Genomic DNA, 57,671 nt, shown 5'->3' on the forward strand with positions numbered 1-57,671 from the left:
TTTTTAAAGGCTATTGGCACGGTATCAGCGGGTATAGAAATTAAGCGAAGTGTGGCACAAGGCACTTACGCAGATACAGCAAAAGTCAGCACCCAAGCTGTCCCCCTTCGTATCGACCCGATGTTTAATCGCTCAGAGGGTTATGGCGCTTACGTTGTACCCGCTGTTGCCATATTGATATTACAACAAACCTTATTATTAGGCACCGCCTTATTGATCGGGACTTGGTATGAAAACCAAAAACAAAATGCTAGTGTGTCAGGTTGGTTAGGTCGAATATTAGCCTTGTCAATTGTTAGTTTTATCATGGGATGCTTCTATTATGGCTGGGTCTTCACCTTTCAAAATTATCCACGCGGGCATAATATACCGGGTACGTTATTGTTTATGAGTTTGTTTGCTCCTACGGTGGCAACCTTGGGATGTCTGCTCGGAATGCTATTTAGAGAGCGTGAGCGAGCGTTGCAAATTATGATATTTAGCTCACTGCCTATGTTTTTCTTAAGTGGCTATCCTTGGCCAGTGAGCCAGCTACCTCTACCTTTACAGTATATTCGCTGGCTTTTTCCAACCACTTCTGGGATGAATGCCTCGGTGCAGCTCAACCAAATGGGTGCGCCATTATCAAGTGTCAGCCATTACCTTTATCATTTAATGGCCCTATGGGCCGTCGCTTTTGTGTTGCTCATTTGGGTACAAAAAAGACAAATTAACCGAAACATTCAACGCGTTTAAGGCGTTATTTTTATCAAAAAAACAGCTTAGTTTAAATCTTAAAGGGGATACTTTACTTTTGGTATCTGGAAAAATAAAATTCTTAAATAATAAAGAAAACTCAATTATCAACTTATTAAAGTTCAGATTTGGCTGGTGCTTTTACCCGAGCAAATCACAACCTTTAATCAAAATACTGGGCTAAAGACACAGCCTACATTAATATAGTCAAAGAACTTTAAAGTAATCACAAGGCAACCGAGTGCAAGTACTACTTGAGTAGGCTTAACGAGGTTAACGCCGTGACTCTTTATAAGTTCGCCGACTATAGTTGTGAATACTATAGTTGTGAATAAGGTAGAAGACAGTAATATTTAGCTCTAGGAAGTGTTTTAGTTTAAACTAAAGTGACTTAAGATGATTTTGTATAAAAATAAAATGGACCTCGTCAATGCACCCTTCTTTTCAGCCTAAACCTAGCAAAAACGATTCATTTAAAAAGTCTTTTAGAAGATGGTTACCTGCCATTGTGTTTGCGATCGTTATAAACGTCCTATTTATTAGTATTTTCATCATGAGCAATCAAAATAACTCGCAAAGTCAACAAAAAAAGCCAACAAATACGCCAAATTCAGGAGTTTTACCAGCAGATATTACAACTCATTCAAACGCCATACCTACCCTTACTGATACCAATAATAAGACAGACGATCAAACAGAAGCCCAAGACTTGAACAACACCACAAACAAGTCCGATAACACGTCTGATGCTAACGTCAAAGCAAATAGCCAGACTACAACAACAGATAGTAAAAACCTTAAAGGCGCTAATAACGCATCGTCCTCTAAAGAGGATATTACTAGTAAGTCGTCATCAGTACGCCCCATCGACCCTATCAGGTCTGATTCAAGTGATACGGCTATCAATATAAATCCGCAAAATTCTGTCAATGTTATACAGCGACAACCACAAATGAACCCTAACGACAGACTATTAATGCCGAGAGACATACCTAAAGTAGAGGCTCAGAGTTTACCCCAAAGTACGCAGTTATCTGACAATGATGACTTTAATAGTGTAGCGAAAGAAACACAGCAGCTAAATGATAGATTAAGTGACGCGATCAACACTGTTAAAGAACAGAAAATGCAGCAAATTAAAATGGAACAGGAGAGACTAAAGTCCTCACACTCAGACAATATCAATCCACCCTCGCAGGATAATATGAAAGACTTTGAAGGACCTAATGAGCAATGACTTGTTCTAAAAACTCATCACTTGATTTCTCAGTAGAAACAAGAAACCCCATAAGTCGATAGACTTATGGGGTTTAAAATGAAAACTTGAAAATTATCGCCTTAGTCAAACTAATACAAGTTATTATATAAACAACTTTACCTCTACCAACGCCTTAGTCAAGCTAATCTAAGGACGACCTTTATGAGTGCATCCGTGTAGAGTTTGAAGTTGTTCATTGATCTGCTCAAGTCTTTCAGCAGTCCCTACATCCACCCAATCTGCCTTCATAACATCCGCCGTCACTTGCATCTTTAACATAGACTGTTTGAGATAGGGAGCGAGCGCAGCAGTTTGACCTGCTGCTATACCGTGTAACAGACTCGGTGAAATAACACTGATACCCGAAAAAGTATATTTACTGCTGTTAGCAACGGGTGTCTCGCTTGCCAAACCATTATAGAGTGCAAAGTCTCCGTGAGGATTGTGCGACGGATTATCAATCAATAATAAGTGTGCTTTTTGATCTGAACTCATTTGATAGCCCGTCAGCTTTGAGAAATCATAATCTGTCCACACATCCCCATTAACCAAAATAAACGGCGTTTGCTTCAGTAAACCTTCTCTCAACGCTTTGGCTATACCACCAGCGGTCTCAAGTGGCTCATCTTCTTCCACTGACCAGTGGATGTTCACGCCATAGTTACTGCCATCACCAATAGCCGAAATCAGCTTGTCAGATAACCAAGACGTATTAATCGTTATATCCTTAATACCTGCCGCTTTTAGCGCCTTAATATGCCATACAATTAAAGGTTGACCACCCACCTCCACCAAAGGCTTAGGGGTGGTTAAGGTCAATGGGCGTAGACGGGTACCCTTGCCTGCCGCCAATATCATCGCTTGAGTGATAGGCTTTTCCTGTGATTCATGTTGACTACTATCAATGGCTTCAGTACTCATGGTTAACCTTAAAATTATTAATATAGTCAGTGAACGACTAAACGGTTACGGTGTTAACCTCGCTAAGCCTACTTTAGTAGTACTTACGCTCGGTTTCCTTGTCACCCTTTCAGAGTGCTTCGACTATATTATACGTTGTAAAATTTACGAGATTATTGATAACATCTCATTCAATATTTTGATGACACATTTATGCAGACCAAACGGCTGTATTAAATTTTGGTTCAACTTTATGAGTTAACCATTGGGCAAACGGCTGTACGAGCGCTTGAATCTCTGCACTTTTTTGATCACTGCCGTCACATTGTGCGAGACTTTGGACTTCAACCATAAGGTCCCGCCAAACCTTTGGAATATCTGCAAGATAGCGTAACTTTCCATCTCGCTTCGCTAATCTTACAAAAATCCCTAAGACTTTCAGATGGCGTTGCACCCCCATTAAATTAACATCATTCGCAAACTCACTTAAGGTCTCTGGAAGCGCTAAACCAAGTTGCTTTCTTTGTTGCCAATAATATTCAATCCAGTTCTCAATCTGTGAATCGGTCCAATCCACATAAGCATCACGTACTAAGGAGACAAGGTCATAAGTATAGCTACCAATTAAAGCATCTTGAAAATCAATCACACCTAGTTTATTACTATGATATTGATCTTGCATCAAATTACGACTGTGATAGTCTCTATGCACAACCACTGTTGGTTGCTTTAATATCAAGTCAATTAAACCTTGTGTGAAATTTTGCCAAATAACCATGTCTTCACTTAACCTACTCGTATTGACACTATCCGTACTGAAACTATCCGTACTGACTCTATCTTTCTCACTGACGATCTCACTCTCAAGCGATACCCCTATATACGGTAAAAACCACTCACTAAACAAGTCCATTTCACGTTGGAGTGTCGCAGCATCGTAATCTGGCACATCAAAGTGTCGCTGAGCCTCATTTACGTCAAGTGACTGCAAATTAAGTATAGTATCAATCGCCCAATGGTATAACTCATCGACCCTGCCGTTGTTCTGTTTAGATTTAGCATCGGCTACTAAATGGGCAAATTCAATACTACCAAAGTCTTGCAGGACTAAAAAACCCTGTTCCACATCCTTGGCTAATAACGTTGGCACATTAATCTTTGGCGCCATTAACTCATCAATTCTCACAAAGCTTTCAATAGACTCTAATTCTGGTGGCGCATCCATGACAATATAGCTTGGATCCAAAGCAGTTGTTTGACTGGTCTCATTACCTTGTTTTTCTGACTGTAAAACTATTCTATGATAACGGCGAAAGCTGGCATCTCCAGGCAAGCTTTCAATGCGATAATTTTGATTGTCAAACACACTGTTAATAAAGTGAATCAGCTTTTCATAACGCTGCTTGGTGTGATAATCCTCCATAGAATAGGGCGTGGATTGATTAATCGTATTTTGATTAGGCTGAGACATTGTTGAGTCAATATTATTCATAGTAGAGGGGCTTATGAAGTGAGTGAGAAATTTAAATAAGGGCTTAGGGTCAATACACATAATAAAAGTTTGACCGTTAAACACTAGCCTTGGTAGGAGAATTAGTATTAAAATACTCTCCTAAACATTGCATAAAGACACTAGAATAGTAACCAAATAAGATTTTTAAAGCGTATAGTGTAGCCGATTTGCCTTTTTTTGACTATGATAAGATATACCTTAGAAGATTTAGCAAGTTGGCTAGCTAATTTTTATGATATTTTTGTATGATGTTATTTTCGTATAACGTAACATACCAGACCAGACGTCAAAAGCCACGTTAAAACTCCAGAATAAAATTAGAGAATAACGTCTATAATAGATGACGGATAAGTATGTTCACTACATGCCTTCAAAAGCAACGCTATTTTAGACTTTAAAAGAAAGATTAATATGCTTTAGACTCTGTTCATAGTTCAACTAATAGGTTCAAAAAAGTCAATAAATGACATAAATGAAACATCAGATCGTCAAACGTTCAATTTTAGACAATAAAAACTTCAAATATCAACCCAACACTATTTAATAAGGTATTCCTTTGCTGTACTCGCAACTCTATCGCAGTATTTTGCGTGCTTGCCGTGAGTTTTCTCGCCATCCACACACGACAACTCGCTTAGCTATTAGCTTACCTTTGCTGATAAGCGTACCTAGTGCTTATGGTGCTATTGTTAGCCCTCAAGCAGACGTAAACTCGTCTTTAAACTTTGCGTCTGATGTTGTCAATGACTCAGTTGATATGAGCACTGGCGCGACTACGAAAAATACTGACGCTATCAATGATAGTCTTGATACAAATGAAGAAGATGAATTTATAACCCTTGACCTCGTTAATACGCCTAACATAGGTGAGCCAAGGGTGCAAGATACCGATACCTATACAGAAATTCAAACGGTATCAGACAGTAGTACTAATAGCTCAAGTCCCAATAGCTCAAGTCCCAATAGCTCTAATCCTAATTATTCTATTGCAAATAGCTCTAGTGCAAATAGTCAAAATGAGACTTCGGTTGATACTGACTCTACCGTCCAAACCACTGGTACTCTCAATCAAAAAACGAATGCTTCTGTGACTAATATCAAACAAAGAGTGAATGAGTCAAAATCGCTCTCGTCAAGTTTTGAAGAAGACAGTGTTCAAAAAAGTCTATCCCGCTTGTCACAGTTTTATCAAAAGCAGTCTAATGAACTGCGAAGCCGTTTAGAGACTACTTCAGAATCTAAGAACGTAACCAATACTATTAATGCATCTAATGCATTCAATACAACAAATGTAATTGATGCTCAAGCCACCGCACCAGTTGCGGCTGCTAATATTTTTAATTACCAATTAGATGATAGCGCCGCTTACCGCTGTGAAGGGGTGTGGGTTACGCCCAGTGCTGCAGGTGCAGATGCAGACTATATCCAAGCGGTGCAACGGGCGCAGCGAGAAGATGGATTATCGCTTGCTAATGGTCTTCCCCTACATGCTCAAGCTGACTATGGCTATTATGATAACGAGGATTATGTTGAGCTTGCAGGTAATGTCAAGGTCATGCAGGATGGAAAACTCATTACTGCCGATCAAATGGCACTAGATTTAAAATCTGGTATCTCTGGTGCTAGAGGGGGCGTTTTACTCTCCGATTCAGGCTCTGTCAACACACCTTCTAAACCTAAAGATTTAGAAAGCTTGGCCATTAATAAAACGGATAACCTTGATAATCCGGGAATGATTGTGGTCGCTGATGCGCTAGCCTACAATACCAAAAATAGTCAAGCAACCGCTCATGATGTGGCGTTTGCCAGTGTACAAATGCAGGCTCATGGCTACGCCAAAACTTTAAATAAAGCAGATGACAGTCATTTTGCGCTTGATAAAGTTATGTTTTCAACTTGTCCACCTACCAATCGTAAATGGCAGATTGAAGCTCAACATATCGATATTGATACAGACAGTGGTCGCGGTGAAGCTTATGATGCTACGTTCCGTTTAGGTAATGTCCCTGTGTTATATTTGCCTTATTTTAATTTCCCAGTAGATGGACGTCGTAGTACTGGACTTTTGACGCCCAGTGCTAGTATTGATAGTGACAGTGGTATCAAAGTAAGTATCCCCTACTATCTTAACTTAGCGCCTAACTATGACGCTACGTTAACCACAGATGTTTATAGCAATCGCAATCCTATGCTCACTGGTGAGGTGCGTTATTTGACAGAGGATTATGGTAGTGGGCGACTAACGTCCTCTTATTTGCCAAATGACAAGCAGTACAATGATGAGAGCAGATCTGCTGTCTTTTATGAGCATAATTGGACCTCAAAGAACATACCCAGACTCAGCGCAGATGCCTTGTACAGCTATGTATCAGACCCCTACTATTTAAATGACTTTGATGATTTTGGTTTGGTGGATAATCGGTTAAATCTACCACGCCGTGCCCGAGTCAATTATTACGATGATTATCTCAATGCCCAGCTTAAGTTAGAAACGTTTCAAAGCCTGAAGGCTGTAGATGCCGAAGGTAATGTCATTGCCGATAAAGACAAACCCTACTCTCGTTTGCCACAACTGTCTATCGACTATCGCCTTCCTCCAATGAATAATGTGTTAGATAATTTCTTAATCTCAGGTGTACATGACTCAGCCTACTTTAAGAAATCCATTAAAGATGGCTCTGACAATGAGAGAAGCGGCATACGTATGTATAACGAGATTAATGCCAGCTATCCTTTACAAGACAGTTGGGGTTATGTCACACCTAAAGTCAGTTTACAACATCTGTATACTGCATTTGATGAAGAAAGCCGTATTGATAATAATATTTCAGAAGATGATAATGATCAATCTGTATTGGTACCGAGGTTTAGTATTGATTCAGGGTTGAACTTTTATCAAGCGGGTTCACCATTCGGTTGGTTTGATCATTCATTAGGGGGATACCAATTATTGACGCCTAGAGCTAAATATAGTTATTCCCCTTATGAGAATCAAAGCACGTTACCAAATTTTGATACTCGAATTGCGTCCTATGATTACGATCAACTTTTTGCTGACAGTTGGTTTTTAGGTTATGACCGTATTGCAGATAATAATAATCTTGCAGTAGGCTTAAATTATCGCTACATTGATGCTATGGGGATAACCCGATTTGATGGTAGTATTGGTGATCAATTTTTCTTAGATAAACCAAAAGTCACTTTAAACACCAATGAAGATACCTTTAATTCTGATGCCACTGGGGTTGCATGGCAAACTAGCCTGCAACCTTATCGTAACTTATGGTTTGACTTTAATGGGGCGCTAAATTCAGATAATGATCTTAATTATATTGCCAGCCAAGTGCGCTATCGACCTACGCCTAGCAGTTTGATAAATCTTGGAGTGGTTGAACGTAAAGAAGATAAATTAACCAATCAATCTAAATTATCTGCTTTGACAGCTTCGGCCATTGTTCCTATTACCAGTCATTGGCGCTTTTTAGGGCAAGGGCAGTTTGATAATCGCAATAGCAAATTTATCGACTCGACACTCGGCTTTGACTATGAAGATTGTTGTTATGGATTTTCAATTTATGGTCGTAGTTACTATAATGATCTTAATTTAGAAGATAAACCAACCAGAGCCATTATGGCTGAATTTAGAATTAATGGGTTTGGTGATAGGAAAAGCCGCTTAAGCAAGCATCTAGATAGTAAAATATTGGGCTTTGAGCCAGTCGATAATCTCTGGAAGCGCTAGGATATCAAAAGGATATCGAACACCTATTATTTATTCACTCAATAGTTAATATACGAATCAATTATTTATACCTCATTTAAGTTAAATTACTCACGTTAATACAGGCTAATTATGACCCTACTCAATACTATGCGAAGCGTGACTCAAGACAATCTCACCTTGACACTCAATACGGTTACCGATACTTTGGTTTCAAAAATGCGAATTCAGACTGTATTAGTCACGTCGCTTATAAGTGTTATGGCGGTAAGCGCACAGGCTGCGGATACAGCTACTCAAATGAATCAAGCACCTATCGATAAAGCACCTATCTCCGTATCACAAAGCACTAATGGTATCATTGCAGTCGTTAATGATACGCCTATTTTAAAAAGTGATTTAAGCGCCGCTATTGCCTCGACCCAAGCCCGTATTAAAGCCAGTGGTCAACCTGTTCCTAGTGCACAGCAGCTGCAAAATGATGTACTAAATAGTCTAATTATGCGCCAGCTTCAGTTAAACATCGTCCAAAGAGCAGGTATCCGTCCAGATGCGAATGCTGTTGATCAAAGTCTTGCTCGCATCGCACAATCTCAAGGACTGACCTCCCTATCTCAGTTACAACAAACTTTGGATGCCAAGCAACCTGGCAGCTATGCAAATTTAAGAGCCCAAATCGCTGAAGAAGAGTCATTAAAGGCTTTACAACAAAGTCAAATATCAAGTCGTGTCCGTATTACAGAGCAAGATGTAGATGCTTTTCTAGCATCTCCTGAAGCACAAAGACTCAAACGCGCTGAATATCGCACCATTCATATTCGCGTGCCTTTTAGTGATGATTATAGCCGCATTACTGAAAACGAAAAGAAACAAGCAATGCAAATTGCTGAACAAACCCAAAACTTACTTAAGACCAGCAATGATGCCCAGTACGTTTTAGATCAATTAAGCTCAGGTATTGCCAAAAACTACATTGCGCCTGTGCAAGGGGGCGATATGGGGTTTCATGAAGCGGCTGGACTACCCACTGATATTGCCTCGAAAATCACCCAACTAAATATAGGCGAGGTTACTCAGCCTAACATTACCCCAGCAGGTATCGATATTGTCAAGCTGGTAGACATCCGTAATGATGAAAATACCGTTATTCCTCAATGGAAGGTACGACATATCCTGGTGAAAACTGACAATCTCAATAACGACGCTCTTGCAGAACAAAAAATAAATGATCTCTATGAGCAGTTACGCCGTGATGCTAACTTTGCCTCACTTGCGGCAACTTATTCAGATGATCCAGGCTCTGCAGGACGTGGTGGAGATTTAGACTGGGTTACTGAAGGTCAAATGGTGCCAGAGTTTGAAGAGATGATGAAACGTACGCCTACTGGTGATTACTCTACTCCCTTTAAGTCACAATTTGGTTGGCATATTTTAAAGGTAGAGGATATGCGTGAAAAAGACGTTAGCGATACGATTAAGCGTAATCAAGCCCGTGACATCTTATTCCAACGTTTGGCACCTCAGGCTCAAGAAGATTGGTTACAAGAATTACGGGCTAATGCTTTTATTCAGGTCTTTAAGTAGCTTTTGTTTTAACGATTTGCTTACGTTTGATATATAAATAAGCAGAGTTTAGGATAAATACTGCCATAATTTATTATCTGATATGAGCTTGCTTTTTGAAACACTAATGAATAAAAAAACACCCTATTAAATAAATTGATAGGGTGTTTTTTACCGTCAATGATAAAGCCGGTCAATTTAGTAGCATAAATAGCTTATAGTAGCGTAAATAACTTATAGTAGCGTAAATAGCTTATAGTAGCGTAAGTTAGTAGCGTAAATAACTTAGAGACCTAAAACAGCACGGGGATCGATAGGTGTTCCGTTCTGTCTTAATTGGAACTGTAAAGCAACCTGATTGGTCTGTCCGCTACTGCCCATCGTTGCGATACGCTGACCCGCTTGCACTTGATCGCCCTCTTTGACTAAAAGCTCATTGTTATGGGCATAGACCGTAATATATGTATCATCATGTCTTATCATAATTAAGTTGCCGTACTCAGGTAATCCATTACCCGCATATAACACATATCCCCCCTTACTGGCCACGATAGGGTCTCCCATTCGACCCTCAAACCACATACTCATCTCACCTGCATTAGCATCAAAGTTTTTGATGACAGGATTGCTACTAGGATACCCATAACCTTGGGTAGAGCTAACGGTATCAGGAAAGTTAGAGGTATTATTATTAGCTGTCTGAGGTGCAGTTTGAACTGAGTTGTTAGGACGAGTATTAACGGGTCTGTTATTGGCAACAGCAGGTGACGACGCCCCACTTTCCCAAAGCTTAAGCCACTGACCTGCATAGATTGTATACTTACTGTCTAAACGGTTTAAAGCACCAATCTGACGATAACTTAAACCATATTGGGCAGCGATATGACTGACGGTATCTCCCGATTTAACCTTATAAAAATTAGGCACCCCTCGAGCATCTAATAAGACTTTAGGTCCAGTAGCTTGATAGGTAGGTTTAGTCGCACAGCCTGATACCATTAACACCCCGCCTAAGACAGCAAATGCTAGACCTTTCATCTTTGCAGATCGGTTGTTCAATAATCTGTCAGGTTTTGTTGTGGTACTGTCTATTATTACTGTGTTAGACATGAATAACTCCTAAAAAATACAATATGACAAGGGTAAATAAATTGGAATAGGAAATGGATTTAAATTTATTAAAATAAATGAGATCAAATTTTAGCACTAAACTTATTATTCTGAATCTGTATGCAGAACCAGTATTTAGAACATGTATACCGTATCAGTTTGAATCAGCTTAGTTTAGGAAACTTTTAAAATAAATGAAGACAATATGCGAAACCCTTAAATTAAACACTTGGGTTAAATGGTCATTCTCTTTAATCCTAATAATAACGAAGCAGTAATTTATTTTAGATTAAAATAGCGCATTGTAGGCTGCAAATATAGGCTCTTACTCTAACATACTAACCATTCGATGACTGAAATTCGCTGACTTAATTTTGCTGAGTTAATAATGATTGATTGAGTGAGTTTACTATATCAAGAGCCTAATATAATAGTAAATACTGTCTATCAAACGTTTTATTTCTTAATCAAATAGTATTAGCATTTTTTAGCAGATATTTTTATAGAATTCACTTAACCGCTACATTTAATCCTCTTTACTATCTTATCAATGAATATCTTGTCTGTGAGGTTCAAATTTCCATTAAAAGTATAACCGCAACACTAAAAAAAGTATAATTGCGACGCTATGAGACGCTATGAAAGGTAGAATTTTGCAAATCGTAATTAAGCTGTAGTGTCAAATTAAATAAATTGATTAAAGACGTCTTATTACAACGTTTCTTTACACTGCATATAGGTTTGGTTAGGGTAAATTTGTTTAGAGCTGTTAAAATACTACTTTGTATAACTTGTCAGAATATGAATGAAATATTTGTGACTATTTTATGATATTGATAATTATCACTATTGTAGCAATATGGGTTACGCTTTATAAAATTAGCGTCACAGTTGCTTCACAACTAAGCGGATTGTTCATGTCATAATATACCTTAATATACGAATACTATAAGTTCAGCACTCATTTAAATGTGGTTTTCCATTTTAATGTGATTTTCTAAAAAATGCTATTTTCTAGATTAATTACTAGATTGAAAAAAGACCCTAATTGAGCAAAGCTACTTTTTATAAGGTGCAAGTTATAACGTGCAAGCTATCATCAGCAAACTATATATTGAACCACTTTACGAATGATAAGCTATAAGTACCGTTCAAATGACATCTTCAAAGAGTATTGCTTTTGAAGAGTATTGTTTTTAACGACTCTCTAAGATTCGCCTTAATGATGAATGACTGTGTTAAAGAAATACAAAGAAATATTTTTGGTTTCGACAAATTCCTTATAACTTAATAAGATGACGATGAATATTATGAAAAATCTTACCTCTAACTTTTTAAATAACACTATGAAAACCGCATCACGTAAATTTTTACTGACTGCTTTAGTGAGTACCGGCGCTTTATTTACCTCTATTGCGGCGCAAGCAGCTCCTGAAGCAACTTATCCAGTAGATTTATCGGGTGCAACAGCAACCAAGCATGAAATAGCGGTACTACAAGTATTGTCTGAAGTATGTCCGCCAATGTTGAACCAACAGCAAAAATCTAATTTTTATAAAGCCTATAACTATGAATTAAAACAAATGTTGCCTTCAATTGATAACCCTAAAGCCGCTATCCAATATTTGTCGACTCAACAAGACTATAAAGAGATTTTATCAAGCATGCGCAGTTGGACAATGGGATTTTCTCGTGAAGAAAATTTAGCCCTATGCACCGACCTTGCTAACGCTAAGATCTAGTTAACCGACTCACCATTATGACTAACACATTGTTAGTATGATGATCTAAAGGTCAGTTCACACCAGAACTGACCTTTTTTATGATCTTGAGAGGTTCAAGTAAGGTCTTTATTAATTTAATACCGTTAAATAGTAGTACGCTGACGATATTTCTAGTCATTGCTACATTTAACGGTTTAACCGATTTGTACAATTTGTTAATATACACTTTTATTTAACCCTACAGGCATTTGCCTGTCGCTTATAGAGCGCGACTGGTTTATAGTAGGGGATGATATATGATACCTAAAGCATATAGTGACCTCTTCCATGGTACGCTATTGCATTAAACCTTTACTCCTAATTTAGATTCATTCAGATGTAGTCAAATATTATCAATCAGCTACGGAAGTCAGCCAACTGTGATTATGCGTCTTATTATTCTAGACCAACCACATCCGCTTTAACTGCCCAGCGCTCTTTCTACTGATCTATATACTGAATAACCTATGACCAAATACGGTGTCTTAGATATGACTGCTTTTGCAACTAAACTATTTCCCTCAACTAAAGATAAAACCAACTCAACCTCACCGATGACCTCCCTTAAGTCTTTGTTTATAGGCTCTACTGTCCTACTGTTATCCAGTACATCCTTAGCAGCAACTATTAGTCCGCCTGAAATGGATAATAAAGCTTACATCTTAATGGACTATGATACTGGTGTAATACTGGCGGAAAAGAATGCTGATGAACCGCTACCTCCTGCATCACTGACCAAAATGATGACGAGTCATATCATTGAAGATAAGTTAATGTCAGGTGATCTCAAAGAGGACGAGCAAGTCCTTATGAGTAAAAATGCATGGTGTCGTGGTAGCAGTAGTGAGTCGTGCATGTATGTGCCGGTCAATAAAACGGCCTCTGTCATTGATATGCTTCGAGGCATTATTATTCAGTCTGGTAATGATGCTTCTAAAGCAATGGCAGAACATATTGCCGGTAGTGAAGAGGCCTTTGCGCAGCTTATGAATGCTGAGGCCAAAAAACTTGGTATGACCAATACCCACTTTGTTAATGCGACTGGTATGCCCGCTGAAGGTCATGTCGCTTCGGCTCGCGATTTAGCGATTTTGGCTCGCGCAATCATCAAGCAAGGTGGCGATTATTATAAGATTTATTCAGAAAAAGAGTTCACTTATAACAATATTACACAAGGTAATCGTAACGCCTTATTGCTAACAGATTCTACAGTAGATGGCTTAAAAACAGGTCATACTAATGCTGCCGGTTACTGCTTAGTGGCCTCTAGCAAACGTGAAGATATGCGTTTAATATCCGTTATTATGGGTAGTAATAGCATGCAATCACGGGCGGATCAATCGCGTGAGCTATTAAACTGGGGATTTGGGCATTTTGATACTGTCGTCTTGTCGCCAGCAAATCAATTTGTTCAGACCGTCCCTGTCAGCTTTGGTGAGACAGACAGTGTTAAAGTTGCTACCGGCGAAGCCTTAAAAGTATTGATTGCCAAAACTCAAAAGGATAAAGTAAGCTCAATCGTAAATATCTCTGATGACATTGAGGCCCCTATTGCTAAGGGTCAAGAGATCGGTAAAATGATGGCAGTGGTTGATGGTAAATCAGTGGCCTCTGTACCAATCGTCGCCACTCAAGATGTGGCTAAATCAGGTATTATGAAACGTGCTTGGCAACATATTGTAAAATTCTTCAGTGACTTATTTTAACGAATGATATTTTAAATTCTAAAAGTCATGCCTTTTGTGCTTAAATAAACATAAAAAAAGGGACTGTCCATGGACAGTCCCTTTTTTTATTATAAAGTAGAGTCGAAGAGCTCTACTATGGTGAAAAGGCAACCGAGCGAAAGTACTACTAAACAAGGCTTAGAGAGGTTAACACCGTAACCGTTTAGTCGTTGGCTAACTATCGTAAGATTGTTGTATATCGTTTATGCAAGACTATCTTTTATGCGAGCCTTTTTTATACTTCATCTTACGTCTTTTGGCACGGGCTTCTGAAACACCCGGTCTCACTGTCTTCGTCGATGGTTTTTTCTTACCGGCATAAGGGTTGGTATTGAGTTTAAATTCAACCTTTAACGGCGTGCCCTCAAGCTTAAACACTTTACGAAACTCATTTTCCAAATAGCGTTGATAGCTTTTTGGTAATGACCCAGTCTGATTACCATGAATAACAATAACTGGTGGGTTATGACCCCCTAAATGGGCATAACGGAGTTTAATTCGGCGACCACCTGACATGGGAGGCGGATTAGCGGATACGGCATCTTCCAAAATCTGAGTCAAACGGTTAGTAGATACTTTAAACATCGAAGATTCATACGCTTTATGAATCGACGGATATAAGTTACCCACATTGGTACCGTGCAGGGCAGAAATAAAATGCACTTTGACATACGGTATAAAGTTGAAACGGCGGTCAAGCTCTATACGCACCATCTCTTTTTTATCTTCATGAAGATCATCCCATTTATTGATCGCAACGACCATAGCTCTGCCCGCATCAAGGGCATAACCCAGCATATGCAAGTCTTGATCAACAATCCCTTCTTGCGCATCAATGACGGCGATAACAACATTGGCATCTTTAATTGCTTGTAAGGCTTTAATGACGGAGAACTTCTCAACTTTCTCATCAATACGTCCGCGACGACGTACCCCTGCGGTATCTATCAAGACATAGTTTTTGCCATTACGCTCAAATGGGATATAAATACTATCTCGTGTCGTCCCTGGCATGTCATAGACTACGACTCTATCTTCCCCTAACATTCGGTTTACTAGGGTCGATTTTCCAACATTTGGACGCCCGATTATCGCAAGCTTAAGCCCATCATGTGCTTCATCTTCAACATCTTCAGGCATATCTGCTGTTAAGTCTTCAAGCAAATTACCTATACCGCGGCCATGACTGGCAGTCATAGGATACGGCTCACCCAAACCTAAGGCATAAAACTCTGCAGGGGCAGCATCATGTACTCCGTCAATTTTGTTGGCAACTAAAAACACAGGTTTACCAAGAGTATGAAGCATTCTACCAATTTCAGCATCAGCGCCGATCATGCCAGCTCTTGCGTCAACCACGAATACTAAAATATCTGCTTCATGTATAGCGGTGTGCGACTGAGCTGACATATAGTCATCGATACTGCCATGACCATCGTCAGCCTCACCGATACCCCCTGTATCAATGACAACGAATGATTTGTTATTATACGTTGCGTCACCATACTGTCTATCACGGGTTAAGCCTGATAGATCAGCTACTAGGGCTTGACGGGATTTGGTCATTTGGTTAAATATTGTCGATTTACCCACATTCGGGCGGCCGATTAGGGCGACGACAGGTTTCATGGACATTGCTTATCTCACTTGGTTTTACAAGGTGTTAATGATTGAATTAAAATCAGAATTCTTGATGATTATATTTAGAACCTGTTTGCACAACTTCCTATTGGTTATTTCTATCTAAAACTGACCAACTTTAGCTATGCATACAGGTTGTTAACATTAGGGTCTGTTTGTTTAAGACCTATTGAGGTCTGTTGTCATAAAATAACTATTAATTTACTGAAAAAGTGAATAATATTATCTTAATAATTAAAAAGTTGTCTGCTTCATTAAAAAGTTTTCTGGTTCATTAAAAAGTTATCTGGTTATTAAAAATGATTATCTAGTTGCTCAAAACAAAAATAGGATTATTCAAAAACAACTCGCATCACTAACTAATATTTTTTGATTACCGTTAGTCACTTCTTGAACCTCGTTATACCAAAGACTAATTTCAGTTAAATTATCTGGTTATGATACCATGGTTTTAATCCTCTTAATAATGAACCTATAGCAATTATGTCAAGACGCTCTGCACCCTTCGTCGCTCCAGAAGAAATAATCCAAGATCCTTTATCCAAGGAGGGGAAGAAACACGCTAAAGAATTATTGTCTACCCTTCAGGCGGATATTGCAGCCTTTCGTCATGACCAATTCCCACCTGATATACTCTCTCAAGTAAGAGATATGCCGATCTATATGGGCAATCATGATGAGGTGGCCGCCTATCATAAGCGTTGGCAGCCTTTTATTGAGCGTGCATTGCAATTTTATCCTGCGGCCTACCTTCCCCCAGATAATTTACCGCTACCCGCAAGCTTAGAGATACCACAATTTATTTATAATGTTCAACGTCTGCATTTAACCAAAACCCGTGCCAAAGAATCCAAAAACTTTGGTTCGGTGGGCGCCTTAATTGATAAATGCGGTGAATTTACAGAGTCTGAATTTCTCAAGCTTGAGAAAGTATTTCAACACGATGAAACGGCACGTTTAGTCGCTCATCGAGAGTTTATTGATCTACGTGCTTATGTATTTTGTCGTGATAATAAGGGAGAGCTGCTTGACCCAGAACGTATCAGGTTTTACCGTACGGGTTTGATAGTCCAAGCACTGCCTAATTTCAAAATTGTCGATAGCCGCCAAAAACCTCGTAAACGTCGCAATGATGCTTACAGCCATCCTCTTGCCGATAATGGCACATGGAAAATTTATAAGAAGAAATAAACGGACCCTAACTAGGCAACTTTCAAAAAGACAGACTCTAAATGGGCATATTTTAAATAGACAGAGCCTTACATTTTATTTATCCTTCAAGACTTATCCTTCAAGACTTAAACCTAAGAGTCTCTTTGCTCCTTGAAGATGCACCATATATAAGGACCCTACATGCTCGCAGCTTCCGTTGTCCAACCTAGCCTAATGCTACAAGTCACGATATTTTTAGGGGCGGCACTGTTATTAGTGCCTCTAGGTAAGCGACTTCATATCTCCACCGTCTTAGGTTACTTAATTACGGGGCTATTGCTAGGACCGAGTGTATTAGATGTGGCCGGTGATGCAGAAAGCTTGATGCACTTTTCCGAGTTCGGGGTGGTCATGCTCCTGTTTGTCATTGGTTTGGAGCTACAACCTTCACGTCTTTGGGCATTACGTCATTCAATATTTGTGTTCGGTGGTCTGCAAGTCGGGGTAACGGGGCTATTACTCATGGGACTGTTATATCAGTTTAGCCCCTTAAGACTAGATACCGCTTTTATAGTTGGTTTTGGACTGGCACTGTCCTCTACCGCCTTTGTATTACAAGTTTTGACAGAAAAAGAGCAACTATCCAGCACTCACGGGCGTGAAGCTTTTACCATCTTACTGTTCCAAGATATTGCGGTCATCCCTTTATTAGCAGTCATTCCCTTTTTATCTGGGGTGCGTGAGCAAACGTATGACATCATGTATTTTGCAAAAGTGGTCGCCGTATTTGGTGGTTTATTTGTCGTCAGCCGTTACGTCGTCCGCCCCTTTTTCAAATTCGTCGCGTTAAGCGGTGCCAACGAATTATTAACCGCTGTGGCACTCTTTATCGTGATGGGTGTGTCCATTTTGATGGGTCAGATTGGTCTGTCGATGGCATTGGGCGCTTTCTTAACAGGGGTGCTATTAGCTGACTCGGAATATCGCCATGAGCTTGAAGCCAGTATTGAACCATTTAAAGGCCTATTATTAGGGCTGTTCTTTATGTCCGTCGGGATGCTAACGGATGTGAAGCTTATAATGGCTCATCCTATACTAATCATCGGCGCAGCCATCGTATTAATGGTGATCAAATTTGGTGTCATCAGTATTATTGCACGGCTATTAGGCAATCGTTTGCCGACGAGTATTCGACTGGGGGTGACGTTGGCCCAAGGTGGTGAATTTGCCTTCGTCTTGTTCAGTACCGCTGCCAATCAAAATGTGTTAAATCAAGAGTACGCTAACCTACTGACACTCATTGTCACGATATCAATGGCGCTAACACCCATTGGATTTTTACTATTAGAGAAGTTTGGTGAGCCTAGATTTGCAAAACGTCAGCCCGATAGAGAATATGACAGCATTCCAGATCACGAGCACCCTGTGATTATCGCTGGATTTGGTCGTGTTGGGCAAATTATCGGACGGGTGCTGCGGATGCACAATATCGAATTCACCGCTATTGAAAGCTCAGCTAACCAAGTTGATTTCGTGCGCAAGTTTGGTAACCAAGTCTATTATGGAAATCCGCAAAACCCTCAGATATTGCGCACCGCTGGCATCGATAAAGCCAAAGTATTCATTATCGCCATTGATAATGTTGAACGCTCCATAGCCACCGCTCAATATTTGCATAATCATTATCCTAATCTTAAGATACTGGTTCGGGCCCGCAACCGTAACCACTTTTATCGCCTGCGGGAAATAGGGATTACCCATATATGGCGTGAGACTTACCTATCATCATTGGATATGTCTCGTGAATCACTTGAAATACTAGGCATGTCTCCTGACAAAGCACGTGAGACCATTAAAGCGTTCCGTGATTATGATGATAAGCTGCTAAATCAACAGCAAGCGATCTATGAAGATGAAGCCAAACTGATAGAATCGGTTCAGTCCTCGATGATGGAGCTTGAGAGTCTGTTCGACTCTGACCATGATGAAGGTAAAAAACTTGATTTAGAGGATATTGAAACGGCAGTTGGTATCAATAAATATAGCGACTTAAAATAAGGCTATAAAAAGCGAATGATAGAAACCGCATTGACTGACCTGTCTGTTATTTAGTTTAAGGTTATTGAGTTTAAGGTTATTTAGTTTAAGGTTATTTAACCTGCTCTCAACTTATTATAATTCACTGTAGGCTGGTGCTTTTAGCCCAGCAAATTAAGACCTTTAATCAAAAATGCTGGGTTAAAGCCACAGCCTACGTTAAGAGTTGAGAATGAGATTTATTTAGCTTAAGTTATTCAGTTTGGCAAATGTGAGGCTTTTGCTTCTTATTCAGAGAAGTCACACAGCGCCATATGCCATTGTTAGGTTCAATCTCATTATTGCCATCTGCTGAGCGATACATAATATAAGTCTGTCCATTTAAATTACGATTTGGAAATGGCACATTTTGTATACGGGCTATAAGGGCACAACTACTGGATCTATTGCCAAGTGCAGGGGGCTGCTGCACCACCTCTAAGCTTAAATAATTATTCGCAGTTTCATTTAAATTATCATTTAATTTGGCAGGTAAATTATCAAAACGTTCTTCTACGGGACAGTCTCCCCTACCTTGATACCTCTCCTCTACATAAGTAGTTGCGATACGGGTAGCCACAAAGGTGTCATTGATAATGCCTTTCTCTTTCGGCTGAGCATATATGGGCAAAAATTGCTGATAGATCACCATCAATAAAAAACTGAACAGCCCAAAAGCAAACCCCATACCAACCACGCTGACGCCGCCCTCTCTTTGTAAATGCGCCTGTTGTCTTTTTGGCTCTCGAGGATAGTCGGCCAGTACATCTGCTATTTCTCGACGCGCCATCCGGTAATAATAAGCATCCGCCCAGCGCGCCACCATTGCCGCCCAAAATATCCAAATAAGCATGGCAATCAATATCCGTGTCGCCATTTGATAAACATCCGGTACAAACGACATAAAGGCAAACTCGAATGCCACTAATATTATGACGACATTGAGCTGAATAAACGACCAACCAGCAATGGTATAGACAATACAGTCCAAATAGCGCTTTCGATATAGCAGCCAGCCAAAGGTCACAAAAAAGGCAGCCCAATTCCACTTAGGCGACAAGTAGCCTTGAGTATCGAACTGTGCAAAACGCTTTAGATAATAACGCTGTGAACGGTGTCCAATAAACCATTTATCCAACTGAACACGTTGCTCTTGCGTCAGCTGATCTTGATAGAATGGTGGTGGCGAGGTCTCTTCAATAAATAACATTAGAACTAAGCCTTGTGTTAAACGGATACAATGCCTGACCAAACGAACTCTCGTCGTTTGGTCATCGTATTACACGTGATTTGCGTTATAATACGCCAAAATTACTGTTTATTTTAGGGTTCAATTGATATGAGTACAAATAATTCGCCTAGTGGCGACACTGATCACAATGATACTAATAGCCACTCTGTTAGCAGTCATACTGACAATAAGCAGACTGCATTCCCGCGCTTTATTAATACCTTTATGAAGCGCCGTACTCATGTCAGTAAGTCTGCGGAAAATGCGCTAACGGATCCAGCTTATGCCGTCTATATCGTCAATTCAACAGACGATAAAGGTCAAGGACTTATCGATAACATTACTGATTTGCGCGCCCTGTTTAGCGATACCAAGCAAACCCCTAATGGTCCAGATGCGCCGCTAACTTTTGAGATCGGTTTTGGTATGGGTAGCTCACTTGTTGAAATGGCGAAGGCAGACCCTAAGCGTAACTTTGTTGGTATTGAAGTCCATGAGCCTGGTATCGGTAAATGTGCCGTTATGGCTAGTGAGCAAGGGTTAAGCAATTTAAAGATCATTAATGGTGATGCCATTCGCTTAATGCAGCAACTGCCTGAAAATCATATCGATCGTATCCAGCTCTACTTCCCAGATCCTTGGCAAAAAAAACGTCATTACAAACGTCGCTTTGTTAGCCCTGAGCGTATGCAGATTGTAACCCGTTGTCTAAAAACAGGCGGATGGTTTCATGCTGCCACAGATTGGGAACATTATGCCTTCTGGATGCTTGATGTCTTAGATAACTTTGATGGACTAACCAATACCGCTGGCGTTGGAAACTTTACCCCGCGACCTGACTTTCGACCCATGACTAAATTTGAAAAAAGAGGCTTAGACCGTGGGCACGGTGTTTGGGACTTAATCTATCGTAAAGATTAATGCCTCACCTAGGACTTTGTTATTGAGACTGATACTAGCCTCAATAACAAAGTCCACTCATCAAAAAAGATAAGTGCCGTTATTACTAACAGTAGGATTAATATGAGTTAGCTTAAAATGGTCTCGAGTTAATATACTTTCAAGTTAGCAGCTTATAAAGCTGCTATTTCTTTAAATATTGGCTTCGGTATATTTTAGTTTTATACCTTTACGTTTACCCCATTATAAAAATTGCTTGTAACTAATCCTAATGTCCTATTGTCCTAATGTCATGAAAAAATCATGCCACCGTCATATTTGTGAAACACCCCCTGTTTTTAGCATAAAATTTATTAGATTTTTATAATTTCCAGCGGATTTATTTAGCTTTTTAATCCATTTAAAAGTCTATATTTTTTTAACTGAGTTTACGAAATTCTTGTTAGCGCACAGCTAGCAAGGCGATTAGGAGTTTTCCCCATTAACTGTGGATAACTCTGTGGATAAGCAACCCCTTGACAAGTTATACCCTAGAGAACATAGGGGGTTGAATAAAATTGTTCATTTTTTATACAGTTATTTTTATTAATAAAATCAATTACTTAGTGACAATAAGTATTAAATGACTGTTAAATTTAAATATTTTGTAGGCTTATATATTAGATCTTAATATGTTTCACAACTTGACCCTTTAGTCTTATTTAACCTGTGGATAAGTTTATAAGTTTCACTCAAATGTATTGACTTTAGAAACTTTTATGGTCTTATTAAGTTGGCTCTGATTGAATATTAAGTTATATAAGGCTTAAGCTTGATGGGTAAATTCTGAAATATTTAGATACGAATTTATTAGGCGACAAAAATTTAGGTAAAGTAAGGCACATTACGGCAATTTAACTCCTTTTTTTAAGGCGATTTAACTCCCTTTATTAGTTGGTATCTTATAGTCGTTATCTTATACAAGCAGTCTGCATTTTACTTAATCAATTAATGTTTACTGATAACGAGTTAACGGTTAACGCCAATACATTTCTTGTCACAAAAATTATCGATAGCGTTTAGATAACGCTTAAAGGCTACCTATGAAGTTACGAATTTTGAGTGTTGGCAATAAAATGCCAAATTGGATCAGCACTGGATTTGATGAGTATCACAAACGTATTCAGCCGATGCTGAGCACTGAAATAGCAGAACTGACACCTGCTAAAAGAGCTAAAAATCCTTCAGAGTCAAATTTAGCCCAGTATCGCGAACAAGAAGGCAGTGCTATTTTATCAAGCCATCAGGCGAACAGCCGTGAAAAGCTGTGGGTACTTGATGTTAAAGGCAAAATGCTATCGACCGAACAGTTGGCAAATAAGCTCAATGAAGCCATGCAACTTGGCGATGATATTGCAATAGTGATTGGCGGAGCTGATGGGGTGTCCCCTGAGGTGTTGGCGGCGGCCGACTTTAAGTGGTCCTTATCGCCGCTTACCCTACCCCATCCTTTAGTGCGGGTGGTATTGATGGAGCAACTGTATCGGGCGATGAGTATTAATCATAATCATCCGTATCATCGGGGTAATTAGAGAGACGTACTCTACAGGTAGGCACTATCGAAATAGTTTGGCCGTTCAAAACCGTTAACTTGGCTTATTTAATTGCTCTTTTTCCAATAAACGTTGTATATACTTACTTCGGCAAACCCCAGTCCTATGCCACCCAACATTGATCGTTATGCTTTTGTCCCGACTATCTTTGAACTGAAAAGTATTATATTCATTGTTGTTAACACTGAGCTCGAACTGGTTATAACAAAATTTATGATTGCCAGACTGACTTCCATTCAACTCAACTTCATCCCATATGCCTTGTTTTTCAATATTTTCCATTAATAGATCTTCAGTCTTGTCATTAGGGTTGTTGTAGGTCATTGATATAGATCTAAACTCTAGTTTTGGAAGATATTTAGTTTCGTCAGGCTGTTGCAGATTTTCAATAAGTGGAACCATTAATTGAGTGAGCTCTTCTTTAGAGGGCTTATCTTCAATAGACCAATAGACATCCTTCTGTTCCGTTACATAACTATCATATAATCGCCATAAACCAAACAAAGCTGCCGACATTAGTAGCATGGCAACAAGCGTTTTAAATATATTAACGACTCTTTCCATTAACTAACTCCTAAACTATGCTGTATATTCGAGTCACTATTTAATGGCTTGCGATTCACTTAAAATAATAGCCACTTGCAGTAATAGTCTCATAAATTAATAGCTATTTGAAAAAGTCTTGCGAATTAACAGTCTCATAAATGAAGTGCCTCATTAAATCAAGTACCTCTTAAAATAACAGTCGCTTCATAGAACAAGGAAGTTTAGCCCCGATTGTAGCGGTATCCTAGTGAGATAAGTGATAGCGGAGGTAGGCTTGGGGTGGCGACGCGAAGCAAGCGACGCCCCAAGCTGTAGCGACGCATCACTTAGATAACTAGATATAGCGTACAAGCGGGATTGGCTACATCAAATCCTAAACCATGACTGTTACCTTATATAAGCTTGAATATCATAAGTGTGACAAATGGAAATGACTACTGCAAAGCATTTAAATACTGACATAATTTTAGCGAAGCTTGTCTTTAAAAACGTAATGATGCCCCCATAACTTAAGCCATGAACCCTTCAAAAAAAGTTACACAGCCGCTGACTCAAGGGGTGCCCAAGTCCTTATCGACTAGCATTACGCCGTTGACCAGTGGTGAGGTGATTGCGCCTGTACCGCCCACCTCCACCTTGCCAGCGTTATTTATATCGCATGGTGCACCGACGCTTGCCTTGGAGAAAAGCACGATCACCAATGCGTTAGCTCGTGTGGGTCAAAACTTGCCCCTACCAAAAGCTATCATTATTATGTCGGCGCACTGGGTGAGTCATACTTTGGAGATCTCAAGCAATCCGCAACCGCAAACCTGGCATGACTTTTCAGGCTTTGATCGTGCTTTGCATGAGTTAAATTATCCTGCAAAAGGCGCGCCTGCACTAGCAGAATCACTGTCCGCTCAACTGAACAAGATGGGTATTATCAATAGCTTAAATCCGCTGCGACCTTTGGATCATGGTGTATGGACACCTTTGATTCATCTTTATCCTGAGGCGAATATTCCGGTTGTTCAGATATCTTTACCCAGATATTTTGATGCTTATGCGTGTTATCAATTGGGCAGCTTGTTTTCGCAACTTCGGCATGAACAACTATTGATCATCGGCTCTGGCAGTATTACTCATAATTTACGTGCGATTAAGTGGCATGCCAAAAGTGAGGATACATTAGCTAAGTCATTTAAACAGTGGCTACTTAATCAGCTTAAGACGGATATTCCGGCGGCTTTAGACTGGCAACAATTCGCTGATGCAGATCAGGTTCATCCAACTGCTGAACATTTGTTGCCTTTGTTTTTTGCACTAGGGTCAGGTCAACGCGTCTCGGTCATACATGAAAGTATGGTTCATTATAGTTTGGGGATGGATATCTATCGCTTTGATTAGGATAGTTTATATAAACGCTATCATTATCAATTAAGTAAATATCTAGTGAGTGAATGAGCAAGTGAGTGAATTGACTCATATTGCGCGACATTATTTTTGTGCCATACCCTCTGTGTTTACGTCTAACTTTGTTAAAATCTACTTTTATTAAATAACAGTTTAGAACTGACAGTTTCTAAATGATAACTTCTAAGAGATCACTTTCCTCTCCCAACTTCTAGCGAGGTCAATAACTTGCAAAACGATACCCCAGAAATTCAAACTCATTCCACATCCCAGACTTCAAAACAATCCCAAGACCAAACTCCAAATCAAACTCTAGAGCAAACCACAAATCAAAATGCTGTCGTATTACTGTCAGGTGGTCTAGATTCGGTTACCTGTCTTTATTGGGCAAAACAGCGCTTTGCCAAAGTCACTGCGGTCAGTTTTAATTATGGTCAGCGCCACAATAGTGAGCTGGTTGCTGCTAAGAAAATTGCCGAACAAGCTGGCGTTGATCATAAGATCATTAATATCGATATCGCTCAACTTGGCGGCTCCTCGCTTACTGACCATGATATGGTAGTGCCTGATGGCGATGCGCAAAAGTACCCCACTCATACGGATACCATCGACAACGATGCCATTCCAAACACGTATGTGCCAGCTAGAAATACTATATTTTTGTCGTATGCGCTGGCAGTAGCTGAAGTCACCGAAGCCAATCATATTGTCATTGGCGTCAGTTCAGTCGACTATTCAGGCTATCCTGACTGCCGACCAGAGTATATTGAAGCCTTTGAAGTCATGGCAAATTTAGCGACGAAAGCTGGGGTGACCGGTCATAAACTGCACATCCAAACTCCCTTGCAAAAGCTGTCAAAAGCGCAGACGATCCAACTAGGAACGTCATTAGGAGTAGATTATTCTCATACCATTTCGTGCTATAAAGCGGATGCAGATGGTCGTGCGTGCGGTGTATGCGATAGCTGTACGTTACGTAAAAGAGGCTTTAGTGATGCAGGTATCAGCGACCCTACTCGCTATGCGGTTTAGAGTGTTACTCAATATGCAGACTAGATAACGACATGGTTTAACTTTGTGAATGAAAATATTGCGTCGTTTAATCAGCTATGACAGTCACAGTATGCTTGAGTTTAGCAAGGTTAATGAATTTAACCTATTGATTACCTTGAAAATGTTCTGAAATTAATTTTTTAGGATATTATTGTTTAAAGTCTTAATGAAAAACCAACTGTCTAGCAACATTACTTTGCAACGGCATAGCAAAAAGCAATATGAATCGTCTCTGGCTATTGTTAAAGTAGGTAGCCAATAGCGTGACTGCCAACAGTGGCTATTAACTACCTTGTCTATAGAATTGAAATGGCTATAGACTTTAAATACGTCAACTAAGTTGTTAACACACTGATTGGCATGACGACTCTTATTATCAACGTCTTATTTTATCAATTGATATATCGTTCAACGTTTACGATCGAATTGCTTTAAGGACTTTACTTTATGATGTTTAAAACCAATAAAATCTCACCCGCTTTCGCGATATTGGCTTCTGCCACATTATTTATGTCACCCGCTCAAGCGGTAGACATTAAACAAGACCAAATTGACAAATGTGTTAAAGGCGTCGTGGATAATAAAATTGCTGACACGGCGAATGCTAAAAAGCTGTGTAGTTGTCAGGTCAATGTGCGTAGTAAAATGACCATTGGACAAACTTGGGAAATTGAAAGCTACGCACAAAGTAATAAAGACCCTTCGCAGTTGCCTTATGTCAAAAAGATGCAGCAAGAGTTACAACAGTGCACAAAAGATATCAAACTCAATTTGCCTAAAAAAGCAGGTTAACTCAATTAATGAGATCATCCTACCGAGCTATCTAGGTTTATATAAGCTAAGCGACCTCTATAAGCGAATACTATAAGCAAATACTAACAAGGTTACTAAAATAGGCTGGCATACGTCAGCCTTTTTTTATAGCATAATTGTTTTATATATCTTTATACATCATATAGTCATCGAACAACTAAACGGTTACTGTGTTAACCTCGTTAAGTCTACTCTCGTATTACTTGCTACTTGCACTCGGTTGCCTTGTAACCATTTTAGACTTCTTTGACTATAGCTATACCGTTTTTTGAAAACAAACCTATAAACAATCCGATTAAATCAAACAACCCCACTCAAAAAAGGATCTCATGATGGCGAAGCCAACGGATGAAAACTTAAACTTACCTGAATTTACTGTCCCTATGGTGCAAAAAGTTGACGAGGAAATAGTTGAAACTGACATTAGCTTAAAAAGCTTACTGCAGGACAGCAACAAAGGTCTCATTTTATATTTCTACCCAAAAGACAACACACCTGGGTGTACCACTCAAGCTACTGATTTTACGGCCAAGCTTAATGACTTTGAAACATTGGGCTACTCTATCGTTGGCGTATCACGAGACAGCATTGAGTCGCACAAAAGGTTTATCGACAAACAAGATTTACAGATTGCATTGATCAGTGACACCGATGAAAAGCTATGCCAACACTTTGATGTTATCAAAGAGAAGACTATGTATGGCAAAAAAACGATGGGACTGGTGCGCTCAACCTTTGTATTTAACAAAGACGGACAGTTAACACACGCTCAGCGCAACCTTCGGGCAAAGGGTTATGCTGACAGATTGCTCGATATCTTGGCTTAGGTAGTCGTCAGGTTTTGGCTATTAAATACTCAATACGTTGTTTAGCTACGAAGGTTCAGATACGAAGATTCAGATATGAAGTTCTAAGCCCTTTTATATCATTACCTCACGACAAACCAATTTTAAAGTCTTCATCTATCAACTCACCTATATTTTGAACGCACTTACCAAGGGATATACTTGTAATGACTCAAAGTGACACTGACGCCAATAAAGCCATTCGTCATGTTGATGCCGCAGTTATCGGGGCAGGCACCGCAGGGCATAATGCGTATCGTCAAATCAATAAAGTAACGGATAATCTTGTTATTATCAATGAAGGCATTTGGTCAACGACCTGTACCACCATGGGCTGTATGCCGAGTAAGCTGCTTATCGCCGCCGCAGAACGCGCTTATCATGCGGATCATTCTGATGAGTTTGGCATTGAGGGTCAAGCAAGCATCAATGGCAAGCAAGTGATGCAGCGTGTGCGACGCGAGCGTGACCACTTCGCCAGCTATCCGCTTAAAAATGCGGAAAGTTGGGATGAGGATACTAAGATCTACGGTCGTGCGCTGATCACTGAATCAGGACTGATCGAAGCGCATACGGCGAGCGATGAAACGCAGTATATTAAGGCGGATCACATAGTCATCGCAACAGGCTCCAAGCCTTATATCCCTGATGGCTGGAAAGAAAGCCTAGGGGATGCCTTACTGACTTCGGATATTGTGTTTGAGATACCAGATTTACCTCAGTCAATGGCTGTGGTCGGAGCTGGCGCTATAGGGCTAGAGTTGGCGCAAGCGTTCAGTAGATTGGGTGTAGAGGTCGTCCTATTTAATCGTGCGAAGCGTGTCGGCGGTCTACGTGATGAAAAGATCAATGAAAAAGCCATTGAATGCTTATCCCACAGTCTCGATTTGCGTTTAAATACCACTATCGAGAGTGTGGCTCGAGAAGGCAGCATGAACGATAGGTCTGTTGCCATTATTGAATATACGGATGAAGATGGGACGCGACAAACTTGGCGTGGCGAGAAAGTATTGGTAGCCACGGGTCGACGTAATACTATTCATACGCTTGGTCTTGAGCATTTAGGGGTTCAATTGGATGACAAAAATCGCCCACTGAATATGGATAAAACCACGGGTAAAATTCATAATACCCTTGAGGGTACGGATGTCTTTATCGTTGGTGATGCCAATGCCTATATGCCCCTGCTACATGTCACTAGTAACGAAGGTTATCTGGCAGGTAAAGAGGTGGGATTATTGATCACCCATAAGGCTAATAGCGTATCCATTAGTGAGGCGATTGCTGATGATCCTGATAGCGCGGCTGACAGCTCTATTCTCAGTGATGTGACACCCGATAAAGCCAAAAAACCAGCCACTGCAATGTCCGTTATTTTCAGCTCGCCTCAAATTATCAACGTCGGAAAATCGCTGTCAGAGATTGAAAGTGCAGGAATATCTCATGTGATTGGTGAGGTTAGCTTCGACAATCAGGGGCGTAGTCGTATTATGGGTGAGAACTGTGGCTTATTGCGTATTTACGCCAGTACTGAGACCAGTCACGTACTGGGGGCTTGTATGGTTGGCCCAGATGCGGAGTATATCGCTCATATCTTGGCGACAGCGATCACCAATGACATTACGATAGATGGTTTGTTGGCCAGTCCTTTTTATCACCCTACTATATTAGAGGGCTTGCGTACGGCGCTTAGAGATACCAGAAGTAAAATTGCCAATAGCCAGTAGCCAGCAATCAAACTTACGCTATTTATAAAATTCACTGACTATTTATATCCTAATCGCGAAATCTATTTCACACCTTGTTGTTTAACAACAAGGTGTTTTGCTTGTTATGAAATAAACTTTAACTTATAAAATAAACGTTAACGAAATTGTTGTATATTATAGAATAAAATTTATATTAACCCTCCCTTAACGATTTAGGCAGACCCATGGCAAGTGAAACTGGCTCTCGAATTAGCGAATTTTTCCAAGAGATCTTGCACGATCTATATACGAGCTTATATCTGGCTATTGGTGGTGATCTAGAGGAAGAAACGCACGATTGGGCATCTCGCGGTGCTGAGCTTGCCAGCACGACAATTAAAATTGTCATCTTATTAGCAGTTTTAGGCTGCTTTTATTGGCTACTGACCTATGTTATTAAGCATAATAAAGAGCGCTTCAAGCTGAGTGATAAGCGGATGAACGTTGTGCGCTCAACGATTCGTTATTTATGGTTTGTCAGCTGTATAATTGCCATAATGAGTCAAATTAATATTGACCCTTCTACGGTTAAAGCCACTGCCAAAGCCAGTATTTGGGCAGGTATTTACTTTGTACTATGGACATCATCTGAGCAGGTCATCAGCCGCGTGCTTAAGCATTATGGGCTGAACGCTTCCATTGAGCAGCTACTAAAAAACGTCTTTTCGGTACTGATAGTCGTCTTCGGTCTCGCCAGTGTCATGGCTCAATTTGGGTTTGATATTGTGTCACTGGTTGCCGGTCTTGGTATTGTTGGCTTGGCAGTTGGTTTTGCCGCGCAACAAACGATTGCTAATTTTATCTCGGGTATCACCATTTTACTTGAGCAATCTATTCAAGTGGGCGACTGGATTAGCCTAGATAATAAAGAAGGACGCGTTATTCTCATCTCACTACGCACCACGCATATTTTAACCCGCGATAACATCACAGTGATAATTCCAAACTCCACAGTAGCCTCCTCAGAAGTGACTAATTTGACTTCAAAGAATTTTATTCGATTTGATGTATTTGCCCGTATTGCTTTAGAGGCTGACATTGATGCCGCAAGAGAGGTGATATTAGGGGTTATAGAGGACATGGATAAAATCTTAAAGCGTCCTGAACCATCGGCTACTATCTCAGAGATTAGCGACTTTGGGGTGGTCTTTATTGTCAGATTTTGGGTAACGCCAGCGGCAGTTCCGCAAATACCGCGTATCAAAGAGGCGCTAAATGAAAGTATTAAAACCAAGCTTCAGGATGCCGGCATTAGCATCCCCTACCCGCACATGCGAATTTTAATGCCGAAAGATGTCGATTATCCCATTCAAACCAAACCGTTTGAAGTTACCACGCATATGGGTAACGATACCGAATAGATGAGTCAGTAGACTAGGCTGTTTGAAGCTATTGACCTGCAAACGGACAAATAAAACCCAGTCTCCCTAAATATTATTAAACCTTGTTAATTTTAAAACCGCATCGGTTAGTGTGTTAAAATCTTTAATATTAGAAGAAGCTGCATTCACAATCTACAATTGACTATTTTTGTCTGAAATGAGCCATTACTTTGTTAAAATTAGGCTTAAATAGAATAACTATTCAACCAAATTTTGCCTCGTATTGACTCATTTCAACCTAAAAACATCTTAACTTTAGCTTGTGAATACAGTTTCTTAGACCCAACCCCGCAATCGCATTGAACTAATACCAACGCTATACCCTTATTAAAATTAACCTATCAAGAATTATCAGTCTAATGCAGGCGCAATCCGCTTGATAAGGACTTAAAGCAAAGATAGGTTGTTTTATAGAACAAACAGACCCTAAGCATCACACAACGTAAAGGCCCAATATGTCCACCCCAATCTCTGAAAACAGCCCAATCTCTGAAAACAGTCCAACCTCTAAAAACAGCTCAGTTATAGACAACCAAATACAAAGTACTCAGTCGCCAGACGACGACTCTACTGAGACAGAACCCAATCATAAACGTTACGACATTGTTATTACTTGTGCAGACGGCTTAGAAGCGCCATTGCACACTGAGCTTAGTAGCATGGACATTACCAGCGACATAAAAAGCACAGGTCGCTTGGCGGTGTCCGCAACATTAGAGCAAATTTATCGTATTTGCCTATGGTCTCGTGTCGCGTCACGGGTATTACTGCCAATTAAAAAACGCAATATTAACAATGAATATGATGTCGCCGAACAATTAAATGGTTTGGCGAAAACCGTAGACTGGACGGAATGGTTTGGACTTGACAATACCTTTGCCATTCGTATGAGCGTCGATAAACGGGTGCAAGTTAGTCAGCAGTTTGCCATGTTACGGATCAAAGATGCCATTGCGGATACCTTTAACGACAAGTACGATAGCCGTCCCGATGTCGATAGCGACAATCCTGACTTCTCCATTTATGCGACGGTCAACGACAAACAGGCCGAGATTTACCTCGACTTATCTGGTACCAGCTTGCACCGCCGTGGCTACCGTGTGGCAATGACCGATGCACCGCTTAAAGAAAACTTAGCGGCAGGGCTGTTGTATAGCGTCGATTGGCACAAAGCAAAAAATAGCTATAGCGCCTTAATTGACCCTATGTGTGGTTCAGGCACGTTTATCATTGAAGCTTTACTAATGCAGTGTGATTACGCCGTCGGTATTGATAAAGCCGAATCTCAGTTTGGTTTTTATCATTGGCAAGACCATGACAGTGACCTATGGCATCAGTGCGTTACACAGGCGCAGCAGCGTTTTCAGGATGGCTTAGAAAAGGCGGCCAGTGGTAAGCATGGTAAGTTGCCGACTATACTGGGCTTTGATGCCGATGCAGGCGCGATTAAAGCCACTCATAAAAACCTAATCGCAGCGGGTCTCAATGAGCTTATTCCGCATATCACTCTTGAGCAGCGACCCCTATCGCAGCTTAAAATTGCATTAGCCAAACCCTTGCTTGATCGCAAACTAAAACGTCCATTGATCATTACCAATCCGCCTTATGGGGAGCGTCTGGGTGAGGTTGACTTTATCAAGCCGTTATACCAAGGGCTTGGATTAACCTTACAAGATATCTTCTCTAAGCAAAAGTATCAGCCCATCTTAGGGCTGCTGGCAGCTCATGTTGAACAAGCCGATGTGTTGCCAATTGATGAGCCGCAAACCCTACGTTGTCATAACGGCGCGATGACGGTGTATTTCCGCTATGGTCAATTAATCCGCAAAGAGGGCGAGAACTTAATTACGCGCTTTGAAAAAACGGAAATTAACGTAGATGAGGCGCAAGACTTCGTCAACCGTCTGCAAAAAAATGTCAATCATCTCAAAAAGCTTGCCGCCAAAGAAGACGTCACTAACTTACGGGTGTATGACGCTGACTTACCAGATTATAAGGTGGCCATCGATGTCTATGGCGATTATGTCCATGTTCAAGAGTGGGCGCCCCCCAAGACCATACCGCCTGAGACCGCTCGTAAACGCTTCAATTTAGCCTTGATGGGTATTCGTGAAGTATTTGGTATCAATCGTGAACAGATTTTCATCAAGACCCGTGCCCGTCAAACCGGCAATACCCAGTATGGCAACCCTGATCTAGCAAAATCAGAGGGTAGCGCAAAATCAACGAAAGAGACAGAACATAAGCCCAATAAAGACAACCGCAACCGCTATAAAGGTAATAAGTATCAGCTAGCCCGTGAAGAGGCCAAAAAGCAAGAAGCAAAGCGACTCGCTCAAAAGAAACGCAAAATGCATGTGGTGGTCGAAGATGGCGCTTATTTCTATGTTAATTTTACCGATTATTTAGACACGGGGCTGTTTATCGACCACCGCAATATGCGCAGTATGATTCGCTCAGCAAGTCGTGGTGCCGATGTGCTAAATCTATTTGCCTACACTTGTACCGCCAGCGTGCATGCCGCATTAGCAGGTGCCAAATCCGTTACCAGTGTCGATCTATCGCAGAACTATCTCGATTGGGGCAAGCAGAACTTTGCTTTAAATGGCCTTGATGTCACCACCAGCCGTTATCAATTTATCGCCTCAGATATTTTTGATTGGATTAAAGACAATACCGATCAATTTGATGTGATTTTTATTGATCCGCCTACTTTCTCAAACTCGAAGAAGTTTCAAGGTACCTTTGATGTGCAGCGCGATCATACAGCATTGATTAACCGTGCGATGAATCGACTGGCGAATGGCGGCGTCATCTATTTCTCTAATAACTTTACTAAGTTTGAAATGGATGAAGCATTATTTGAGCGCTACGATGTCACTGAGATTACCAATCAGACCATAGGTTTTGATTTTAATCCAAAAAAACCAATCCATCATAGTTTTGAGATAAGACATAAATTATAGGTTTATCGTATTTTCTTAGTAGCTAATCCTGCCATCCGCTATTATCTTGGTTTGCAAAGGTCGAACCGCTACGCTTTAACCCGTTCCTGCTTCGCGATAACGGCTTAAAGCAAGCGTATCTGCCCTTTGCTATACCAAGTATATCCGCTACTGTCAGGGCTAAAACGCTCACCCCTTTCACACTCTTGCAATCTAAACAGTCTTGCCATTCTTGAACAATATTAGGTGTCTCCCATATCAAGAGTCAATAATGTGGATTTATCACAACTTTATTATCACACCGTTACTCCTCATAAATCGGAAACATCAGCCTTTTGGGTGATTATAAAATTCATAGTCACTGAAGTCTAAAATGGTTACAAGGCAACCGAGTGCAAGTCCTACTGGAGTAGGCTTAACGAGGTTAACGCTGTAATCGTTTAGTAGTTCGCTGACTATATTTAGACAATTTTTCGTCATTAAGGATTATGTCATCTAATAAAACAAGAACCCCCGTCATAGTGATAACGGGGGTTCTTGTTTTTATTTAAGAATACGCCAATCTCAACTTAAAGTATGAGCTATAGCTTTTGCAAGGTTTAGCTCCCTTCCTTTTTCAAAGGAAGGGTTGGGGATGGATTTTCGAGATAAATCCCCCTTTAAAAAAGGGGGACTTGCTACCCTTTTTAGTATTTTTCAATAGATGAACAAAAGCACTGCTCATCATTAGATATTAATATTGCCAGCTATTAAGTTGAGAGTAGGATAAAGAATATTAAATACACGATTTTAACTTCATTGACTAATGACTATTTTATTCTATTTTTTTCAAATGATCAGAGTCGAATTTCTCGTTTTTAGTCAACTCCTTAAGTCTATATTCTTCAACAAGTCTATTAGGTTCTGGATTTGTTATAAAAGTAGACGGACGTTCAGCATTTGGATCGGTATAGGGATCAGTATTAACAAAATTCGTGGGGGATTTTGCTCTTACCTCCTCCTCCCAAGATTGTATCGTTGAACAGCCACTTAATGTGAGCATTGATAATATGACTATAAAGAGTGGTTTTTGTTTAATATTCATATAAACCTCCAAACATTTAACAGTTTTATCAATAATATACACCCATTGTGACTCTGTCATTACCCCCATAATCTTGGATCGTTTTTACGTGAGTATATCCATCTTTATTAAAAATTTCACGGACATCGCCACCTTGGTCATAGCCATGTTCGATTGCCAATAATCCACCGCTAACGAGATATGATTTAGCTTGCGCGCATATTAGTTTGATATCCGCTAGACCGCTATCATCAGCTACCAAAGCGGTTACAGGTTCCGCTTGAAGTTGATTTAAGTGGGTGTCATCACTATCAATATAAGGTGGGTTTGAGACGATAACCGCAAACTTACAATCTGGCTCAATTGCTGAAAACCAGTCACTTAGTGCAAATTCAATATTAGTTACTTTGTTAAGCTCTGCATTACGTTTAGCAACTTCTAACGCTTCTTTTGAATAATCAATCGCCATTACCTGCCATTGATTAGCTGAATGATTAGCTGAATGATTGGCGGATTGATTGGAGAATTGATTAGCAAGCTCATACGCCAAACTAATCGCAATACAGCCAGAACCTGTGCCCAAATCCAATGCTCTAAATAAAGGACCAGATGAAGAGACAGTCTTCATATCAGCTTTGCTTAGGCTATTTTTAGTATTATTTGTATAGTAGTGCTTGGCTATCCAATCTAGCACTTGCTCTACCAACACTTCGGTATCGGGACGAGGTATCAGCGTATGTTCATTCACTTCAAATTCTAGTGACCAAAACGCCTGCTTCTCCGTCAAATAAGCCAGTGGCGTGCCAGCCTGCATCTTAGCAATGCCTGCTTCAAACTGTGCCTGCTCATTAGCGGTTAGCACATAGCCATTATCGGTAATCAAATAGGAGGCAGGCTTATTAAGCACATGCAGCAACCAATCCGTTACCCAATGCGTAGGCAGACCATCATAGTGAATCTGCTTGATCTGCTTAATAGTGGCGGCTTTTTCAGACAAAGCTTGAACACCCTTCATCTATAAAGAGGCCTTATTAGACTGATCGGATAATTCCTTATCATTAACTAACTCCTTATCACCATAAATATCGTCATTACCGCCAATCACAATATATTTATCAACGAGGTAAATCAGAAGCAGTATGGGTATTCCAATTAAAAAGGTAAATGTAAAGAAGAACGGCCAGCTTGTCACCTCAACAATTGCCCCTGAGTAGCCCCCTATCACCTTTGGAATGAGCGTCATTAACGATGAGAAAATGGCATATTGCACCGCCGTAAATTTAATAGAGGTTAAGGCGGACAAAAACGCAATAAACACCATACTGGCAAAGCCCGATGCCAGATTATCTAAAATAACCGCAAAATACATATACTCGACACTACCTTGATGGTAAGTGAGCAGAATGAATAATAAGTTGGTGGCTGAGGCCATAATGGCACCGATCATCATCACTTGCATCACACGAAGTCGCTGAGCAAGCATACCCCCTAAGAAGCCACCTACTATGGCCATTATCACGCCGACAAGTTTAACCGCATCAGCAATTTGCGTCTTGGTGAACCCCATTTCTTGATAGAAGACATTGGAGATTACGCCTGCAACAATATCTGAAATACGATACAAGCCAATTAACGCCAACAATAAGAGCGCTTTTTTACCATAGCGGCGAAAGAAGTCAATAATCGGATTGATCCACGTTGCCATCGCCACTTCTTTTTTAACCAAGCCGACTTTGACCAACAAGAAGCCTGTGACTAGCGCCAGCGCTAAACTTGTCAATAAGCGTAGAGTAGCCATTAAGAACTTCGCTAGCGCATCCTCAAATACTGGCTGTATCTGGCCGAATAACCGATAGCCGTATATAAACACAATAATGGACAATATAAACACTAACACCAATCTAACGTAGTCATTGCGTGACTCAGTCACAGTCGGCGCTTTATTAATAATTTTTGATTGATTTGCCATAAAAAATAACAGTAAAAGCGGGGCAAAACCAATGATTACCGCAAAGTATTTTTTTAGTATGGGATAAATAGATAAAGGAATAATAACGACACTGCTATCAGACAATCTATTGAATAATGTTTCCACTAAATAGGGCAGACCAAATAGCGTCCCAGGTACCAATAACAACGCTGAATATATAAAGAATAATTTTAAATTACGCTGCTGTTTATTAACTTGTAAAATCTGTGCTGTTGGCTCATACCCTGCAAACGTCGTCAGCAAGGGCAATGTCATAATCACCGCCATCACATAATAGGTATTTCTCCACGCCTCATAGCTATACTGGGTCTCGGTTGAACCAAAAAATACCGCCAGATATAACGACCCTGCCCCTGCCACAATCATACCGATTCGATAACCCGTCACATAGATAGAGGATAACACCGGCTGCATCTCAGGGGGTGCAAGTTCAATACGATACGCATCAATGACAATATCTTGTGTGGCTGCTGAGAAACCTAATAATACCGCGGCTGCTGCCATGATACTCAGTACACTTTGCTCAACCGGGTTAATACTGGCCATAAGATATATTGCCAATACGATCAACAACTGTGACACCACCATCCACGCCCGTCGTCGACCAAGCCACTTCGTTAATATCGGTAAGGGTATCGCATCGATTAATGGTGACCAAATAAACTTAAACGCATAGCCCAGTCCCGCCCAGCTAAACATGGTAATAATACTTAGATCAACCCCTGCCTCATTGAGCCAAAGCCCTAAGCTTGAAAATATCAGCATGATAGGAAGACCTGCTGCAAAACCTAAAAAGAACATGATTAATACGCGTATGTCTTTAAAAGCCTTTAAAGACGCTATCCATGACTTTTTAGGAGGCGCAGTGAGCTCAGTTTGAGAATGAGTAGTATTAGAAGGGGTCGATACAGACATAGCAGACCTATCATTTTAAAAAACAGAAAATAGTTATATTACTTGAGAATGACAGAATTGACTAGCAGTATCGCATCTGGCATATATAAAGCTACGAATAGTAATAACCGCCTAAATAACGGTATAATGATTGGAATATGTGTTTATAATTCCTTAAAATTACCCCCTACTTTAGTCTTATGCTTTTAATTGGCTTTTCATTTTGAGCTTGCAACAGGATATCTTTATGGCAATTGATGTGGTCGTCAACCAAAGACACTTACAAATTCAACTTAAGCAATTAGAAACGGTCTGGCATACCGTCATAAACGGCTATAACTTAAGTCAAGCGGCACTCGTTTTACACACTAGCCAATCAAGCTTATCCAAGCATATCTCGGCACTAGAAAGCCAACTAAAGGCAGAAGTCTTCGTACGTCAGGGCAAACGCCTGACTGGACTAACTCCTGTGGGTGAGGCACTGTTGCCCCATATTGAAGCGATCTTCACAGAAATACGTACCATTGAAAACATTAGCCTTGATTATAACAATCCGCAAACAGGCACGTTAACCTTGGCGACCACTCATACCCAAGCGCGCTACGTATTGCCTGACATTATTAAACAATTTAAAAAACAATTCCCTAAAGTGCAGTTGGTATTACAACAAGCCGATCCTGAGACCATTGCTAATATGGTTATACGCGGTCAGGCCGATATTGGTATTGCTACTGAATCTTTATTACAAAATGCCTACCTCAGATGCTATCGCTATTATGACTGGTCTCATCGAGTTATTGTACCAAAAGACCATGAGCTGGCTGGTCTAGATACTATCGACTTACCTACCTTAGCAAGCTATCCCCTAGTGACCTATCATGGCGGCTTTACGGGTCGTGGTGCTATCGATAAGACCTTTCATGAGGCCGGTTTAGAGCCTGATGTCGTATTAGCGGCCTTAGATGCTGATGTGATTAGCACTTACGTTGGCGCAGGATTGGGAGTTGGTATCATCGCAGAGATGGCATTCGAACCCAGCCATTATCAAAGCCTAACTGCCATTCCTATTGATCACTTTGGCCGCTTTACCAGTTGGATTGCGGTTCGAGATGATGCCGAAATCCGCCATTTTGGTAAGGCATTTATCAAGCTATGCCAAGCGCAGTTTGATGATAAATCTTAATATTTCAGTTCGGATTCATTCTTTTATGATTTATTAATTTTAGCCCCTATCCTCTTGAAACTTTAGCGGTACACAGTCATATCATAGCTATAACGATGACAATTTTACCCCTATATTAATGGATAATGGATAAATTATGACTAAAATACCGCTATCCTTTCTTGATTTAGCACCTGTCCCAGAAGGTCACCCTATCTCAACAGGTGTCGCTAATACCGTTGAGATGGCACAAAAGGCAGAGTCCATAGGACTAAACCGCTACTGGATGGCAGAACATCATAATATGCCAGGAATTGCCAGTGCCGCAACGTCAGTGTTACTATCGCATATTGGTGCCAAAACCAGCAAGATACGTATTGGCTCAGGCGGCGTCATGCTACCTAACCATGCGCCACTGATAATTGCTGAACAATTTGGTACGCTTCAAGCTTTATATGGAGACCGTATTGATTTAGGCTTAGGCCGTGCGCCGGGTACAGATGGCGCAACCTTTACTGCGCTTCGCCGTCAAATGCAGGATGCTGAGCGCTTCCCGCAAGATGTGCAGGAGCTGCTATTCTTTTTAGGGAGTGACTCAGATAACAGTCCGGTTCAAGCTTTTCCAGGAGCTCACAGTCAAGTACCTATCTGGATATTAGGCTCTTCTTTATTTGGTGCGACACTCGCGGCTAAATTAGGACTGCCCTACGCGTTTGCCTCGCATTTTGCCCCGCGTATGATGACTCACGCTTTAAAGGCTTATCGGGATAATTTCAAACCTTCGCCTTATTTAGATAAGCCTTATGTCATGTTAGCGGCTAACCTGCTCCTTGCTGACGATGATGACACTGCACACTACCACTTTACGTCGGCTCAGCAGAGCTTTGTGCGCTTACGCCGTGGTGAGCGAGGACAAATACCAAAACCCGTTCAGTCAATGGACAACTTATGGAGTGCACCGGAAAAGGCAATGGTAGAGGATGCTTTAGCCATTTCGTTTATTGGTTCTGTACCTCGTGTTCGACCCCTACTTCAACACTTCATCGAAGAATATCAGCCTGATGAGCTTATGGTTACTGCTAATATATACGACCAACAAGCCCGCTTACACTCACTTGATCTGGTGCCTAAACTTGAGTTGTTTGATCTAAATCAATAATACCTTTTGTATGAAACAACCTATCTTTATCAGGCTCACTAAACCTACCATTATTAGCGGTGGCCCTCGCCATCATCGATAAGTTAATTTGTAGATTTGATATTACGTTCCTAATTAAAAAGAAAAAAGCCACCGATTTTTGTATCGGTGGCTTTTTTATATCTATTTCCATAAAGAATGGGTAATATTAGAGCACGCAAAACTCTACTTCAGTCATATTGCGACCTACCATCTTTATGGTATGAGTACCAGAATGTTGACTCACATAGCGGTAATCTGATCCGCCTTGATCTTTAAGCACTTTGCCTTTGCTATCTACCACACTCTGCACATGGCCTTCAGTTTTTACCACTAATTCTTGATTGGCTTTTATCTCAAGTGTGAATAATCTACCAGAGGTTAAATCACCCTTATAAAGGCCACAGTCGCTACCTTTGATAAAGATAACTTCGCTAGTCGGAATAGTAGGCACTGCGTGTGCTGTAAAAGCCAATGCCATCAGTACACTGGCTATGCACACAGTGGTGCCGAAATTCTTTATCATAATTGTCGCTACTTTATCCATATACCTATTGAGTCAAACCTTTTGAGCGAAACCTGCTGAGCCAAACTTGCTGAGACTGTCACTCTGACCAAGCTTGAGACTGTATCACCTCCAAGGTTTAAACACAAGACTACAATAAGCCTAAACCACGTAATATAGCTGCGCCTATCGCCATAGCAAATAATGACACCACGGTGGTAAATGCCAAAATATTTGCCGCCAACACCTCATTTCCCCCCATTGCTTTTGCCATTACATAACTTGCTGCTGCCGCTGGAGACGTCACCATCAAAAACAACACCCCCATGTGCACACCTGTCAGACCAAAACCTAGCCCCACTCCAACAGCCAAGAGTGGCGCAATAACGATACGGCCTATACTGGCTTGCATCGATAAGCCTGATAGATTGAGCATTGAGCGGACATCGAGCGTCGCCCCAGCACAAATAAGGGCTAAAGGTAACGCCAATGCGGATAAATATTCGCCCGTTTGAGTGATGACATTGGGTAGACCCACAAATGAGACACTTGATGCCAGTGCTTTATAACTAAATGCCACGACTAAAGCGATGATCAGCGGGTTGGTGAGCATCTTTTGCACCAATAATATCCAGCGTGAAGAACGTACTGAGGTCACAAATTGACGGGTTTTGTTGCTATTGCTATGTGCAGAATTAACATTAGCCGTGCGTTTAGTATTGTCAGACTCACTAGACTGCTTAGCCGTTGTATTCTCAACTGCCGTTCGGCTAAGGGTGATGACCGCCAGTATATTAAATATGAGGGTCAATATTCCCATATATACCGCACCCACGCTCACCCCTTGAGAACCATAGGCATTGGCAACTGTTGCGAGTCCTATGATACCCATATTACTGCGAAAGACGCCTTGTACGAAAACGCCCTTGTCTTCGGCTCTTTCGATGAACTGTTTGGCGTACCATTCTGCACCAAAGAATAACAACAAGGTCACCACGAACCCTGCAACAATCAGATTTATTTGCTGCATAAAGTCAACATGACTTTGTGTCACGCTAAAGAAAAGTAGACAGGGTAATGCGTAATTAAAAACCAATTTAGAAGCTTCGTCGACGAAGGTTCTACTAATATGGCCGTGTCTTTGCATAAAAAAGCCTAACCCCATTAAAAACAGGTTAGGCAATACAATATTTAAGGCAAAGACAATAGCGTCAATCATACATCGCTCACTATCTATTTATGGTCTTGTTTTTTTACCCAGTCACCCTTGTCATTCTTCTCATAGACATTTTCAACAGCAGCCCAAGCGGTTGCAAACCAACGTGACTCGTCATCATATTGCTCAGAGGCACTATTAAAAGCGGCAAGGAATATCTCTTGTCCATGCTTAGGTAAGTTGTCCTTGACCTGATCTGGCAGATCTGAAAGCTTATCATATGGCATTTTTGACTCCTTTTAGGGGAAGTAGCTAATTATGGAAGCAGCTAATGATTAAAGCATCAATTTATAAAAATAGCGAGCTGCGTCAGAAACTAAGAGATTAAACCCTATCAACTAATAAATACAGTCAACTAAAAATCCCAGTCATCTAAGAAGTAATGGCAGCCATCGCTTTGCGCTGTTTTTTCAAGGTCATACCCAATAGCTGGATAGCTGCTGGGGTAACTCCACTAATTCGGCCAGCTTGAGCTAAGGTGGCAGGGCGAATCTCATTGAGCTTTTGTACAATCTCATTGGACAGTCCAGAGACCACACTATAATCAAAGTCGTCAGGAAGCTCAGTATTTTCTAGGCGCTTCATTTGATCGATATCTTCTTGCTGACGATCAATATATCCGGCATATTTAACCGATATCTCGATCTGCTCACCCACATCTGACGCCACCTCGGCACCCGTTATGGTAGCGATATCATCAAACCCAACTTTAGGACGTTTTAATAAGTCGTAAGCCGTAGATTCTTTAGACAATACTTCACCTGTCTGTTCTGCAAACTTTTTACCCAGCTCATTGTTGGGAGTTGCCCACATATCTTTTAAGCGCGCAGATTCCGTGGCGATAGAATCCATTTTTTGTTGATAAGACTCCCAGCGATTATCATCAACCAACCCAAGCTGACGGCCTATTTCGGTTAACCGCTGATCGGCATTATCCTCACGTAGTAGCAGTCTATATTCTGCGCGACTGGTAAACATACGATATGGCTCTTTTGTGCCATGAGTAATTAAGTCATCGACCAATACACCTAAATAAGCTTGATCACGACGCGGTGTCCAACTGTCCATGACTGGATTATCTTGCGTCGATAACGCAGCGTTTATACCAGCGAGAAGACCCTGTACACCGGCCTCTTCATAGCCTGTCGTGCCATTAATCTGACCAGCAAAGTACAAGCTATCAATTGACTTAGTTTCAAGCGTCGGCTTTAAGTTTTGTGGGTTAAAATAATCATATTCAATGGCATATCCTGGACGCGTCACATGGGCATTTTCAAAGCCCGCCATCGTACGGATAAACTCAATTTGCACATCAAACGGCAAACTGGTTGAAATGCCATTTGGATACAGCTCATTCGTGGTTAAACCCTCTGGCTCAACAAATATTTGATGACTATCTTTATCCGCAAAGCGATGTATTTTATCTTCAATAGAAGGACAATAGCGTGGCCCTACCCCTTCGATCGTACCTGAGAATAGAGGCGAACGATCAAGATGCTGACGAATAATGTCATGCGTCTTCTCATTGGTATGGGTAATATAACAGTTAACCTGCTCAGGGTGCATATCCACATGCCCCATAAAGCTCATGACAGGCAGGGGTGTATCACCAGGCTGAACCTTCATCACACTAAAGTCAACACTACGTGCATCAATACGGGCGGGCGTGCCTGTTTTTAAGCGTCCTACTGGCAGCTTCAATTCACGTAAACGCTCAGCAAGCTTAATAGACGGCTGATCACCGGCGCGCCCCCCTTTAGAATTATCCATACCGATATGAATGACACCACCTAAGAAGGTACCTGACGTCAAAACAACGGTTTTGGTTTTAAAAATAATACCAGTAGAGGTCACTACCGCACAGGCCTTACCATTTTCCACAAGAATGTCGTCCGCGCCTTGCTGGAATAGATCAAGATTAGGCTGGTTTTCTAACGTATGGCGAATAGCCGCTTTATATAAAATACGATCCGCTTGGGCACGAGTGGCACGAACTGCGGCCCCTTTTCGACTATTTAAGACCCGAAACTGTATACCAGCTTTATCGGTCGCCAATGCCATGGCGCCACCTAAGGCATCAATTTCACGCACCAAATGTGACTTACCAATACCGCCAATGGCAGGGTTACAGCTCATCTGCCCCAATGTTTCTATATTATGGGTCAACAATAAAGTCTGAGCACCCATCCGTGCTGCCGCCAGCGCCGCTTCTGTACCCGCATGTCCTCCCCCAATGACAACGACGTCATAGGATTTTGGATATGTGATACCAGCACTATGCGATGTGGTAATTGATGACCCACTATTTAGTGAACTAGTATTTGGTGACATAACAGATGCCTCGCTTGCGGTTGACTGTATAGAGGATGAAAAGATAAATGCTGTTTGCAAAAGATCGTCAGTTAAGGAAGTGAGTAAAAATCGTTAACAGCCTTAGCTTAGCAATAATTTAGCATTGAGAGAATTATAAAACCTTGAGTCACTTGAAACTTGAGTCACTCGAAACTTGTGTTACTGGAAAATAGAATAACAGGCAATTATAACAGAATTTGAGCAGTTACAATAGTCGAGCAATGATAATGCAATACCAAATCTAGTCATTCACTTATCAATGAAAGTGAGTGCCATTACGACATATCAAGCTAAAATAGTAGTTTCAACAAGCTTGTCAAAGGCCTGCCGATAAAGATAACTTATTTAAAAAGCAAAGTTTTAAATACCCATAGTCGAGCCATCATCACTATACAATCTTTAGCTTGTTCACATTTATTTGTTCACATTTATTTGTTCACATTTATTTGTTCACATTTATTTGTTCACATTTATTTGTTCACATTTATTTGTTCACATTTATTTGTTCACATTTATTTGTTCACATTTATTTGTTCACATTAACTTGTTCATATTAGCTTGAAAATTAATGTGACGATAATAAAAGTATGATAATTCTTATACTTTAGACTTACTGTATTCCAAGCAGTGGCTAAATATTGAGAAAATATAGAATTATTATAGGACTATTGTAGCTTAAGTTGCCTTTTTGACTTAAATGTTGAAATAATATAGGACTATACAATTTCTATATTGAGGACTGCATGAAAAACACTGTTATATCAAATCTAGAAATTAAACGACCTGCCTTAATACCCTCCTTTCACCTATTAAGTTATGCTATACCTCGTGCGATCTCTTTTAATGTTCTAAAGCGCAGCTTATGGATGGCTTTTACAGTTTCCGCACTTACGGCGTGCAATACCTTATCAAGCACCAATCATTCAACTCAGTCTTCATCGAGCAGTGTTCCAAGTTATAGCAATAACTCTACTTCCAATAGTGAGTCTCGCTCAGAACTGACTGGCGACACTAAACCTAAGTTTGCAGCAGACGCTAGTCGCCATGAGTATCAGCTACAAAATGGGTTAAAAGTCATTATCAAAGAAGATCATAGATCGCCAGTTGCCATGGCTCAGATTTGGTACGGGGTAGGCTCGACCGATGAACCTGATGATAAAGGCGGTATTTCCCACCTTCTTGAACACATGATGTTTAAAGGGACTAAAAAAGTATCTGGCTCTGACTTTGATAGACTCATCGCCAAATATGGCGGCGATCACAATGCGTTTACCAGTTATGACTACACCGGCTACTATGAGATGTTTCCCGTTAATCGACTAGATCTGGCTTTGGAGCTAGAAGCCGATCGTATGATTAACTTGCGCTTTGACAGTGATGAATTTGTACATGAGTTTGCTCAAGAACGTAATGTGGTCATGGAGGAGCGCCGTCAACGTACTGATGATAATCCTTTGGCCAGAGCCTTTGAAAAGTTTAGCAAATTAGCCCTACCAGATAGCCCTAAGGGAGAATCCATCATCGGACCAATGGATGAAATTAGCAATACCTCTATCGAAGATCTAGAAAACTGGTACAAAACCTGGTATGCACCAAACAACGCAACGTTAGTGATTGTCGGTGATGTCAACCCAGATGATACATTAAATAAGGTTAAGCAATACTTTGGGCAAATCGAACGTAAGACCCTGCCTCAGCGTCCTTCTGTTCAGCAGCATGGATGGCGTGGCTATCAGGAAAAAACCTTACTTGAAACGGTCAATGTACCCACCTTAATGATGGGATATAACGTGCCAACCTTGCTGAGCACAAAAGTAGCCAATGTTCCTGAAAAAGAAGCCTATGAGTTATTGATGTTGCAGTATTTAATGGATGGTGGATTAGCCGCCCGATTCGAGAAAAACTTAATTCGTGAACAAGGAACGCTTGCATCAGTGGTCGCTTACTACAGTATTTTTGAGCGCGGAGATGGTCTGTATATGATTCAAGCGACACCTCGTGAAGGCGTTAGTTTGGCACAAGCCCAGCAAGCGATTATTAATGAAATAGACAGATTTAAATCTGAACAGATAAGCCAACAAGAGCTTGAACGCGCTCGAAATAATGTGGTCAAAGGATTTGTCTTTTCTCAAGACAGTGTTGCAGGTCAAGCCAATATGATAGGCAGTATGCAAGTACGCGGTCTTGACGACCGCTTAATTACTATCTTGTCTGATAAGCTGGCTCAAGTCACTAGTGACGATATTAATGCCATTGCCAACAAGTACTTGGTGAAAGACAACTTAACGGTGATGCATGTAGAGCCCGCTCAAGCCAATTGAACCCTTAATATAACTGAGCCCTTAATACAACGGAACCCTTTATTAGACAGAAATACGTCATCTAAAAGATTTAAATTAGAATAATTTGAATTAATATGGCTTAGATGTGCGACATAATAACCTTACGTTAGAACACACATTACTTTAAAACACACCACATTGATGCGTCTTTTATTATTAAAACCACTGATGGATTTGTTATGAAACTTGACCCCTTAGCTTATTTAAGAGTAAAACCTACTTTAAAAATACAATCAACAAGATCAAAACCAGTAAAAGCACAATCATTAACATTAAAAGCAACAGTCCTAAAAACAGCGATATTGACTGCTTTATTAACCACAGTTAGTATCAATAGCTTAAATTATGCCAATGCTGCGACTCCTAATACACCGGCCGGTGAACATACAGCTGCTGATGTGGACTTAACTCAGCCCATCCAAGCCGTAGACAACTTAACCAGCTTAAAATCCGACAAAAAGCTGGATATGAGCATCCCAGAATTTGAACATTTTAAAACCAGTAACGGGGTACCGGTTATCTTTTTTCAAACCAATCAATTACCAATTGTCGATCTTGATATACGTTTTAATGCCGGTAGCGCCCGAGATGAGAGCATTCGAAAAAATGGATTTGGGCTCGCCAGTATGGTCGCAGGCATGTTGACTAAAGGCACCAAACAGCTTGATGAGACACAGTTTGCAGAAGCTGAAGAGCAGTTAGGTATTGAGCTAAATAGTGGTGCTTATAAAGATCAGTTTGTCGTCAGTCTCCGCAGCTTATCGGATGATGAGCATCTCACTCCTGCGTTGACACTAATGAGTAGTATGCTAAATGAACCCAGATTCGATGAGCAGGTACTACAGCGATCTAAAGCTCAGCAGATATTAGGTCTTAAACAAATGCAGCAAAACCCTGCCTACATCGCTAGCACAACCTTTAGTCAAGCACTGTACGGCAATCATCCTTACGCACACTCGTCTTATGGACAGGTTGACAGTATTCCTCACATTGAAACTGCTGATTTAAAGAAGTTTCATGATACGTATTTGGTAGCGCAAAACGCCAGTTTGAGTATCACGGGTGATTTAAGCTTAGCTCAAGCCAAACAAGTTGCTGAACTCGCTACTAAACAGCTACCCCAAGGCAAGCCTGCCCCCAAATTACCCGACCCTACACCTATCAAACACAGCAAAACGTTACATGTCGATTTTGACAGTGACCAAACATCAGTGGTGATTGGACAATTGGGTTACCGCATAAAAGCGGATCCAGAATCAATGCAACGAGGCACTGAGTTTAGTATAGGCAATGAGGTATTGGCAGGCTCAGGATTTAACTCTCGTTTGATGGGTAAAGTACGTAAAGAGCTGGGTTATACCTATGGCATATATGGCAATATGACGCCTATGCAAGTACAAGGTCCTTATACCATCAGCTTTTCATCGCGTAATGAGAAGGCAGACGAAGCCATTCAAGCGACTTTAGAGACCGTGACGAATACTTTAGAAAATGGCATAACACCACAGGAATTTAAGCTGACCCAAGAAAACTTGATTAACAGTTATCCTATGGGTTTCTCAAGTAATGCCGCTATTAATGGCATGCTAGGTGGTATCAATTTTAATAAGCTGCCTGACAGCTTTGTCAGCGAGTACATCAACCGAATTGAGAAAACATCTATTGAAGATGTCAATCAAACGTTAAGACAGACATTGAACCCTGATAAATTTATTATTGTTACAGTTGGCAAGCCTAAACAGACAAAGTAATACCTATAAAAAAAGAAACCTAATCAGGTTTCTTTTTTTATAGTGCGTTTTATGGTGCCTTTAGATATTTATTTATTAAAAAGGACGCGCCTAAATGTCATGTTACAGTCCATCATCATACTACCTTTTTTAGACACTCAATTACCAGACACTTTAGTTGAATAATAAGGCTTAACTTTCGATTGTCACCTTAAGATTGTAATTGATCGGTGTAGAGTGATACTTGTAGCCTGTAAATTCAACACGAATGATGTGCGCATCGTTTTGCTTCACTTTAAACCAACCATTTTCAAAATTATGTATTTGCGGCGAAATTAAGTAGGCTTCCATCTGATTTGGACTAACCCCTACCATTATTGTTTGACCTTTACTTGGATACAAATAATAATCGCAATAATTATTAATCAAGACATCGTGATTGCGTTGTATCAAGTTTGAGTCAATTTTTAACTCAAGTTTTTTTGGACATTTTTTAGCTTGTTCATCAAGCAATTGCGCTTTATCCAATAATAATGTTTTATTATCACCGGTTTCATTGGTGTATGACTGTGTATTGTTCAAATGAGTCGCGTTAGAACCTGCATCACTCATACCAATACCACTGGACTCAAAACTATTTAAATGGCTTCTTAACTGAGTGCCCATTGTATTATTTTGAAAATGACTGTCCATTGAATCCTTGCTATGTGAATCAACGTTTTGTGAAACAGTGCTTTGTAAATCAGTATCGTGACTATTTATTGAGTGCAATTTGACAGACCCTACCGAGTCTACATTTTCAAAACTTGTGAGTTTATTTGTCGCTAAGGTAGGTAAACCTAAGTCAGAGATATCCTGCCATTCGTTATTATTGTTATGATTTCCAAAAAGTGTATCGACTTGGTCGCAGCTGGTAATAACCAATGCAATGATAGGTATAAAAATAGCCTGATAACACGATCTTAATTTCAACTCAAATTCCTTAATTATATATGCCCTCTGTGCTTCTTAAAATCAATCACAATATTTCTGATCATTAGCCTTATATTGCCTGACAATGGATAAGCAAGTGCTAGCGGGTAATAAAAGAAAATTTCATATGACGGAGCATTAAGAAAATAGCATGACCTCATGCTTGACTATGTCAATCATCGCTAAAACTAGGCTATTGTCAAAACAAGGTTTTTTACTAGAAAAAACTTGTTTTGATGAATAAAACATATTATACACCTATTTTACATAAATGTAATAGAAATTAACATAAACTTAGATTGAGTTAAGTAAATAACTTAATTTGAATTTAGATAACGACACGGTGAGTCGTACCTAGAGTTTTGAGTACCCCAATATCTATAGCCTTGAGTGTCTATATGAATAGCACCAGTTGAATACAGTCCAAGTCCGAAGTCGTAACTTTCACCACGGGCTGACCAGAACTGGCATAGTCTGTCTTGCAATATACTGTTTAGCCAAGGCTGGCCTTCATATTCGGGAACCCAAATATCGATAGCACCATTAGTCATGTGCTTACTACCACGTGCGCCGCCCGCACAAGCATTTAGATCAGGAGAGCGATACGCTGAACGTATTTCGGCACTAGCAGGTATCACCCCTTGCCTTTTTAACTCATCGTACAACTGAACCGTTCTTACCATATTTGGCCATAACTCGCGAGGCGGCAACTGAAATTGCTCATAGCCACATTTTTCCCAGCTGCGTGCTGTTGACAATAGCTGTTCAGCAGGTGGCACCTCTGAGCGACCAATATAATCATTTAAATAACGCAAATATTGTGTGACTTCTCCGGCTCTGTAAGCACTCCTATTTAACCACTGTTTATAAGCTAAAGTGGTGTCTAATGCTGAACTTGGATAAGGGTATGAAGAGCTGTCAGAGGTATCTATTCGTCTATTTTGCTCTATCGTTAAATGGTCAGATTCATACTCTTCTTCAGCATCTCGAATTAAGACCCCAATGCTATCTGAGTTAGCTTTTGGGCTGCTAACTTGCCTATTTTTAGCAATATTGTTGCGACTATCAGGATAAGTAACACTTGAAGATCCTATGGTTCGTTGTTCATGGATACTTACACCAGGTTTATAATTTGGATTAGGCTTATAATTTGGGGCAGTACAGCCCGCTAATAGGGCAGCAGTCGCAACGGTAAAAAGGCCTAAATACGTCTTAAAGTAACAGCTCATAGCTTTCTAATTTCCAGTAATATATAGGTCAATATGGTCAATAACGTCAAAGTTGATAAGGACAGTATCTAAGGTTGATATGACGACTAACATAAAGTGTCAATAGTCATATGTAGTGACAGGTGCCAGTTAAGCTATTATTGTTATTGCATAAGATGCTATTCTCGTTTTAAGATATTATCAAATTCGCATTACGATACTATCAAATTTGATCAAGTCACGCTAAACTATAGTCACTAATACCTTGCTGCACTATTGCTCGAGTTTATACAAATTGCTATATCGCTATCAATTTTATTTTTTCACCTGTGGGGTGTATTAAACTATTCGCTTAAACGTTCTAAGCCTTTTACCTTTTATTAATTGTGGCTTAGTCTCTATATTCTAATCCATTGTAATCCTCCTCGCTTACTTGAAACCACTACTTATGTCAAAGCAACAACAGTACCGATTTTCTCGTCAAACCCACCATTTTGGGCGTGATGAAAATCCCAGTATTTGGGAACGTATTCATATTGATCCTTGGCTCATGTTGCTGCTTTTGACAGTCTGCTTTATCGGTTTGACTATTTTATACAGCGCCTCTACGCAAGATGTATCAATGGTTACTCGGCAGATGGTGAGCTATGGCATTGCCTTTGTCGTCATGATAGGTATGGCACAAATTCCGCCAAGCCTGTATCGAGACTTAACCCCGATTTTTTATATTATCGGCCTCGTCCTACTGATACTGGTAGATTTAATCGGCGAGGTTCGCATGGGCGCACGGCGCTGGATAGGAATACCAGGGTTTGGCAGTGTTCAACCTTCAGAATTTATGAAGCTTGGATTGCCGATGATGTGTGCGTGGTATCTGTCGCGTCGAGACTTGCCGCCTGATATTGTAACGGTATGTGTGACATTAGCTCTCATCATGGTCCCGGTATTTCTTATCGCAAGCCAGCCTGATTTAGGTACCTCTTTACTGGTTGCTGCCAGTGGTTTTTTTGTTCTGTTTTTGGCAGGGCTTCCATGGTGGATGATCGGTTCTGCGATCGGATTGATGATTCCTATGGTCTGGGCAGGCTGGATGTTCTTTATGCACGACTATCAAAAGCAACGGGTATTAACACTATTAAACCCTGAGGCGGATATGTTAGGTGCTGGGTGGAATATCACTCAGTCTAAGACAGCCATTGGATCTGGAGGTCTGACTGGCAAAGGGTATCTTGAAGGGACACAGTCTCATTTACACTTCCTTCCTGAGGGACATACTGACTTTATTATTGCCGCCTTTTCAGAAGAATTTGGGTTATTAGGGGTGAGTGTTCTACTATTTATTTATGCGTGTATCCTTGTTCGTTCTCTATTTATTTCCTCAATACATGTACATACTTATGGCCGACTTCTTGCAGGCGCCATATCCATGTCCTTTTTTGTCTATGTGTTTGTCAATATTGGTATGGTCAGTGGCATATTACCCGTTGTCGGCGTGCCTTTGCCTTTGATTAGTTATGGAGGTACTGCTGTCATTACTTTGATGGCGGGCTTCGGGCTATTAATGTCTGTCTATACTCATAATACTAAATAGCTTTTAAAGGGTCTATAAACGACATTCCTGATTATTCAATATTTAATTAATCACTATTTAAATAATGAATACTTAATTGTTCAATGCACACGACACTAACTGTCGTTTAGAATCAAACTCATACTGGTTATTACACGTATTTACTTAACAATTTGTTATCATAAATTATTAAAATTTTATAGGTAACACGGTAGTATGGGTTCAATTAATTACGAAAGGTTGCAAGGTAAACTCAATATTTTGGCTGATGCTGCCAAATACGATGTGTCCTGCTCATCCTCTGGTGGTAATCGTAAAAACCAAGGTGGCGGTCTTGGTGATGCCTCAAAAACAGGGATTTGCCACAGTTATACTGAGGACGGTCGCTGCGTCAGCTTGCTTAAAATCTTATTAACCAATCATTGTATTTACGACTGTGCTTATTGTACGTCTAGACGCAGTAATGATACGCCACGTGCTGCTTTTAGCGTGGAAGAAGTGGTTGAGTTAACCATGCAGTTTTATAGACGTAATTATATTGAAGGACTATTCTTAAGTTCTGGGATTTTTAAAAGTGGTGACCATACCATGGAACGCTTGGTTGAGGTGGCTAAGTTGCTTCGTACCCGTGAGCGATTTAATGGCTATATTCATCTAAAAACCATTCCTGGTGCCAGTAAAGAGCTACTTTATCAAGCAGGTTTATACGCTGATCGTCTCAGTGCCAATATCGAAATACCCACCAAATCAGGTCTAGCGCTACTGGCACCAGAAAAGAACCACTCCCAGTTGCAAGCGCCTTTACAAACGGTCAAAGAAGAAATTATTACCATCAAAGAGAGCCGTAAAAAGCATAAGTCTGCGCCCAAATTTGCCCCAGCGGGTCAAACCAGTCAGATGATTGTTGGTGCTAGTAATGAGACTGATCTTCAAGTCATCCAGTTATCTAGCCATTTTTATCAAAAATATGATCTAAAACGCGTGTACTACTCAGGCTATGTGCCTATGTTATCAGACAGTCGTTTGCCAGCATTAGGGACTCCTGTGCCGATGGTTCGTGAAAATCGCTTATATCAAGCAGATTGGTTAATGCGCTTCTATGGGTTTGGGGCTCATGAAATTGTAGAGCCCGAAGATCCTTTTTTAGATTTGGAATGTGATCCAAAGTTGGCGTGGGCTATCCGTCACCGTGAGCACTTCCCTGTCAATATTCAGCACGCGCCTTATGAGTCTATCGTGCGTATTCCTGGTATCGGTATTAAGACGGCGAAAAAAATCGTTAAAGCTCGCAAGTTTAATCAGATTACCTTAGAGCATCTCAAAAAAATGGGGGCAGCGGTCAACCGTGCAAAATACTTTATTGCCACGACCGGCAAGAACGAGCATCTTGCGCATCTAACCCGTGACAACTTCCGTCAATACGTGCTGGCTCAGACACAGACGAAATTTAAAGACGAGCGCAGTGGTCAGTTGGCTTTATTTTAAATTTTTCAACGCATTTTATGGTTTGTCCTGTTATCTGATCTTTTTAAAGGTGTCCTGTTATATGTATCTTGTAATAGGTGTCTTGTGATTAGTGATGAAAATAGGCCAAAATTTTATTGACTTATAATGACTCTATCAATGACCACACTCACTACCCTATCTCCCAATGTACCAGCTATTATCGTCTACGAACCTAGCTTCGAGGGTTGGCTTAGCGCGGTATTTTATGTTTATGAACATAAGTTTCAAAGCCATCCCTACCTAAAGCTTATGGATAGTCAAAACTATGTACCATCGCTAATCGATACCGCCACTTATGTCACTGTCGATGACATGAAAGCCCAGAGAGTACTTAATAGGTTAACTACCTTATTAGGTAAGTCGGGGGTTAGGCAAATATTGTGGGGGTTTTTATCAGAAAAAGAGTCGATTGGTACTACTTTATTTCAAGTGGTGAAATACGCTATCGATTATCCTGAACGAGATATACTCCAAGATTTAGGAAATTTGGATGTATTGGAGCTCGCGCAAACGGTGAAGTCTGTCGGCCGAGAAAAGCATCGCATGGAAGCCTTTGTCCGATTTGAGCATACCAAAGAGGATGTTTATTTCGCTCGCGTTGAGCCTGACTTTAATGTATTGCCTCTCATTGGTGAACACTTTAGGCAACGCTATCAAGACCAGCACTGGGCTATCTATGATCTAAAACGGGGCTATGGTATTTTTTATGATATGACACAGTCGACTGCGAAGCACCCTGCCCCACTGCAAACAATTGTTGACGTGGATGAGAACGTCATTAGAAACCCCGCCAGTGTGCACAGCGAACAAGAGCAACAATATCAGAAGTTTTGGCAAGGCTACTTCGTCAATGTCAATATTAAAGAGCGTAAAAATCCGCGCTTACATAAGCAGTATTTACCACAGCGCTACTGGAAATACCTGAGTGAAAAGCAAGTTCTACCCAATGCACCCCACCTTGCAAAAAAACGCTAACTTAGTCTAACGATCAAAGTATCCGTTTTAAAGCTGGAGCGGTAAACGCCTTGTTTTTTTATTGCTTTTAAATGACAATGTTCAATTATTATACCTTCTATAAGGAAGACATTGGTTTTACCATTATGTTTATGACAACAGTTATTTTATTTGGACATGCTTTTATTTAGAAGGCTATTTAGTATATTATCTAGTTGCCGTTTACGGATTTTACTCGCCCATCTTTTACGAGTCCTTCAACCACCTCAATCAGCCCAGTAGCCAATATGAAAGTCATGCGTTTGCTCTCCTCTTTAAAGCACGATGAATCCGAACGTGGTATTTTTCATCTTGGTCGAGCGTTAGTGAAGCGCGGTCATACCTCCATTATTATTTCTTCAGCAAGTAAAGATAATGATCTGGTTAAGCGACTTGAGCGAGATGGCAATATTTACCACCAGCTCTCCCTAGAAAAAAAGTCTTGGCTATCGCTTAGACAGACCTTTGCACTACGCAGACTCATTGAAAAGCATGAGCCCGACATCATTCACTTACACTCTCGTACCCCGGCTTGGGTATTATATTGGGCATTACGCGGTCTTAAAATGAGGACAAAGCCAAAGATTGTCTCAACCATGTATGGTTTTTATCCAATCAATAACTACTCTCGTGCTTTGTTAAATGTCGATAGTGTGATTACGGTGTCGGATAGTGTCAGTGACTACCTTAAAGATGAATTAAAAGAAGTAAAAATAGCGCCAAAGAGGATAACTCGCATTTATCGTGGGGTGGATACGCGTAACTTTCCCTATCGTTACAACCCTTCCGTATATTGGCTGAGACGTACTTTTGCTGAATATCCAGAGCTTGAACACAAAAAATGGCTGCTGTTTCCGACACTTATTGGACAGGAGTATGGACAAGAGTGGCTTATTGATATTGTTGGCAACCTCAGTAAGGATTTCCCTAATATACATATTATTATTATGGATGATGATTCTCGTCAAGACATCATCCATGAAGAGTTTATCCAACGCATTAAAGCCCTTGAATTAGCAGATCGATTTACTTTTATCGGCTCTAAGCATAATGATATGCGTGAATGGTTGGCCGCAACCAATATTGTGCTAGGCCTTGCGAATCAGCCTGAGTCCATCGGCATTAACGTGTTACAAGCCATCCATTTAGGGACGCCTGTCGTTGGCTGGGATAAAGCGGCTTTTAGTGAGATTTTACAACCCTTATATCCACAAGGATTGGTTAAAGAATACAACGCTTTTGCATTGTGCAAGGTCATACGTGTTCAATTAGAGAATGTGATGCGCCCTTCAATTACCGACAAATTTACCATGCAGCAAATGATCGATGAAACTTTAGAGGTATATGATACGGTGTCTAACGGGACTACTCTTGAATGAAATTTGAATGACTCGTTTACTACCTCATTACTATAATACCTTTTCTATAAAACAATCTATCTTAACGAGGTTAACACTGAAACCGTTTAGTCGTTCTCCGGCTATATAAAAAAAGAAAAAACCCAAGTCTAGGGCAGAGACTTGGGTTTAGGGGCATGACTTATTATTATTTCCTTGTTAAGCTCATCCTAAGCTTTTAATAAAACGTAACGCTTGCTTGAATTACTCTATAGGGCAATAAGGTAAATCAAACGAGGTACTGAAAATCCTTTCAGTTATTTACGTTTTACCAATCAACACTGCTATCCATGCTATCCTTGTGTTGATGTGCCCATTGTATGTTGAAACCTTGTCCGTGCCTAGCAGGCAAAAACCCATTTTAACGTAAGCATATGCTTACATGATGTGCTCAGCTCGTTTGATTATTAATGTATTATTATTGAGTGTGCATTATTTTAGAGTGGTGCTTATGAGAATGAGTATTAGTCTATACACTTGGGGTCATTGAGTCGGTATGTATAGGGTTTTGATCCTGCCGACTGTCCGCCCGTTCTATTGACATTTTAATACCCTCTTCTTTACCCTCTTCAATTTTAGCAACCGTGGCTTCTTTGTCTTGAATTGATGGCTCAGGCGCATTGCCTACTTGTTCTGCGTGCGCACAGCGCTCATACTGTAACGTGGTCATCACTGGGAAGTGATCTGAACCAATGGACGGCAATCTTTCAATATCCACTAACGTAAAGCATGGACTATGGAAAATATGGTCCAAGGCCCATCGTAGAAATGGATAATCGGCATGAAAGGTGTTAATAAAGAAGCGACCAATACGTGGATCGAGTAATCCAGATACCCGTCTAAACATTTTGGTGGTTTTTGACCACGCCACATCGTTCAAATCACCCGCTAAGATAGCCACTTGATTATTGATATTGATATGACGACCTACCATGAGTAGCTCAGCATCACGAGTGGTCGACTTATCTGCTTCGGTTGGGCTTGGCGGCATCGGATGCAAACAATAGAGCCAAATAACCTCGTCGTTTGGTAACCTCAACTGGGTATGAATGGAGGGTATATCGTCAATAAGCAAATATTTTACTTCGGGGTCTATGAGCTTAAACTTAGAATACAAATGCATACCATATAGATTGTCTAAAGGTACTTTTACAGTATAAGGGTAGTCGGCCTCAATAGCGCTTAAGGCATCTTGCCACTTTTGATCGGATTCCAAAGTTATCAAAATATCGGGCTGTTTCTGAGTGACTAAATCGACCAATGCTTGCGTATTATCATTTGGGGTGAGTACGTTTGAGACCATAAGCTTCACCTGTACCGAATTTGGTATAGGCGATGCCTGTCTCACCTCTTTTTTCCATACTCTCGTATAGGGCAGTACCATTAGCATTTGATAGCCAATAGAGACAATTAAACTAATTATTAGTATGACTTGCCATAAGTCCCAATGCGGCGTTAATAAACACAGCCCTATTAATGCTACCAGACCCAATACCACTATCTGAATTCTCGGAAAGTCTACCCCGCGTACCCACCAGTTATCCAAAGGCAACAAACCCCACGCACTGACAAAAATAACTAAGCCTGCTAATATTTGGATAATGAGATAGATAATATCTAGCATATGTATGGTCAACTTATAGGATAAATAAATAAAAGCGAATGGCGTCTTATAAAAAAAATCTTAAATTATTGGATTTAACTATTGCTTTTTATTGTATAAAAAGGCATGGTAATTAGTTATGCATAAATAAAATGAGTTAAGCATAAATTATTGGTTTTTTAACCTTTTAACCCATTATTATTCTAATAAATAATCTCTTATGTCATGCTCAATTATGATAATTAAGATCATATAAGTAATTGTATAAGTAGTCGTCTTAGTGATTGTCTAACTGATCCTATCGAACAAGCTATTATATATAAAAACGATCTAAAACGATTTAAAACGCAGTAAAACTTACTTCTCAGAAACGTAGGTCAAA

41 protein-coding genes (1 of these 41 only partly in view) are annotated in these 57,671 nt (G+C 40.4%); 25 read left to right on the top strand and 16 right to left on the bottom strand.

Translation table 11 applies throughout. The features are described from left to right. Together AC2SLT_RS09450 and AC2SLT_RS09455 are read left to right on the top strand one after the other, a co-directional pair. Positions 1 to 735: the 3' portion of an ABC transporter permease gene (locus AC2SLT_RS09450; protein ID WP_486547411.1), read on the top strand. It extends 432 nt beyond the left edge of the window; only the last 735 of its 1,167 coding nucleotides appear in the window; its start codon lies off the left edge, out of view; the stop codon is at positions 733 to 735. Between the two features lie 430 nt (positions 736 to 1,165). Further along, a complete protein-coding gene (locus AC2SLT_RS09455; protein WP_486547412.1) occupies positions 1,166 to 1,972 on the top strand; it encodes a hypothetical protein in 807 nt (268 codons plus the stop codon). A 168-nt stretch (positions 1,973 to 2,140) separates the two neighbouring features. Here the strand turns inward: AC2SLT_RS09455 and murU are convergent, their stop codons facing one another. Both murU and AC2SLT_RS09465 read right to left on the bottom strand, forming a co-directional pair. Further along, the gene (murU, locus tag AC2SLT_RS09460; protein WP_486547413.1) at positions 2,141 to 2,914 is read right to left on the bottom strand and encodes an N-acetylmuramate alpha-1-phosphate uridylyltransferase MurU; all 774 of its coding nucleotides are present in this window, start codon (positions 2,912 to 2,914) and stop codon (positions 2,141 to 2,143) included. 190 nt (positions 2,915 to 3,104) lie between these two features. Continuing rightward, complete coding sequence (locus tag AC2SLT_RS09465; RefSeq protein WP_486547414.1) at positions 3,105 to 4,385, bottom strand: aminoglycoside phosphotransferase family protein; 1,281 nt, start codon at positions 4,383 to 4,385, stop codon at positions 3,105 to 3,107. A gap of 577 nt (positions 4,386 to 4,962) precedes the next feature. On the opposite strand from AC2SLT_RS09465, the gene AC2SLT_RS09470 reads away from it, so the two are divergent. Next, the gene (locus AC2SLT_RS09470) at positions 4,963 to 8,148 is read left to right on the top strand and encodes an LPS-assembly protein LptD (protein ID WP_486547415.1); all 3,186 of its coding nucleotides are present in this window, start codon (positions 4,963 to 4,965) and stop codon (positions 8,146 to 8,148) included. Positions 8,149 to 8,259: 111 nt separating this feature from the next. Further along, positions 8,260 to 9,711 carry a peptidylprolyl isomerase gene (locus tag AC2SLT_RS09475; protein ID WP_486547416.1) on the top strand — a complete coding sequence of 484 codons (1,452 nt, stop codon included), beginning with the start codon at positions 8,260 to 8,262 and terminating at the stop codon, positions 9,709 to 9,711. 264 nt (positions 9,712 to 9,975) lie between these two features. Here the strand turns inward: AC2SLT_RS09475 and AC2SLT_RS09480 are convergent, their stop codons facing one another. Further along, positions 9,976 to 10,800, bottom strand: coding sequence for a LysM peptidoglycan-binding domain-containing M23 family metallopeptidase (locus tag AC2SLT_RS09480; RefSeq protein ID WP_486547417.1), 825 nt, complete (start codon positions 10,798 to 10,800; stop codon positions 9,976 to 9,978). Positions 10,801 to 12,110: 1,310 nt separating this feature from the next. Here AC2SLT_RS09480 and AC2SLT_RS09485 point away from each other — a divergent pair. Together AC2SLT_RS09485 and AC2SLT_RS09490 are read left to right on the top strand one after the other, a co-directional pair. Beyond that, on the top strand, positions 12,111 to 12,542 hold the full coding sequence (locus AC2SLT_RS09485) for an MCR_0457 family protein (RefSeq protein ID WP_486547418.1): 432 nt from the start codon (positions 12,111 to 12,113) through the stop codon (positions 12,540 to 12,542). A gap of 575 nt (positions 12,543 to 13,117) precedes the next feature. Next, positions 13,118 to 14,269 (top strand): D-alanyl-D-alanine carboxypeptidase family protein, encoded by a 1,152-nt coding sequence (locus AC2SLT_RS09490; RefSeq protein WP_486547514.1) that lies wholly within the window; start codon positions 13,118 to 13,120, stop codon positions 14,267 to 14,269. A 234-nt stretch (positions 14,270 to 14,503) separates the two neighbouring features. On the opposite strand, the gene der is transcribed toward AC2SLT_RS09490, so the two are convergent. Beyond that, complete coding sequence (der, locus tag AC2SLT_RS09495; protein WP_486547419.1) at positions 14,504 to 15,925, bottom strand: ribosome biogenesis GTPase Der; 1,422 nt, start codon at positions 15,923 to 15,925, stop codon at positions 14,504 to 14,506. 489 nt (positions 15,926 to 16,414) lie between these two features. Here der and AC2SLT_RS09500 point away from each other — a divergent pair, with 489 nt between their 5' ends. After that, the gene (locus tag AC2SLT_RS09500) at positions 16,415 to 17,122 is read left to right on the top strand and encodes a hypothetical protein (protein WP_486547420.1); all 708 of its coding nucleotides are present in this window, start codon (positions 16,415 to 16,417) and stop codon (positions 17,120 to 17,122) included. A 162-nt stretch (positions 17,123 to 17,284) separates the two neighbouring features. Then, on the top strand, positions 17,285 to 19,141 hold the full coding sequence (locus AC2SLT_RS09505; protein ID WP_486547421.1) for a monovalent cation:proton antiporter-2 (CPA2) family protein: 1,857 nt from the start codon (positions 17,285 to 17,287) through the stop codon (positions 19,139 to 19,141). Between the two features lie 232 nt (positions 19,142 to 19,373). Here the strand turns inward: AC2SLT_RS09505 and AC2SLT_RS09510 are convergent, their stop codons facing one another. After that, positions 19,374 to 20,369 carry a DUF2628 domain-containing protein gene (locus AC2SLT_RS09510; RefSeq protein ID WP_486547422.1) on the bottom strand — a complete coding sequence of 332 codons (996 nt, stop codon included), beginning with the start codon at positions 20,367 to 20,369 and terminating at the stop codon, positions 19,374 to 19,376. Between the two features lie 129 nt (positions 20,370 to 20,498). Here AC2SLT_RS09510 and trmB point away from each other — a divergent pair, with 129 nt between their 5' ends. Together trmB and rlmH are read left to right on the top strand one after the other, a co-directional pair. After that, positions 20,499 to 21,311, top strand: a complete 813-nt coding sequence (gene trmB / locus AC2SLT_RS09515) for a tRNA (guanosine(46)-N7)-methyltransferase TrmB (RefSeq protein ID WP_486547423.1) — start codon at positions 20,499 to 20,501, stop codon at positions 21,309 to 21,311. A 1,061-nt stretch (positions 21,312 to 22,372) separates the two neighbouring features. After that, positions 22,373 to 22,861: a 23S rRNA (pseudouridine(1915)-N(3))-methyltransferase RlmH gene (rlmH, locus tag AC2SLT_RS09520; RefSeq protein ID WP_486547424.1), complete on the top strand. Its 489-nt coding sequence runs from the start codon at positions 22,373 to 22,375 to the stop codon at positions 22,859 to 22,861. A 54-nt stretch (positions 22,862 to 22,915) separates the two neighbouring features. On the opposite strand, the gene AC2SLT_RS09525 is transcribed toward rlmH, so the two are convergent. Then, entirely contained in the window at positions 22,916 to 23,446 is a 531-nt protein-coding gene (locus AC2SLT_RS09525) for a hypothetical protein (protein WP_486547425.1), read from the bottom strand. 498 nt (positions 23,447 to 23,944) lie between these two features. On the opposite strand from AC2SLT_RS09525, the gene AC2SLT_RS09530 reads away from it, so the two are divergent. From AC2SLT_RS09530 to rlmKL, 7 genes are all read left to right on the top strand, one after another. Further along, positions 23,945 to 24,817: a DODA-type extradiol aromatic ring-opening family dioxygenase gene (locus AC2SLT_RS09530; RefSeq protein WP_486547426.1), complete on the top strand. Its 873-nt coding sequence runs from the start codon at positions 23,945 to 23,947 to the stop codon at positions 24,815 to 24,817. A 354-nt stretch (positions 24,818 to 25,171) separates the two neighbouring features. Further along, positions 25,172 to 25,855, top strand: coding sequence for a 7-cyano-7-deazaguanine synthase QueC (queC, locus tag AC2SLT_RS09535; protein WP_486547515.1), 684 nt, complete (start codon positions 25,172 to 25,174; stop codon positions 25,853 to 25,855). Between the two features lie 468 nt (positions 25,856 to 26,323). After that, positions 26,324 to 26,668, top strand: coding sequence for a hypothetical protein (locus AC2SLT_RS09540; protein WP_486547427.1), 345 nt, complete (start codon positions 26,324 to 26,326; stop codon positions 26,666 to 26,668). A 353-nt stretch (positions 26,669 to 27,021) separates the two neighbouring features. Beyond that, positions 27,022 to 27,516: a peroxiredoxin gene (locus tag AC2SLT_RS09545; protein WP_486547516.1), complete on the top strand. Its 495-nt coding sequence runs from the start codon at positions 27,022 to 27,024 to the stop codon at positions 27,514 to 27,516. 185 nt (positions 27,517 to 27,701) lie between these two features. Next, complete coding sequence (locus AC2SLT_RS09550) at positions 27,702 to 29,261, top strand: dihydrolipoyl dehydrogenase (RefSeq protein ID WP_486547428.1); 1,560 nt, start codon at positions 27,702 to 27,704, stop codon at positions 29,259 to 29,261. 206 nt (positions 29,262 to 29,467) lie between these two features. After that, positions 29,468 to 30,643 (top strand): mechanosensitive ion channel family protein, encoded by a 1,176-nt coding sequence (locus tag AC2SLT_RS09555; RefSeq protein WP_486547429.1) that lies wholly within the window; start codon positions 29,468 to 29,470, stop codon positions 30,641 to 30,643. Between the two features lie 476 nt (positions 30,644 to 31,119). Next, on the top strand, positions 31,120 to 33,630 hold the full coding sequence (gene rlmKL, locus AC2SLT_RS09560; protein WP_486547430.1) for a bifunctional 23S rRNA (guanine(2069)-N(7))-methyltransferase RlmK/23S rRNA (guanine(2445)-N(2))-methyltransferase RlmL: 2,511 nt from the start codon (positions 31,120 to 31,122) through the stop codon (positions 33,628 to 33,630). 793 nt (positions 33,631 to 34,423) lie between these two features. Here rlmKL and AC2SLT_RS09565 read toward each other — a convergent pair. Genes AC2SLT_RS09565 through AC2SLT_RS09575 form a run of 3 tightly spaced genes read right to left on the bottom strand, consistent with a single transcriptional unit; the run spans position 34,424 to position 37,577 of the window. Beyond that, on the bottom strand, positions 34,424 to 34,693 hold the full coding sequence (locus AC2SLT_RS09565) for a hypothetical protein (protein ID WP_486547431.1): 270 nt from the start codon (positions 34,691 to 34,693) through the stop codon (positions 34,424 to 34,426). 28 nt (positions 34,694 to 34,721) lie between these two features. Continuing rightward, the gene (gene prmC / locus AC2SLT_RS09570; protein WP_486547432.1) at positions 34,722 to 35,687 is read right to left on the bottom strand and encodes a peptide chain release factor N(5)-glutamine methyltransferase; all 966 of its coding nucleotides are present in this window, start codon (positions 35,685 to 35,687) and stop codon (positions 34,722 to 34,724) included. After that, a complete protein-coding gene (locus tag AC2SLT_RS09575; protein ID WP_486547433.1) occupies positions 35,688 to 37,577 on the bottom strand; it encodes an AmpG family muropeptide MFS transporter in 1,890 nt (629 codons plus the stop codon). A gap of 226 nt (positions 37,578 to 37,803) precedes the next feature. On the opposite strand from AC2SLT_RS09575, the gene AC2SLT_RS09580 reads away from it, so the two are divergent. Beyond that, complete coding sequence (locus AC2SLT_RS09580) at positions 37,804 to 38,739, top strand: LysR substrate-binding domain-containing protein (protein ID WP_486547517.1); 936 nt, start codon at positions 37,804 to 37,806, stop codon at positions 38,737 to 38,739. 136 nt (positions 38,740 to 38,875) lie between these two features. Continuing rightward, a complete protein-coding gene (locus AC2SLT_RS09585; protein WP_486547434.1) occupies positions 38,876 to 39,877 on the top strand; it encodes an LLM class flavin-dependent oxidoreductase in 1,002 nt (333 codons plus the stop codon). A gap of 187 nt (positions 39,878 to 40,064) precedes the next feature. Here the strand turns inward: AC2SLT_RS09585 and AC2SLT_RS09590 are convergent, their stop codons facing one another. The 4 genes from AC2SLT_RS09590 to mnmG form a co-directional block, all read right to left on the bottom strand. Continuing rightward, positions 40,065 to 40,421 (bottom strand): hypothetical protein, encoded by a 357-nt coding sequence (locus tag AC2SLT_RS09590; RefSeq protein ID WP_486547435.1) that lies wholly within the window; start codon positions 40,419 to 40,421, stop codon positions 40,065 to 40,067. Positions 40,422 to 40,551: 130 nt separating this feature from the next. Then, positions 40,552 to 41,619, bottom strand: a complete 1,068-nt coding sequence (locus AC2SLT_RS09595; protein WP_486547436.1) for an AEC family transporter — start codon at positions 41,617 to 41,619, stop codon at positions 40,552 to 40,554. Positions 41,620 to 41,633: 14 nt separating this feature from the next. Beyond that, complete coding sequence (locus tag AC2SLT_RS09600; protein WP_486542909.1) at positions 41,634 to 41,843, bottom strand: ChaB family protein; 210 nt, start codon at positions 41,841 to 41,843, stop codon at positions 41,634 to 41,636. Positions 41,844 to 41,988: 145 nt separating this feature from the next. Then, positions 41,989 to 43,884 (bottom strand): tRNA uridine-5-carboxymethylaminomethyl(34) synthesis enzyme MnmG, encoded by a 1,896-nt coding sequence (gene mnmG / locus AC2SLT_RS09605; protein WP_486547518.1) that lies wholly within the window; start codon positions 43,882 to 43,884, stop codon positions 41,989 to 41,991. An 827-nt stretch (positions 43,885 to 44,711) separates the two neighbouring features. On the opposite strand from mnmG, the gene AC2SLT_RS09610 reads away from it, so the two are divergent. Next, entirely contained in the window at positions 44,712 to 46,289 is a 1,578-nt protein-coding gene (locus AC2SLT_RS09610; RefSeq protein WP_486547437.1) for a M16 family metallopeptidase, read from the top strand. A gap of 200 nt (positions 46,290 to 46,489) precedes the next feature. Continuing rightward, on the top strand, positions 46,490 to 48,061 hold the full coding sequence (locus tag AC2SLT_RS09615; protein ID WP_486547438.1) for a M16 family metallopeptidase: 1,572 nt from the start codon (positions 46,490 to 46,492) through the stop codon (positions 48,059 to 48,061). 171 nt (positions 48,062 to 48,232) lie between these two features. Here AC2SLT_RS09615 and AC2SLT_RS09620 read toward each other — a convergent pair whose 3' ends face one another. Next, positions 48,233 to 49,012: a hypothetical protein gene (locus AC2SLT_RS09620; protein WP_486547439.1), complete on the bottom strand. Its 780-nt coding sequence runs from the start codon at positions 49,010 to 49,012 to the stop codon at positions 48,233 to 48,235. 317 nt (positions 49,013 to 49,329) lie between these two features. Then, positions 49,330 to 50,241, bottom strand: coding sequence for a D-Ala-D-Ala carboxypeptidase family metallohydrolase (locus AC2SLT_RS09625; protein WP_486547440.1), 912 nt, complete (start codon positions 50,239 to 50,241; stop codon positions 49,330 to 49,332). Positions 50,242 to 50,668: 427 nt separating this feature from the next. Here AC2SLT_RS09625 and rodA point away from each other — a divergent pair, with 427 nt between their 5' ends. The 4 genes from rodA to AC2SLT_RS09645 all read left to right on the top strand — a co-directional run bounded on the left by rodA (position 50,669) and on the right by AC2SLT_RS09645 (position 55,668). Then, positions 50,669 to 51,811 (top strand): rod shape-determining protein RodA, encoded by a 1,143-nt coding sequence (gene rodA / locus AC2SLT_RS09630; RefSeq protein ID WP_486547441.1) that lies wholly within the window; start codon positions 50,669 to 50,671, stop codon positions 51,809 to 51,811. Between the two features lie 195 nt (positions 51,812 to 52,006). Further along, entirely contained in the window at positions 52,007 to 53,275 is a 1,269-nt protein-coding gene (locus tag AC2SLT_RS09635) for a putative DNA modification/repair radical SAM protein (protein ID WP_486547442.1), read from the top strand. 138 nt (positions 53,276 to 53,413) lie between these two features. After that, positions 53,414 to 54,271, top strand: coding sequence for a TIGR03915 family putative DNA repair protein (locus tag AC2SLT_RS09640; RefSeq protein ID WP_486547443.1), 858 nt, complete (start codon positions 53,414 to 53,416; stop codon positions 54,269 to 54,271). A 266-nt stretch (positions 54,272 to 54,537) separates the two neighbouring features. Then, entirely contained in the window at positions 54,538 to 55,668 is a 1,131-nt protein-coding gene (locus AC2SLT_RS09645) for a glycosyltransferase (RefSeq protein WP_486547519.1), read from the top strand. A gap of 487 nt (positions 55,669 to 56,155) precedes the next feature. Here AC2SLT_RS09645 and AC2SLT_RS09650 read toward each other — a convergent pair whose 3' ends face one another. After that, positions 56,156 to 57,310, bottom strand: coding sequence for an endonuclease/exonuclease/phosphatase family protein (locus tag AC2SLT_RS09650; RefSeq protein WP_486547444.1), 1,155 nt, complete (start codon positions 57,308 to 57,310; stop codon positions 56,156 to 56,158). Positions 57,311 to 57,671 lie beyond the last annotated feature (361 nt).

It is taken from the genome of Psychrobacter sp. CX18 (genome assembly GCF_057396215.1).

Bases quoted from the DNA above. Each gene is read 5' to 3' on its own strand.
- AC2SLT_RS09455 (WP_486547412.1), top strand. From the start codon at position 1,166: ATGCACCCTTCTTTTCAGCCTAAACCTAGCAAAAACGATTCATTTAAA.
- AC2SLT_RS09550 (WP_486547428.1), top strand. From the start codon at position 27,702: ATGACTCAAAGTGACACTGACGCCAATAAAGCCATTCGTCATGTTGAT.
- AC2SLT_RS09610 (WP_486547437.1), top strand. From the start codon at position 44,712: ATGAAAAACACTGTTATATCAAATCTAGAAATTAAACGACCTGCCTTA.
- AC2SLT_RS09650 (WP_486547444.1), bottom strand. From the start codon at position 57,310: ATGCTAGATATTATCTATCTCATTATCCAAATATTAGCAGGCTTAGTT.
- AC2SLT_RS09485 (WP_486547418.1), top strand. From the start codon at position 12,111: ATGAAAAATCTTACCTCTAACTTTTTAAATAACACTATGAAAACCGCA.
- AC2SLT_RS09615 (WP_486547438.1), top strand. From the start codon at position 46,490: ATGAAACTTGACCCCTTAGCTTATTTAAGAGTAAAACCTACTTTAAAA.
- AC2SLT_RS09500 (WP_486547420.1), top strand. From the start codon at position 16,415: ATGTCAAGACGCTCTGCACCCTTCGTCGCTCCAGAAGAAATAATCCAA.
- AC2SLT_RS09555 (WP_486547429.1), top strand. From the start codon at position 29,468: ATGGCAAGTGAAACTGGCTCTCGAATTAGCGAATTTTTCCAAGAGATC.
- AC2SLT_RS09530 (WP_486547426.1), top strand. From the start codon at position 23,945: ATGAACCCTTCAAAAAAAGTTACACAGCCGCTGACTCAAGGGGTGCCC.
- AC2SLT_RS09540 (WP_486547427.1), top strand. From the start codon at position 26,324: ATGATGTTTAAAACCAATAAAATCTCACCCGCTTTCGCGATATTGGCT.
- der (WP_486547419.1), bottom strand. From the start codon at position 15,925: ATGTCCATGAAACCTGTCGTCGCCCTAATCGGCCGCCCGAATGTGGGT.
- AC2SLT_RS09565 (WP_486547431.1), bottom strand. From the start codon at position 34,693: ATGAATATTAAACAAAAACCACTCTTTATAGTCATATTATCAATGCTC.
- AC2SLT_RS09510 (WP_486547422.1), bottom strand. From the start codon at position 20,369: ATGTTATTTATTGAAGAGACCTCGCCACCACCATTCTATCAAGATCAG.
- AC2SLT_RS09590 (WP_486547435.1), bottom strand. From the start codon at position 40,421: ATGATAAAGAATTTCGGCACCACTGTGTGCATAGCCAGTGTACTGATG.
- prmC (WP_486547432.1), bottom strand. From the start codon at position 35,687: ATGAAGGGTGTTCAAGCTTTGTCTGAAAAAGCCGCCACTATTAAGCAG.
- rlmH (WP_486547424.1), top strand. From the start codon at position 22,373: ATGAAGTTACGAATTTTGAGTGTTGGCAATAAAATGCCAAATTGGATC.
- murU (WP_486547413.1), bottom strand. From the start codon at position 2,914: ATGAGTACTGAAGCCATTGATAGTAGTCAACATGAATCACAGGAAAAG.
- AC2SLT_RS09480 (WP_486547417.1), bottom strand. From the start codon at position 10,800: ATGTCTAACACAGTAATAATAGACAGTACCACAACAAAACCTGACAGA.
- AC2SLT_RS09600 (WP_486542909.1), bottom strand. From the start codon at position 41,843: ATGCCATATGATAAGCTTTCAGATCTGCCAGATCAGGTCAAGGACAAC.
- AC2SLT_RS09505 (WP_486547421.1), top strand. From the start codon at position 17,285: ATGCTCGCAGCTTCCGTTGTCCAACCTAGCCTAATGCTACAAGTCACG.
- AC2SLT_RS09635 (WP_486547442.1), top strand. From the start codon at position 52,007: ATGGGTTCAATTAATTACGAAAGGTTGCAAGGTAAACTCAATATTTTG.
- rodA (WP_486547441.1), top strand. From the start codon at position 50,669: ATGTCAAAGCAACAACAGTACCGATTTTCTCGTCAAACCCACCATTTT.
- AC2SLT_RS09595 (WP_486547436.1), bottom strand. From the start codon at position 41,619: ATGATTGACGCTATTGTCTTTGCCTTAAATATTGTATTGCCTAACCTG.
- AC2SLT_RS09475 (WP_486547416.1), top strand. From the start codon at position 8,260: ATGACCCTACTCAATACTATGCGAAGCGTGACTCAAGACAATCTCACC.
- AC2SLT_RS09625 (WP_486547440.1), bottom strand. From the start codon at position 50,241: ATGAGCTGTTACTTTAAGACGTATTTAGGCCTTTTTACCGTTGCGACT.
- rlmKL (WP_486547430.1), top strand. From the start codon at position 31,120: ATGTCCACCCCAATCTCTGAAAACAGCCCAATCTCTGAAAACAGTCCA.
- AC2SLT_RS09525 (WP_486547425.1), bottom strand. From the start codon at position 23,446: ATGGAAAGAGTCGTTAATATATTTAAAACGCTTGTTGCCATGCTACTA.
- AC2SLT_RS09545 (WP_486547516.1), top strand. From the start codon at position 27,022: ATGGCGAAGCCAACGGATGAAAACTTAAACTTACCTGAATTTACTGTC.
- AC2SLT_RS09645 (WP_486547519.1), top strand. From the start codon at position 54,538: ATGAAAGTCATGCGTTTGCTCTCCTCTTTAAAGCACGATGAATCCGAA.
- AC2SLT_RS09580 (WP_486547517.1), top strand. From the start codon at position 37,804: ATGGCAATTGATGTGGTCGTCAACCAAAGACACTTACAAATTCAACTT.
- AC2SLT_RS09575 (WP_486547433.1), bottom strand. From the start codon at position 37,577: ATGTCTGTATCGACCCCTTCTAATACTACTCATTCTCAAACTGAGCTC.
- AC2SLT_RS09585 (WP_486547434.1), top strand. From the start codon at position 38,876: ATGACTAAAATACCGCTATCCTTTCTTGATTTAGCACCTGTCCCAGAA.
- AC2SLT_RS09640 (WP_486547443.1), top strand. From the start codon at position 53,414: ATGACCACACTCACTACCCTATCTCCCAATGTACCAGCTATTATCGTC.
- AC2SLT_RS09490 (WP_486547514.1), top strand. From the start codon at position 13,118: ATGACCTCCCTTAAGTCTTTGTTTATAGGCTCTACTGTCCTACTGTTA.
- trmB (WP_486547423.1), top strand. From the start codon at position 20,499: ATGAGTACAAATAATTCGCCTAGTGGCGACACTGATCACAATGATACT.
- AC2SLT_RS09465 (WP_486547414.1), bottom strand. From the start codon at position 4,385: ATGAATAATATTGACTCAACAATGTCTCAGCCTAATCAAAATACGATT.